The sequence below is a fragment of the Diplocloster agilis genome (assembly GCF_019042275.1).
GTDB lineage: Bacteria > Bacillota > Clostridia > Lachnospirales > Lachnospiraceae > Diplocloster > Diplocloster agilis.
Genome location: NZ_JAHQCW010000015.1, coordinates 1 through 57,671, shown reverse-complemented (window position 1 = coordinate 57,671; position 57,671 = coordinate 1). Strand labels below are relative to the sequence as shown.

The following is a 57,671-nucleotide window of genomic DNA, read 5'->3' as shown; positions in this document are numbered from 1 at the left end:
CGGAAGGCTACGATGCGGCAAACCGGCTGATGAACCTGGGATATAAATTTACGGCGGTTATCTGCGGGAATGACCTGATGGCGTTAGGCGCCATGAAAGCGTTCCGGGAGAAGGGGCTTCGGATCCCCGAAGACGTATCGGTGATGGGGATCGACGGTATTTCCTTCGGAAAGTACTGGGAACCGTCGCTGACCACTATGGCTGTGGACCAGAACCGGTTTGGGCGCAAAGCATTTGAACTGCTGTATGCGGATATGATGGAAGATACCATCAGCTATTATCGGAATACCCTGGATTTGACCATACGGAAATCAACTGCGCAATGCTGCAGATGATATATTAGAAAAAGGAGGAGGCAGGTTATCAGAAAAACAGATGCGACGGTAAAGGAAAAGATAATCGCAAAAGCAAAGGAAAAGGTAAGGGAGGTGACGTTGCGGATGGACAAAAAATAGCTGTTTCCCAATACGGCCTCGGTGGAACGATAATCCGTGGAAAACAGCACAAACATTATAGCATACGAAAATGGATAAAGCAAGAAAGCAGAAGGATTCTGTAAACGATTCCCGGAAGGAATTTTATAAACTCATTAAAACGTTTTTATAGAAAAGAAAACGCAAAACGTGGATTCATAGTAAAGGAGAGCAAGCATGAAAAGGAGAAATCGAGCAATTTCCCTGTTATTGGCAACGGCAATGACTTTATCAATGGTATTGAGCGGATGCGGTAATTCTGCTTCGGACGGCGGACAGAACGCAGGCGGCGCTAAGTCAGCGCAGCCGGACACCGCAGCATCCGCAGCGGCTCCGGCCCCCGCGGACGGAACCGAAGCGGCCTGGGATACAGGCAAAGAAGATACGATTATATTATCAGTCATAAACAACTTCTATACGGCAGGTGAAAAGAAGCTGGCGGAAGAATATATGAAGCTTCACCCGGAAACCAAGGTGGTTGTGGATGTGATTTCAGATAACGACGCTTATCTGACAAAGATGGTAACCTCTCTAAGCGATGACAAAAAGGAGAACGCCCCGGATATCGTACACGGTAATTTTGTCGGCATGGCTTTGACGAATAACAGTATGGATCTAGCCGTGGACAAGGGGTATCTGTATGATATGACCGAAATGCTGGACGAAGAAAATCCCTATAACGGGAATGCCAAGGTGGCAGACGTGTTTGAAACGGATGACCTTACCCGGGTACTGAGCAACAGCGGCGGCAAATACCGGCCTTATCTTCCGTTCGACAAAATCGGATTTGCTTTCTTCTATAACAAAAACATCTTCGAAGAACATAACATCCAGGTACCGGAGACTTACGAAGAAGTGGTGGAAGTATGCCAGAAATTAAAAGACGCCGGATACGATGTGCCGCTGTCCGCCGGTTATGAGAGCTTCCGGCTGGGGAACACGCTGGCCGACGCTATCTACCGCGCAAAAGAGGAGGAATTTTTGATTCAGCCGGAAGACGCGCTCTGGGATGAAACGACGATGGCCTCCAATAAGGATTTCAAATTCGACGAAGCCCAGCCGAACTGCGACCAGTTCTGTGTGTTAAGCCCGGAGCGGATGCTGAAATACGGAATTGAAAACGGGGTGGACACGCCGGAAAATAAGGCAATGTGGACCGAGTTCCAGAAGCTGGGCCAGTATTTCCCGAAAAACTGGATCGCAGCGGAGAGCACCCAGTGTATCGCTGACTTTGAATCCCAGATTTCCCCGATGTTATACCAGGCCAGTTTTAACGCGGGACTGATCTTAAGCGATATCAACCAGCTGTCCGGGGATATGGCGTTTGAGTGGGCGACGTTCCAGATTAATTCCTTTGAGAATCCGCCGGAAGGATTCCAGAAAGATCTGAGAAGCTACTGGGATTTTGGAAATATCATGAGTATCATCCACAAAGAGGACAGTGACCATATGGCCAGAGTGAAGGATTTCTACAAATTCTGGTATTCGCCCCAGGGAGCGCAGCTCTGCTATGAGGAGACGCTGACCAACGGCAATTATGTGCAGGGTCCCTGCGTCATCAAAGGGGTAACCTTAAGTGAAGAGCTGGAAGGAATTCTGGCAGGGTTTGAGCCGGTAGCTCCCTCAAAAGAGTGGAATTCGATTACCGGGCTGGAGCGGTCCAATCAGGCGGACATACCCAAATTCAATGATGCTGTTATCCGCTATACCAATAAGGAGATAGACGTGGACGGCCTGTTAAAGGAGTTGAATCCGATCTATTCGAATTATAACCAGGATGCGAAGACCGCGGGCGGCTATGATCTTGACCCGGCCACAGATGATACGCCAAAAGAATAACTACATAAAGAATCACCACGTAAAGAATCAGGGGTGCCGGCTCAGGGCCGCTGCACCCCTGATCTGAAAAGACGAGGAGGATGGTTGTGAAAAAATCGATTCATGCAAAATTACTGCCTTATCTGTTTCTGACGCCTACCTTGATTCTGATGGCCGTGTTCTCTTATTATGCCATCGGAAATGCGGTATACACGTCATTCACGGACTCTGCCTTCGGAGTGTCTTCCCGGATGGTGGGATTTACGAATTATATCGCGGCATTCAAAGATGAAATGTTTCTGACTTCCTTTAAAAACCAGGCGATTATAACGGTGACGGCCGTATTTAACAGTGTGTTTTTTCCGCTTTTAGCATCGGAGATCCTGTTTTTTATCAAGCATAAGAAAGTGGCTTCCTTTTTCAAGACCGCTTTTGTCATCCCCATGCTGATCCCGCAGATCGTGACGATCCTGATCTGGAAATATCTGTACAATCCGAATTTTGGCTTTAATTCTATTTTACGGGCCCTCGGAATGGGGGGACTGACACATAACTGGCTGAACGAAAAATCTACGGCTTTGATCTGTATCATTCTGATCGGGTTTCCATTTATCTCCAGTATGTATTTCCTGATTATGCATACGGGACTGAACGCGATCGGGGATGAATTATATGAGGCGGCGATCGTGGACGGAGCCACTTCGATGGAAGTCGTGCGTTATATACATTTACCCAATATCAAGTCCTATATCAAAGTAGTGGTGACCCTGTCCCTGATCGGCAGCCTGTCCGGATTCGGACTGATTGCCGCCACTACCGGCGGAGGGCCCGGCTATTCGACCATGATACCGGCGCTGCAGATGTATAAGATCGCCTTTGGAGATGGAAAGTTTGGATACGCATCGGCGCTGGGGGTGGTTTTATTTATCGTAATCATCCTTTTGACCCTGGCGTCCAGAAAACTGTTGGGAGAGGAGGAATAATATGCGCAGTCACAGAAAAATAGGCGTTGGATATCTTTTAAGCAGGCTGCTGCTGCTGATCCTTCTGGCCGCTACTTTTTTTCCGGTTCTCATGATGATCAATATGTCGCTGAAGCCGAATGTTATGATTGTAAATGATTTCCTCGGATTACCGGAAAAGATATACTGGATCAATTTTCAGAAGGCTTTTCATTTTGTGATTCGGCCGATCTTCAATTCCATGTTTGTGTGCCTGATTTCCCTGATCCTGATTCTGATCGTGGTGGCGCTGTCGGGTTATACGTTTGGACGCATGGAATTCAAAGGGAGAAAGTTTCTCTATACCCTGGTGCTGGCTGTGATGATGATCCCCTATACGCTTTTGATTATCCCAAGCTATAACATTGTAAATGGGATGCACCTGCTAAATACTTTTTGGGCGTTAATTATCCCCTATGTGTCCGGGCAGCAGATCTTTGGAATTATCCTGGCGGAAGCGTTTTACCGGAGCCTGCCCAATGATATGTTCGAGGCGGCCAGAATCGACGGCGCCGGCGAGATCTACGCCTTTGCAAAAATCGCCGTCCCGCTTTCGAAGCCGATCCTGATTACCGTGGGGATCACGGCGGTAGTGGCCATGTACAACGATTACATCTGGCCCACGGTTGCCATTACCGGCGGAGATGAGATGAAGACATTCTGCCAGATCGTGTTTAATAACGCGGCGGGTAAAGGAGCGACGGACATGGGCCTGATCGCGGCCGCGTTTCTGATCGGAACGGTACCGCTGCTGGTGGCTACTTCCAGCTGCCTGAAATATTATGTACAGGGAATGATGGTGGGAGCGGTCAAGGGATAAGCAGAATATTAAAACCCGCATGAGGACAGAAAGGAGATAAGAAAGACACATGGAGAATGCGAACAGCAGGCTTATGATGACCTGCGAATACTTGGAAACACCTGTGGGGATCATGAATCCGAGGCCCAGATTTTCCTGGAGGGTACAAGGGGAGCTTCAGAATACCAGTCAGACATCCTACCGGATTCTGGTTTCCCTCCTATCCGGGACAAAGAAGGAGGAAGTCTGGGACAGCAAAGAACAAATTTCCGGGCGCTCTACTGCGATAGAATATAACGGGCAGCCATTGAGGAGCCGCGGCCAATACATATGGGAAGTAACCGTGGGGCTAAAACAGGAGGACGGAACCGGATACCGGATGACCGGTACCGGACGGTTCGAGATGGGGCAGCTCACAAAAGAGGACTGGAAGGGAATCTGGATTGGGGAACCGGCGCCGGTAAACGGCAGGGCGCCTATGTTCCGAAGCCGTTTTAAGGTCGGGGAGCCGTTTGAGCAGGGCAGACTTTATATCAGCGGGCTGGGATACTTTGAGGCGTTTATCAATGGAACAAAAATTACAGACAGCGTGCTGGACCCCGGCTGGACGGATTACCGGAAGACGGTGCTCTACCGAACCGTGGATATCACGGAACTGCTGGTGCCCGGAGAAAATGTACTGGCGGTGGTATTAGGAGAGGGGTGGCTTGGAAACGCCCACGAGGGATTTCAAGATCTGATCGGCCGCATGCCGGAATGGCTGGATACGCCGAAGCTGCTGTGCGATCTGTGGATCGACGGGCGGTGTGTATTAGCGTCCAATGAACAGGATTTCCGGGTCAGCGACGGGCCGGTCCGACAGAACAATATCTATAACGGAGAATTTTATGACGCCAGGCTCAGGAAAAAAGGATGGAAAGAGGCCGGTTATGAGGAAACGCCGGGAGAATGGAGCTTTGCCGTTCTGGTTCCGCCTCCGGGAGGACACCTCCGCTGCCAGCTGATGCCTCCCATCCGGGAAACCGGCAGGCTGGAACCGGTGTATATCCGTCTTCTGGACGATCCGGACGTCTACCATATGACCGTCGACTTCGGCGTCAACCTGTCGGGCTGGGCACAGATAAAGGTAAAAGGAAAGCCTGGGCAGCAAGTAGTCCTGCGGTTTGCGGAAACGCTGAACCCGGACGGCACAGTGAACCAGAAGAACCTGCGGGGAGCGAAGGCTGCAGATACCTATGTCATAGGAAGCAGCGAGCCGGAAACCTTCCATCCGCATTTTACCTATCATGGATTCCGATATGTGCAGATCGAGACGGACCGGGATGTCCTGGTGGATTCGGTCCAGGCGGTAAGGGTCTGCTCGGATGTCCGAAGAAACGGTACGTTTTGCTGTTCGGATGATATGGTCAACCGGATCTATGACGCGGTGATCCGAACGGAAGAAAATAATATGCACAGCGTACCCACCGACTGTCCCCAGCGCAATGAAAGGCTGGGCTGGATGAATGATATGACCGTGCGTTTTGAAGAGGGCCTTTATAATTTTGACACCGTCTTATTTTATGAGAAATGGCTTTGGGATATCGCGGATGCCCAGAAGGAAGATGGCTGCATACCCGATACGATACCCTATTATTACGGGGACAGCCCCGCGTCCCATGTATCCAGCGTGTATCTGCTTCTGCCCTGGTATCTCTATCGGTTTTATGGGGATGAGCAGATCCTGCGCAGACATTATTCCGGCATGAAAAGATATCTGGAATTCAAACTAAGCCAGCGCAGGGACAACGGCCTGCTACACGAAAAATATATGGGCGAGTGGGCGCCGCCTATGACGGAGGCGCAACTGGGCTGGGGAGAGAATGCCGTGCCGAAAAATATCTCACCGCAGCTGGTGACCACGTCTTATCTGTATTATGACTGTGAAATCATGCAAAAGGTCTCACAGACCCTCGGCGATCCGGAGTATGAAGCTTATTGCGCCGGACAGGCGGAAGCGGTAAAGGAAGCGGTGAACCGGGCGTTTCTTCACGAGAAAGAAGGATATTATGACCAAAATTCCCAGGGAGCCAATCTGTTTCCGCTGCTGCTTGGGATAACGCCGGACGGCTGCAGAGAAAAGGTGTTACGCCATCTGCTGGACGATTTGATCGTGAAGCGAGACTATCACGTTTCTACGGGGAACCAAATGACCAAGTATCTCTATGACCTGCTGAACCGGGAGAAGCTGGATGAAGTGGCATATCGGTTAACCATACAGAAAACCTATCCCAGTATCGGATTTATGCTGGAGGAAGGGGCCACGACCATATGGGAGCGCTGGGAAAACATGACGGGCGGACATATGAATTCGCACAGCCATCCGATGCTGGGCGCGTTCAGCACCTGGTTCCTGAAAGGACTGGGCGGTATCCGTCCGGGCGAGGAGTCCCGGAAGCGGGAGTACGAATTAGAGCCCGCTCTCATCAGGGAGCTGTCCTTTGCCGAAGCCTCCCATACTTTTATGAATGGAACGTTGGCCTGCCGGTGGGAACGGATGGAAGACCGGGTAGTCATACTGGTGGAAGTGCCATGGAATTCCAGTGTGATATTAAAGATTCCGGAGCCGGGATTTAAGATAGCGAAGATCATAGCGGATAAAAAGGTAACAAAGCCCGGCGGGTCAGGCGTACAAAAGAGCATTAAGCTTAACAGCGGCCGGCACCGGATTGAACTGATCCCGGAGGATGGCAGATGAAAGAGGAACAAAAAAGAGACTCTTCTCCGGCTGTCTGTGAGAAAATCTGCACGTATGAGAATAAGCGGGAAGAATTCCAAAATCCCGGAGTTTCTTACCGGGGGAAACCTTTTTGGGCCTGGAATGGGAAGCTTAAGCGGGAAGAACTGATCCGGCAGATCGACATTCTGGAGGAAATGGGTTTCGGCGGTTTTTTCATGCATTCCAGAGTGGGATTGGAAACGGAGTATCTGGGCGAAGAATGGTTCGCTCTGACGAATGCATGTGCGGATTACGGGGAAGAAAAAGGGATGCAGGCCTGGCTCTATGATGAGGACCGGTGGCCGTCCGGCACAGCCGGCGGTCTGGCCACGATGGACGAAGCTTACCGCGCCTCTTTTCTGAAAATGGAGGCCATCGGATCGGGACAGTTTACACCGGAACTTTGGATGGAGAATACGGTCGCTGTATTTACCTGTATTCGAAACGGCTGTTGTTATCGGAATGCCAGAAGACTGGCGAAGGGAGAACTTCCGGGGGCCGGGGAAACCGTTCTTACGTTTACCGTCACACCGGCGCAGTGCCGGGAGGTCTATAACGGCTATACGTATCTGGATACGATGAATAAGGAGGCGGTCGAGCATTTTATACAACTGACTCATGAAGCCTATGCAGCCCACTGCGGCGGCAGGACCGGGTCCAAGATACGGGGGATCTTTACCGATGAGCCCCATCGCGGGACCGTATTTTCCGAATTTTCCGGGGGCTGTACATACGCTCTGCCTTATACGCCCGCGTTATTTGCCGAATTTCAGAAGCGCTTTGGCTATTCCCTGACCGATTGTCTGCCGGACTTATTCCTGTTAAAAGAAGGGCAGAAACTGGCAAAGGTTAAATGGGATTATATGGAGCTATGCCAGCAGCTTTTTCTGGAGAATTATGCAATTCCTATACATAAATGGTGCGGGGAACATCAGATGCTGTTTACCGGACATGTGCTTCATGAGGACTCTCTGACAGCACAGACTATGATGCAGGGCTCCCTTATGAGATTCTACGAATATATGGATATACCCGGAGTGGATGTGCTTTTTGAGGATAACCGCTGCTGGTGGATCGTAAAGCAGGCGGTATCCGCCGCCAGACAGATGGGAAAGCGTCAGGTGTTGTCTGAACTGTACGGGTGCAGCGGCTGGAATGTAAGCCTGGAAGGGTATAAGGCCATGGGAAACTGGCAGGCTTTTTTCGGGATTAATTTCCGTTGCCCGCATCTGTGCTGGTATACGATGAAAGGCGAGACCAAACGGGATTATCCGGCCAGTATTTTCTACCAGGCATCCTGGTACCGGGAATACCGGGCGGTGGAAGACTATTTTTCACGGATTCATGTGTTCCTGGATCATATGGAGCCGGAATGCAGCCTTCTGGTTATCTATCCCATTGAGAGCGTGTGGGCCAGAATCTACGCGGGGGCATTCGAGGGGATGGCGGCCGCGGACCCTGATATCAACAGGCTGGAGTTAGAGTTCCAGGAGCTATTTTACGGCCTGACCGGCCGAGGCATTGAGTTCGATTACGGAGACGAGGGGCTGCTGGCGGCTCACGGATGTGTGGAGCAAAAGGAGCTGGTTCTTGGCGCGTGCCGGTATCGGAAGATTCTGGTGGCGGGAATGGATACGATCCGGTCCTCCACGGTTGCTTTGCTGGAGGAAGTTCAGCGAAACGGCGGGCAAGTGATCTTCGCCGGGAATGCGCCGGACTATGTGGATGCCGTTCCTAGCGCACGCTGCGCGCAGCTGGCTGCCCATAGCGAACGGGTTCCCTGGGACATGGAGCGGATCGCGGCCGCCTGCGCCGATGGCGGCGAAGTAAAGGTTAGTGCGAAGGATAGGGACTTAGGTGAGATCCTGGTGCGAAGTTTCAGAAGCCCGAGGAGCGCGTGGAGCTGCCGGGGTCAAAGTACGCAGAGTACGTGGAGTTGCCGGGATACCCAAAGTACACGGAGCATGTGGAGTACCCAGTGTACCCAAAGGACGCAGAGCACGTGTAGTTCCCAAAACATCCGGAGTAATTTGCAGGGGAGCCAGAGCATCCAAAGACCATGTGTGAGAGCGGTAATGGTCTTGAATACAAATAAAGAGAAAAACTTTAAAAATGTTAAAATACAGTGGGATGCAGTAGAATGCATGGAAGCGGACTGGTCTGCAAGGGACGGAAAGGATTATAAATCGGACTGTAGGAAAAATGAGGATTGCAAGCAAGATACGGATTGCAAGCAAGATACGGATTGCAAGCAAGATACGGACTGCAAGCAAGATACGGACTGCAAGCAAGATACGGACTGCAAGCAAGATACGGACTGCAAGCCTATAGTTGAATTCTGGGACGCAGCGGATGGACATACAGAGACGGTTGAGGTTCAAAGAGACGGTCAGACCGAAAGTATAGTGACGGATCTCGCGCCAAATGAGATGAAGTTATATCTGATTTCTCAAGGGTCAGAAAACCAGATCGCATCAAAAACAATACATCGGGGAAATTCCGATTCTATACGGATCCAAATGCCTGAGCAGTACGATTACCGATTGTCGGAACAAAATATCTGCGTTTTAGACCGGGTCACAGCACAAGTGCTTGAAAATGGAAACGCCGTATTTCGGACGGGGCCTGAAGATGTATTGCGGGCCGATCAAAAGCTGCGAACATATTTTGGTATTCCGGCGAGGGGACCGGAAATGCTGCAGCCATGGTTCGAAGCCAGGCAGAGGCAAAAGGAGAAACCGCTTGGCAGGGTACGGGTGCAGTATGAATGGGAGATAAGGAAATTACCGGAGAGCCTGGAGGTGGTTTTAGAAGAGCTTTGTCACGTCAAGCAGCTGCGCTTGAATGGAAAACCGGTGGAACAAAGCAGCCGCGGGGAATGGACAGACCCTTGCTTTTCCAGGATTCTGCTGCCCACAAGGGATCTTACGGCAGGACGTAACAGTCTGATGATCGAATATGATTATTATAAAGGCGGCGGATTAGAAGCCGTTTATCTGCTGGGATATTTTGGAGTATATCTGGAGGAAGGATACAAACCGGCGTTGGATCAGCTGCCGGAAAAGATCGGAATCGGTGACCTGACCGGCCAGGGATTTCCTTTTTATTCGGGCGGAGTGTCTTATCTACTGCCGAATCCGATCCCTGCAGGGAACCGGGTAAGAGTCGAAGCTCATAATTGGAAGGGGAGTTGTCTGAAAGCAGTGGGAGAGACTGCGGTTCTGATACCGTGGGCGCCGTACACCGCAGAAACCGATGGCTTATCCGAAGTGGAAGTGATATTAAACCGGAAAAATACATTCGGGCCGCTTCATCAGCGGCAGCGGCATCCCCTCTATTGTGAACCGGCCAGTTTTATGACCGAAGGAAATGACTGGTCGGACCATTATGTACTGGAACCCCAGGGGCTGCTGGAACAGCCGGATATAGCCGTAGAGATGCATAATCAGCAATTATAGCCTAATAGTGCTATAATTATCTATTCATAAAGAGACCATACAGGATGCCGGCATTGAAGCATAACACGGCATCGGGCTGTATGGTCTCTTTTATCATATATCATCTGGCTTTCAATGCCATTCCATCCTTAAATGCGTCACCTGCTTTTTCACCAATTTTCAGATAGGCATTGTTCACCGGATCAAATACAAGTGGTTCAAACTTGGCCGGGTCTATGAGGCCATTTTCATTCAAGATACTTTCATCCGCGCTGACGTTTATAATCTCGCCCACCATCCGGCCGGAAGCTTCGTCATAGCTTACCAGTCTGCATTCCACAGCCATCGGCAGTTCTTCTATCAGCGGAGCATCCACGAACTCAGACTTTACCGCATGGAAACCGGCTTTGTCAAACTTATCCGGTACATGATTACCTGATTCGAGTCCCACGTAATCACAGGCGGTCACGTGAGCTGCGTCCGCCATACTGACCGTAAAAGCCCCCCGGGCGATGATATTCTTCACGGTTTTGTGGCCGGCGCTCAGGCACATGGAGAGCTGCGTGTCACCGCTGATTCCGCCCCAGGCGGCATTCATGGCATCCGGGGTCCCGTCTTCTCCATAAGTGGAAATGATAAATACGACCTGGGGATAGGTGTAAGGTTTCGCTCCAAAATTTTTCCTCATAATCATCTGCCTCCTTAAATGATTCATATTTTGTTTTGTGTATAAAGAATGGCATTACCACTAAGGATAATGCCAAAAAACAACCATATTTGCGCTGCCGTTTAGAAAATGGTATTTTCTTATTTTCTGAATTTCTGTTTCGATTCATTCTCCGCCACCAGCCGTTCCGTTTCTGCGGAAGGATTGGAAATGACGGCCGTATTCAAAACTTCGCAGGGAGGGTTTGTCCGCACGCTGTCTACCGCTGCGGTTACCGCAGCCACTTCACCGCTCATGAATATCAGGGTATGTCCCCCGCAGCGGGTATTCCAGGTCCGGAATTCCACATCGGATGTTTTTAACATCTGATCTACCACCCGGACGGCGCTGGCGTTACCCAGAACTTCTACTAATCCAAATGCTCCGTATTTCATCGCAATACCCTTTCTTATCCTTTATTTGTTAATCGTCATGGCCATGGAAATTTCCGTATCCGCGGCGGGCGCGGCGATAATGGAATGGTGTACGATCTTGGAAATGGGCTCCGCCACCCTTAAAGCGGCTTCCATAGCGGCATTGACATCCGATATACTGCCCCTCATTTTCACGCAGGCGCCCCATTTTAAACGATTTCTCTCTACGCTTTGAATTCTGACATTGGCGGCCTTGGAAGCGGCGTCCAGTGCGACATAACAGGCGCACTGATTGTCCAGCTCAAAGATTCCGATGGCCTGGCCCTCATAATTTGTATGTTCAGCCATGATTTCCTCCTGAAAAATATGTTATATTTTCTTCCGTGTCGTTCAATCTTTATTTACTTATTATAAAGGGATTTCCAATAAAATACAACAGCTTTTTCATAAATAAGTGTTGCTTTTTACATGAATTATGTTGTTTCATGTTTGAACTTTGCGGGAGAGGAACTTTTTAAAGCGCTTGACAAGCAAATCAGAGAATGATAAGATAGATACATTCGAATGTATCTAAACGTGAGGTGGATTATGGCAAGAAATAAATACCCGGAAGTAACAGAAGCCAGAATACTAGATACTGCTACAAAATTATTTCTGGAAAAAGGGTGGGAGCAAACCACGATACAGGACATTGTGGATGAATTGGGCGATATTACCCGGGGGGCCTTTTATCATCACTTTAAGTCGAAGGACGATATCATAGACGCGGTTACGACCCGTATGTTTTTAGGGAACAATCCCTTTGAGGCCGTAGAAGAGAATAATCAATTGAATGGACTCCAAAAGATTCAATATGTTTTAAAATTTTCCTTACAACGCACGGACACACTGCAATTCAGCCAGGTGGCAGCAAGCGTTCTGCAAAGCCCTATCTACATTGGCAAACAGGTTTTGGACAGTATGAACACGATGGCGCCCTATTTTACGCAGTATATGATGGAAGGGATAAACGACGGCTCCATTCATGTGAAGAATCCAAAGCAAACGGCGGAAACTATGATTTTGTTATTAAATATCTGGTTAAGCCCTTTGATTTTCCCGGGCACAAAAGAGGATTATATGGCAAAATTCGAACAATTGAAAATCATGTATGAGAGTATAGGGCTTCCTCTGTTTGACGATGAATTGCAAATTTTAGTTGAAAAACTATATGAAGAAATTGCCGCACTTCAATAGCTGAGAACAAATGTCGGAAAACTGTCGCAATGTAGGCAGTTTTTTAATAAATAGATACATACATATATATGTATGAAAGGAGAAAACAAATGGACACAGACTTGGCAGTAAACGTAATACATCTTTTTAAAACCTTTGAAGGGAAAGAGGTTATCCAGGATTGTTCGATGTCAGTGGAAAGAGGGACTATTTATGGATTTTTGGGAAAGAACGGAGCCGGGAAGACCACCGTATTTAAAATTCTCTTAGGATTATTAAAACCCACAATGGGGCAAGCCGTCGTTTTAGGAATGGATAGCGTGAAAAACAATCTCGATATTTTGAGACGGACAGGCAGCTTAATTGAAACCCTTATTTTCTATGAACATCTGTCCGCCGCCGAAAATCTGCAAATTCACCTGGACTACATGGGAATCAAAAATGCCGATATTAACGGTACGCTTGAACAGGTCGGCTTGCCGAATATGGGAACGCAGGCGGTCTCAACATTTTCTCTCGGTATGCGTCAGCGGTTAGGAATAGCCCGCGCGTTAGTACATAAGCCGGAGCTTTTGATTTTAGATGAACCGATTAACGGACTTGACCCTGTTGGGATTAAAGAAATGCGGGAACTGTTCTGCAATCTTGTGCAAGAACGGAGCATTACCATCTTGCTGTCTAGCCACATCCTTACGGAAATGGAGCATATGGCTAACCGGATCGGTGTGATTGCCGACGGTACCGTGGTACAGGAAATTGATCCGAAGGAAATAAAAAGGAAATATCCAAACGGCATGGAAGATTATTTTATGGCAATCGCCAATGGAGGTAAAGAAAATGAATAAACGAATAGCCCTTGAATTAAAACGAAACAGCCTGCGCTCCTACCATGCTGCTGCTCTGATAAGCGCAGCCGGCTTACTCGCGCTTTTATATCTTTTTGCTGTAATGCCGAGGTTAGACCAGGCGGAAACCGGCATGGATATGTTCCTGTCATATCGCGGTCTTGTGGGACTCACCAATATCATAGGCATGGCCATATTCGCAGTTCTTTCCTCTGTCATGTCCGCAAGGTTTATTGTGGAAGAATATGCCGGGAAACGGGCTGTTTTGTTGTTTTCTTATCCGGTCTCCCGCCGCAGTATTTTTTTCACTAAATTAGGAATGGTATTTTCTTATACGGCTGCCGCCATGTTTTTGTGCGGCACAATCGTATATGGTATTTTTTATACCACGGAAGCCATACGCCCGATTTGCGCAGATGAAATAAGCGCCGCAATCATTATCTATAGTTTTTTATCGCTTATTTGTTATTCCCTGCTGGCCGGAATCCTGGGTGTCATCGCTTTGTGGTTTGGGTTTGGAAAGCGTTCTGTTACGGTGACGATTGTAGCGGCGGTGATTATCGCGGTCATCTCGTGTCAGATTATGGCTGTGACAATGACCTCATTAGTCGGCGTTATCGTTTTACTTGTGGCCGGAGGAATAGCTGCGGTTATCGCGATTAAAAATCTCATAGATCAGGTCGAAAAAATGGAGGTATAATAGCCGGAAGACAGTTCATGAAAAGAATTTCGCTTGCGAAACCATCCGCCTGCGGCGGGTAAGCGGCAGCTTCCTTCCGCCGCAGTGCGATTCCCCGGAGCTTTTTTATTCCATAGGCGCACTTGCCTATGAAATGAAAATAGGCGTGGATGGTCAAACGATCATCCACGCCATTCTAGCACTTTTCTTGTATGGATAAATAACGGAGCCGGCGCGCCGGGGGGGGAGACCGGCGCGGCAGCGGCCGGCTCGCAGTTATTTACAGAAGTTATCGCACCAGATCTCCTGGAGCGGAGGGATCTGCTCCAACATGTGGGGTGCCAGCATACTCCAGATAACACCGCGTGTGGGTTTCGGAAACTCATTTCTGGTTTTTATTACGCGGGTGGGAGTGATGATGTAATCGATGGCGGTGTCGTAAGGCTGAACTTCCACATCTACGTCCACCACCTGGCAGTCATGGCCCACTACGGTAACCGGGGTATTGATATCTACGACACCGATGGTGTAGAACATGGCCCACTCGAGATCGAAGTAACCGTGGCCTTTACCGAAACGGATTCCGCTGGGGGTAATCGCGGATGCGCCGGTGACCATCAGATCTATTTTGCCGATCTCTTCTTTGATTTTTTTCAGGGTCATGTGCTTCCAATATCTTTGTACTCCGTCCAAGGTGGAGGCGAAGTCTTCTTTTCCTTCCGGAATCCATTCGGGACGGATCAGGAAGACGCCTCTGGTAATTCCATAGTTGGTCATGAGAATGATTTTTTTGTCGCGGATGGCCCGCTCGCGGAAACATTCCAGATTGTTATCGGGGGTAATGAAAATTACTTTCGCATTTTTGTAAAAATCCTGCTGGCAGAGCAGATCGGCGCATTTGTCGCTGCCCTCGTAGTCGGTGATGAATTCAGCGAAGTTCCAGCTGAAACGGGAATCCGGGCGTGCGACCTTTCTTAACTCTTCCCAGATCATAATGCGCGCTTGTTTTGCATCCATTTTAGACATACTGTTATCCTCCTTTATGCTTCAAAATTTCACTAAAATATTTAAATGATCATTTCCGGTATTTGCTTTCTGCTGGCGTTTGCTTTAAATGTCCTTGTTTTTCAGGTCCTTGATAAATGCCCAGATCTGAAATACAAACACGCCAAAAAGGGAAACAAGTGACAGATAAATGATAATATCAAAAAATACACTGGAATAATGCATCCGGTTTTCCTCCTTATTCCTTCATATTGGTGATCTTGGTTTTCAGAAGCTCATAATCAAAATTCTTTTTGCCCACGAAATGTCCGATCAGGACAGTAACGGTGGAGACCGCCAGAGCGGAGAAGAAGCTTACCAGGCTGTTTCCCATGATAAACATAGGCAGGCCCGCGATGATTCCCAGTATCGTGGCGATGGCCGCGATGGTGCCGGATATGCGCGGAGAGTACAGGCCGACGATTACGGGCACGACCGCTGCGGATGCTAACAGGTCGGCCATCAGAAGCAGGAAGAGAATCGAAGGCGCAAAGTAGGCAATCGCCATCCCCAGGATTCCCAGGATAATCGCGCCGATTCTGGCGGTGAGTACGGATTTTTTCGGGTCCATGTTCGGACGGATAGATTTTACTATATCCAGGGAGAAAATGGAAGAAAAACCGCTCAGGGCATCCCCGCCTGTCGAGGAAGCGCCCAGCATAATAACAAGCACGAACAGGGTGCAGACCCATTGCGGTACGCTGGCGTTGATGACTAAGGCTCCTACGACGGAGGTATGGGGAACATCGATCTGCATAGCCACCGCAGCCAGTCCAAAGAACGCCGCAATGATCGTCATCGGAAATACCATTATGGCGGCTGCCAGCAGGGAATTGCGGATAACTTTATGACTCTTGGCGGAATAGATCCGCTGCCATAAGGTCTGATTTAACAGCTCCGCGGCACAGACCGCGATAATGATCATGATAGCGAACTGAACGCCTGCGGGGGAGAAGATCTCGAGAAATTCCGGCTGCTTCTGCATAATGGTGTCAAAGACCGGTGCGGCTCCGCCAAAGTGAATCAGGGCGAAGATGGCCGGCAGGATCAGGAACGGGGTAATCAGGATGGACTGCAGGCCGTTGGAGAATATGGCCGCGCTGACCCCGCCCCGGGTGGCAAAGTATATGGTCGGTACGCCTACTACCAGCACGCTGATCAGCATGGGTACGCCGCCGACATATTTAAAAGCCAGGGCCGCGCCGGTCAGGTTGGATACAAACAGGATAAACATATATACCGTAGTGGTGACCAGGGTTACGACATACATGAAATTGCCATAACGTACTTTGGTATATTCGCCGATGGTATGGCCCTCCGGAATCCGTTCCCGGATACGTTTGGAGACCGGGATAAAGATTATGTATGCCAGTGAGATCGCTAAGGCGTAGCCGATCATTGCGGTAAAACCGGTGGTGTAGGCCGCTTCCGCGGGGGAGAAAAGAAGACCGGTGCCGACCGCGTATGCGACAAAGGTAGCCACCATAAGCGCGGTGGATACATTGCGGCCTGCGGTAAAAAAGTGCTCGTCTTTTTTCATTTTCATTTTGCTGTACTTTGTGGATAGCAGTGCGATCGCAACCCCTACAATGATGCTTAGCACTACCAATAGAACTCCATAGCCAGACATGTCATCGCCTCCTCATAATCCTCATAAAAGTAAAGGTATCAAAATAGGTACTAAAATCATACCTTGAGTATAGCATGAGTGTAAATGTGTGTCAATTATTACTGAGGCCGGTTTTTTATATTTTGCTTTTTTAGGGGGGCGGGATGAGAGCGAAGCGGAAATAGGATTGGCTGGGACGGACCGTGGCGGTATCCGGGGATGCTTCGGGCGGTGGTGGGCTTTTGTATCTCCCCGGGGCGCGGAGGGCTTGCGCTGGCCTCCGCTAAGTGGAATCGGAAAGCCTGGTTCAGGAACCGAGCCTATTCACCAGGAACACGTGATGTGTTCCCGGTTCAGAGGCTCTTGCCCGTCGGACGTGAAGTCCGCCGTGCATCCTGAACCCGGCTTTCCGATTCCGCTAAGCGGAGGCTCAGCCGCCCTATGCGCCCCGGGGAGATACAAAAGCCCACCACCGCCCGAAGCATCCCCGGATACCGCCACAGTCCGTCCCAGCCAATCCTATTTCCGCTTCGCTCTCATCCCTTGTTTGCATAAGGCCGGGAGGTAGAGGTAAGGATGGGGAGGTTACATAGGAAGGCTGCGCAGGAGTATTCGGAGGTTATTTTATTGGTATATGGATTTTTACTTCATTGGCCGGATCGTTATAGGATATGATTTCATGTTCGTATATTTCGAAGTCTTCCCGGTTGTCCAGTTCTTCTTTGGAGGTTGGCAGCCATGTTCCATAGATATATTGGTAGGTTTTGTTTAGGTTTGTCAAGGAGCCTTGGTGTGTGAATATGGCGTATTTTCCTGGGGGTATGGTTTTTTCAACCAGAGGCGGAAGCGGAGGAAGCGTGTTTGCTAAAGCTGGAATGCCTACTATGACGGAATAGATTACGTCGCCGTCTTGGGTGTAAGTGGCCTGCAGCGTTTCGCATATGCTGTAGCCGGGGGTGGTTGCGGGAGATAGGTTTTTTTTGAGAGATTGGAATTGTTCCCATAATTGAGGGAGACGGTTGTCGGAAAGTGAGGTTATTCCCCGGAGGCCGGTAATTTTCGTTTCCGGCAGGATACGAATATCGGGGGAGTGGGTGATGTTATTCGCTATGTGGTTTACATCATCGGGGGTTAGGCCTGCTTTTGCGTTTGTGACCAGGTCAAGCCCTGCCTTTCGGTAATCGCTCGGGCTGCTGCCGAATACGGCTTTAAAGGCTCTGCTGAACGCTTCAGGGGATTCAAAGCCGCTTTCCAGCGCAATGTCAATGATACGCTGGTCGGAATGGAGGAGCTTTTTCGATGCGTTGTACAGCCTGCGCCGGTTGATGTAATGGCCGGCTGATTCTCCTAATATGGAAGTAAAAAGCCGCGTCATGTGATAGTAGGAGTAGCCGGTTTCTTTTGCTACATCGCTTAAGTTAATGTTTTGGTTGAGATGATTTTCTATGTAGTCTACTGCTTTTTTTAAGGGAGATATTTGCTGCACATTAGCACCTCGCTTTCCTATAGTGTTTTGGATGGTTATTCGGTTTTTGCTTTTTTGTTTATGCTGTTTGATTATACCATAGGTATTTGAGGGACGATAGGAAAAATCCGCAAAAAGTATCATGCCGGGGTAATTAGCTTTTGGTATGATGTCAGGTGGAACGGTTGTGTTGTGTTTGAATGACGGGGATAAAAGAAACGGTTATGTTTGGAAGGTATAATAGGTAAAATGTAAGATGGGAATGATAGGACAAGAAAATTATTGATAGAATAATTATAGGGAGAATGGTTGGAAGATGAGAAATATTTATGTGCAGGGGCTTACCCAGAATAATTTGAAAAATGTATCATTTAACATACCAAAAGAAAAGATTACGGTGTTTACCGGGGTGTCTGGATCGGGGAAGTCCAGTATTGTGTTTGATACCATAGCCGCTGAGGCCCAGCGGCAGATGAACGCCACTTATCCGCCGTTTGTGCGGTCCAGACTGCCGAAGTATCCCAAACCGGCGGTGGAGCGGATTGAGAATCTGACGGCCGCCGTCGTGGTGGATCAATCCCCTCTGGGCGGGAATGCCCGTTCTACCGTGGGAACTATCAGCGGGCTGTATTCCAGCCTGCGGCTGCTTTTTTCCAGAATCGGACGGCCTTATGCGGGAACGGCGTCCTTCTTCTCCTTCAATGATCCGAATGGGATGTGCAAGACCTGTTCCGGACTTGGAAGAATCACAAAAGTAGATGTGGAGGCCATCATAGACCTTAATAAGTCCTGGAATGAGGGTTGCGTGAGGGATTCCTTATATCGTCCCGGGTCCTGGTATTGGAAGCAATATGCAAAGTCCGGTCTGTTCGACCTGGATAAGCCGGTAAAGGAGTATTCCGATGAGGAATATAATCTTCTATTATATGGCTCCCGCGACGGCAAGGGAGAACCGGAGAATCCAAAAGTGACCGGTTTGTTTCATAAATATACGAAAACGCTGCTAAATCGGGATATCAGTGGTAAAAGCAAGCATACACAAGAGAAAGCGGTCAATTTAACGGCCGAGATGGAATGTGGTGATTGCCATGGGCAGAGGTTGAACGAAGCGGCTCTGAATTGTAAAATAGACGGTTACTCCATCGCTGATATGTGCGGTATGGAGCTGACACGGCTGCGCGCTGTGCTGGCGCGGATCTCGGACCCGACGGTGGGGGTGTTGGTGCAGACGATTATTGAGGGGCTGGACAGGATGATCGAAATCGGTTTGCCGTATCTTCATCTGAACCGGGAAACACCGTCCCTGTCCGGCGGGGAGGCCCAGCGTCTGAAGCTGGTCCGATACATGGGCAGCAGCCTGAGCGGTTTGACTTATATTTTTGACGAGCCAAGTGCCGGGATGCACCCGCGGGACGTCTATCGTATGAACAATCTGCTCAGGCAGCTTCGGGACAAGGGGAATACCGTCCTGGTGGTGGAGCATGACAGGGACGTTATATCGATTGCGGATTATGTGATCGATGTGGGCCCCCGGGCCGGACAGGATGGCGGGGAGATTGTGTTTGCAGGCAGCTATCAGGATTTACGAAAGTCCGGCACCTTGACGGGAAAAGCCATGCTTCAGTCTCTGCCGGTAAAGCAGACTCCCCGCAGGCCGGTAGGCAGCCTGCCGGTTAGGAATGCCTGTCTTCACAACTTAAAGCATATTGATGTGGATATTCCGTTGGGCGTTATGACCGTTGTAACCGGCGTGGCCGGTTCCGGAAAGAGCACCCTGATTTCCCGGGTATTTGCCAGCCAGTACGAAAAAGATATTGTGATGGTGGATCAAGGTCCCATCACGGCGACCAGCCGCTCCACACCGGCATCTTACCTGGGCTTTTTTGATGAGATCCGGAAGTTGCTGGCACAGGAAAACAATCAGTCGGAAAGCTTGTTCAGCTTCAATTCCACAGGGGCTTGCCCGGTGTGCGGCGGCAAAGGAGTCATCGTAACCGAGCTTGCTTATATGGACCCGATTGTCACGGAATGCGAGGCGTGCAACGGACTGAGGTATAACCAGGAAGCGCTGGCCTGCACCTACAAAGGGAAAAATATCGTCGAACTGCTGGGCATGACGGCTTCACAGGCCATGGAGGTATTTAAAGATTCCAGAATCAGGAAACACCTGAAGAAGATGGAACAGGTGGGGCTTTCCTATTTGACGCTGGGACAGCCTCTTAGCACCCTGTCCGGCGGTGAACGCCAGAGAATCAAGCTGGCGAAAAAACTGGGGAAAAAGGGTGGCATCATTGTGATGGATGAGCCCACCACCGGCCTGCATATGTCTGATATTCAGTATCTGCTGAAGCTGTTTGACCTGATTGTATCCCAGGGAAATACTTTGGTGGTGATCGAACATAACCTTGATGTAATAAAACAAGCGGACTGGGTGATCGACATCGGCCCGGACGGCGGAAACAACGGCGGTGAAGTGGTATTTGTCGGAACGCCGGCACAGATGGTACGCAGCGCAGACACGTTGACGGCAGACAGCCTGCGGGCTTCGTGTGAATATATTGACGGAAGATGGTAAGACCTGCGCGTACAGTAAGATATGTACAGTAAGATACGTACGGTTAGGCGCGTACAGTAAGGGGGGATAGCGCGCATAAGGCTGACGGCGCACTTGTGGCGGCATCGAAAAAGTGGTAGAATACCAGAAAGGAAGTAAGCCGGAGGTATCAGATACTTATGCAACAGTCACCCTTAGCCCCATTGACAAAGAAAACTTTAAGCGATATCGCAAGGGAATCCTTAAGCGCATATATCGGGCAGATGTTAAACGCAGGCCAGACCAAGCTGCCATCCGAAGTGGAGCTGGCCAGAATCCTTTCTGTAAGCAGGACAACCATCCGCAGGGCGCTGACGGATCTGGAAGGCAAGGGAACGATCATGAGGATTCATGGCAAAGGAACCTTCATTAATCCGAACCTGAACCAGATGAAGCTGGACCTCTATACCGGACATGACTATTACAAACTGATCCGGAAAAGCGGATTTGAACCGGGCGTGAAGGTGCTGTCCAGGAACGTGCAGGAGGCGTCCCCGCTTCAGTGTTCGGATCTGGGACTGGAGGAAGACGATCAGATCCTGGCCCTTAACAAGGTCTATTACGCGGATGGGAAGCCTTGTCTTCTGTGCATCAACTATTTTCCCCAGACCTTATATGACTGGGACACTCTCAGTGATGATGTGCTGGGGGCTTTCCCCTTTGATTTAATCCAGGAATATGCCGGTATCCGCTGTGTGAGGGATTCTACAGAAATCACCACCGCAGGCGGCAATGAAGTGATGGCCTATACCATGGGAGAAGACCTGCTGCAGTGCGACTCGCTGCTGATTTTAGATTCGGTCTACTATGATAATAACAATACTCCCGTATTCTTGAGCAAAACTTATTTTAATACGGATTATATCAAATTTACCATGATCCGCGCCATCGAACAGAAATAAAAAGAGCAAAGGGGACATGTCCATTTCGGTTTGGGACATGTCCATTTCAGTTTGGGACATGTCTATTTCAGTCAATAAGTCCATTTCAGTATATCCATTTCAGTATTGTTTCCGGTAAAATTTAGGAGTATACTATATCCGGTGTCCCTTGCGCCCCTTGTGCGGCAAAGGACGCTGCCAAACGGAAATACGCAGGAGGATATAAGAAATGAATATACAGTTCGCATCCCGGCTGACTGATTTTGGTGAAGGGATATTCAGTATTTTAAATGTGGAAAAAGAAAAGCTGATCCAGGCAGGTAAAAAAGTATATAATCTGTCCGTAGGGACACCGGATTTTCAGCCGGCGCCCCATGTAATGCAGGCCGTGGCGGAAGCCGCGCTGCGTCCCGACAGTTATAAATATTCTCTGACCGATCTGCCGGAACTTCTGGAGGCGGTAAAGGCCCATTATAAAAGAAGGTTTGACGTGGAGATTGAAACCGGTGAGATCATGTCCGTCTATGGATCCCAGGAGGGAATCACCCATATTGGCCTGGCTCTGTGCAATCCGGGAGACGTGGTGCTGGTGCCGAATCCCGGCTATCCCATTTTCAAGATCGGACCGTCCCTGGCGGGATGTAAAACGGTGGAGTATCCTTTGAGCGCGGAGCATGATTTCCTGCCGGATCTGGATGCGATTCCGGAAGAGACGGCCCGGGCCGCCCGGTTCATGATCGTTTCCTACCCGGCGAACCCGATCTGCGCGGTGGCCCCGGAGGAATTTTACGAAAAACTGATCGCCTTTGCCAGAAAATATCAGGTGGTGATCCTGCATGACAACGCATATTCCGATATCATCTATGATGAAAAGGAAGGCAGGTCTTTTCTGGGATTTCCGGGGGCAAAAGAGGTGGGAGTGGAATTCTATTCCCTGTCAAAATCGTATAACCTGACGGGAGCCCGCATTTCATTTGTGGTAGGAAATGCCCGGATCGTGCAGGCTTTTAAGACGATTCGCTCCCAATTCGACTACGGCATCTTTTACCCGGTCCAATACGCGGCCATCGCCGCTTTGAACGGTCCCCAGGATGCGGTGAAAGAGCAGTGCAGGGAATATGAGGCCAGGAGGGATGCTCTGTGCAGCGGCCTGCGGAACATTGGCTGGGAAGTTCCCGACAGCCGGGGGTCTATGTTCGTCTGGGCTCCGCTGCCTGCCGGCTATACGAACGCCAATGATTTTGTCATGGAATTAATGGAAAAAACAGGCGTTCTGTGCACTCCGGGCAGCAGCTTCGGCTCGCTGGGAGAGGGGTATGTGCGGCTGGCCCTGGTGCTGCCGCCGGATGAATTAAGAGAAGCGGTCAAATCCATTGAAGAGAGCGGTATGATACATAAATGAAAAAGTAGAGGAGGTAAATAGTTATGAAATTTTATATGCCCACGAAGCTGTATCTGGAAGAGGATTGCGTCTACCGGCACCGGAAGGAATTGGCGGCGTTAGGCAGTCACGCGCTTCTGGTCACCGGGCGGCATTCCGCCAGGGTCAACGGCGCTTATGACGATGTGGTAAAGAGTCTGGAAGACCAGGGAGTAAGCTACAGCCTGTTCGACGAGATCGAAGAGAATCCGTCGGTGGAGACCGTTGCCCGTGCGGCTGCCTTCGGCCGGGAACAGAAAGCGGACTTTGTGATCGGTATCGGCGGCGGTTCCCCGATGGATGCGGCGAAAGCGATCGCATTGCTGATGAACCATCCGGAAGAAGAGCCTTCTGTACTCTACGAGAAGAAAGAATTGGAGGCATTGCCTGTGGCAGCGGTCCCCACCACGGCAGGCACCGGTTCCGAAGTGACTCCTTATGCGATCTTGACCCTTCATGAACTGCAGACGAAGAAGAGTATGAGCCACCATGTATTCCCGGTTCTTTCGCTGGCTGACGCCAAATACCTGTCATTTGCAGGCAGGGAGCTGCTTATAAATACTGCAGTGGACACGCTGGCTCACTTGATCGAAAGCCATCTGAACAAAAATACTACGGAATACAGCCGGCTCTTCAGCTCACAGGGATTAAAACTCTGGGGAGAAATAAAGGAGGCGCTGTCGGCCGGTGAATTGAGCGGCGGACAGTATGAAAAACTCATGCGTACGTCCACCCTTGGCGGAATGGCCATCAGCCATACCGGTACTTCATTCCCCCACGGGATGAGTTATTATCTGACGTATAACATGGGTGTACCCCACGGAAAAGCGGTTGGAATCTTCCTCCCTGCGTTTCTGGAACTGTATGGGACAAAAGAACCGGATGAGGTGCGTCAGGTTTTGGAATATCTGGATTTTGATGAAATCGGTACATTCCGGAAATACATCCGGCAGGTCTTAGGAACCATCAAAGTGACCGAAGAGCAGATCACGTCTTATACGGACGGGATGATGGCCAATACGGCGAAACTGGCCAACTTCCCCTATCCGGTTACCAAAGAGCAGATGCGGAATTTGTTTGAAACATCCCTGGCTGTCCAATAAAGGTATAATCGTGCCGGAAAAGAAACCGGGGAAAGTATCAGGAAAGATCAGGAAAGAAATCAGGAACAAAGTCTTGACATTTGCATATATTTGTATTAATCTATGAAACAAGATAAATAGTTGAAACCGTTGAGAAAGAGTAGTAGGTCTAATGACAAGATCACAGAGAGCCGCAGGTGGTGGGATTGCGGTATGGCGTATCAGACTGAATGGACTTTCGAGGGCAGACCGAAATTAGCAGGTGCGAAGAGTAGGCTCTGACGGGAACCGGGCCCGTTATCCATTCCGGCATGTATCAGAAGTACATGAACAAAGTGGACTGTACAGTCAATTTGAGTGGTACCGCGATAATTAATCCGTTAATTACCGTCTCAAGCATTTGCTTGGGGCGGTTTTTTTATTACATTGAAAAGAGTTCCTATGGAATAAAAAACTTCGGTTATTTAAAAAAAGAAGAACGCTCCGGGCATGGAACATGAAAAAGTACACAACAGGTATAAGAGGAGGAAGTTATTATGAAAAAGAAAATGTTAGCGGTTATTTTAAGTATGACAATGGCAGCGGCCTTATTAGGCGGCTGTGGCAATGAACAAAAAGAATCATCGGCGGCGAAAGAACCGGCGGCAACCGAACAGCCGGCGCCCCAGGCAGACGATCCCCAGGCGGCAAAGGAGCCGGAAGAAGCCGGAGATAACGCGTCTTCCGAAGAAAATAAACCGGCCAGCGGACTGGTGGAAGGAGATTTTACGATCGGCATTTCCCAATTCGCGCAGCATGGTTCCCTGGACAACTGCCGGGAAGGTTTCCTCACCGGCCTGGCCGAGGAAGGCTTCATTGAGGGGGAAAACCTGACTGTGGAATATCAAAACGCGGAAGCCGATATGGGAATTGTGAATCAGATTCCCCAGGGCTTTGTCTCCAATAAAGTGGACCTGATCTGCGCCATAGCTACACCGGCGGCCCAGAGCGCTTACAACGCGGCGATGAATTCCGGGATTCCGGTAATCTATACCGCAGTGAATGACCCGGTTGGAGCGGAGCTTGCTAAGGAAGACGGAATGCCCGTGGGAGAAGTGACCGGAACCAGCGATAAACTTCCTGTGGATGCACAGCTTAAGATGATCCGGGAACTGCTTCCCGATGCGAAAAAGATCGGTATCATGTACACGACCAGTGAAGTGAACAGTGAATCCACCATCGCGGAATATGAAGCGGCGGTAGGACAGTACGGATTCGAGCTTGTAACCACCGGCATCAACACTACGGCGGATGCCCCGCTGGCTGCCGATAATCTGCTGTCCAAGGTGGACTGTCTGAATAACCTTACGGATAATACGGTGGTAAGCGCCCTGCCTACGATTCTGGATAAAGCCAATACTCAGAAAATACCGGTATTCGGCAGCGAAGTGGAACAGGTAAAAATAGGCTGTCTGGCTTCCGAAGGCATCGACTATTACCAGCTTGGAATCAAAACCGGTAAGATGGCGGCCCAGGTATTAAAGGGAGAAAAGAAAGCAAGCGAGATCAAGATGGAGACCATCACCGGAAGCGAACTGTATCTGAACACCAAAGTGGCGGATGATCTTGGAATCTCTCTTCCGGACGACGTAAAGAGCCGGGCTTCGGAAACCTTTACAGAAATCCAGATGGCAGAATAATTAACGCAATGGAGCGGATGCGCTCTTATCAGTGTTTTTCATGGAGGAAAAGGGTATGGGCATCATCTTAGGTGTTTTGGAACAGGGGCTGATCTTTGGAATTATGGCCCTCGGCGTATATATCACATATAAAATTCTGGATTTTCCGGATCTGACGGTTGACGGAAGTTTTCCGCTGGGAGCGGCGATGAGTGCCCTGTTGATTACACATGGCGTGAATCCCTATCTGACCCTGCTGATCTCTTTTGCGGCAGGAGTCCTGGCCGGTATCTGTACGGGACTGATTCATGTAAAATTAAAGGTCCGTGACCTGCTGTCCGGAATTATCATGATGACCGCGCTATATACCATCAATATGGTAGTCGCCGGCAAAGCCAATGTTCCCTTGTTCAGCAAGGAAACGATCTTTGATAATTCGTTTATAAACAACATTTTTACCGGAGAAATGGCAAACTTCAAAACATTGATCATCGTCCTGATTCTGGCCTTGGCCTGCAAGTTTTTGCTGGACGCCTACTTAAAGACAAAGTCCGGTTTCCTCCTAAGGGCGGCCGGTGACAATGATGTACTGGTCACCTCCCTGGCAAAGGATAAGGGCCTGGTTAAAATCGTCGGTCTGGCGATTGCCAACGGGCTCGTAGCATTGGGCGGAAGTGTCATGGCACAGCAGCAGCGCTATTTTGACATATCCATGGGAACCGGAACCATCGTCATTGGTCTGGCCAGCGTGATCATCGGCATCAGCCTGCTGCGCGGACTGACCTTCCTTCGGTCCACCACCACAGTCCTGATCGGCTCCATCCTTTATAAGGCATGCGTGGCCATCGCACTGGCGAAATTCCCGCCGACCTATATGAAACTGATTACCGCCGTCCTTTTCCTGATCATTCTGGTGATCAGCATGCAGCTTAAAAAGAAGGTGAAGACCAATGATTGAATTAAAACAGATTCATAAATACTACAATCCCGGCACCATCAATGAAATGTGTCTGTTTGACAATTTCGATCTCACGGTCCGGGACGGTGAATTCGTCTCTGTGGTGGGCAGCAACGGTTCCGGAAAAACCTCCCTTCTCAACATCATCTGCGGGAGCATCCGCATAGAGCGCGGCCAGATCCTCATGAACGGCCGTGATATCACCAGAGAAAAAGAATACAAGCGCATGAGCCACATCGGCCGTGTCTATCAGAACCCCGCTATGGGCACCTGTCCGACCATGACGATCCTGGAAAATATGTCCCTGGCCGACAACAAAGGGAAACTGTATCTCCTGGGAAAAGGCACGGACAAAAAACGAAAAGAATACTACCGGGATCAGCTTAGCCTGCTGAATCTGGGCCTGGAAGACAAACTGGACGTAAAAGTGGGCTCCCTTTCCGGGGGACAGCGCCAGGCCATGGCACTTCTGATGTCCACCATGACACCCATTGAATTCCTGATCCTCGACGAACACACCGCCGCCTTAGATCCCAAGACCGCCGATACGATCATGGAACTGACCGACAAGATCGTCAAGGAAAAGAACCTGACCACTATCATGGTCACCCATAACTTAAGGTTTGCCGTGGACTACGGGAACCGGCTGTTAATGATGCACCAGGGAGCGAGCGTGCTGGATAAAAGCGGTTCGGAGAAAGACCGTACCCAGGTCGACGAAATCCTGAAGCTGTTCAACGAAATCAGTATTGAATGCGGAAACTAATAAAAATCCGTTTATCCAAATTAATAAAATTCCTACCCAATATAACTGCAAACCACCTCAAAAAGCACCAGGCAGGTTTTGACAGGGCGGGACGGAGCGGGCGTGCTGAGAGCTGGAAAGCCGGGGCGTCAGGCCGGAGAAACGGTATCGGGGGACGGCTGCTTTGAGGAAGATGCTTAGATATACTTGCGGACGGGCGAAAAGAAATCCCGGTTTTCGGAGCCTGTTTGAGCCCGCCAGGGCGAGTTGGCGGAGAAAACTGTAATAAGGCTTCTTTTCGCCCGTCCGCTCGTATATCTTAGCATCTTCCGAAGGCAGCCGTCCCCCGATACCGTTTCTCCGGCCTGACGCCCCGGCTTTCCAGCTCTCAGCACGCCCGCTCCGTCCCACCCTGTCAAAACCGTCCCTCGAGATTGTATCACAAAAAAAACAATGCGAATCCCCCCGTTAACCCTTTACATTGCGGTACTTCTGATTTAAAATAGGAACGGAGACAATTTATATATACAATAGAAAGAAAAACCATAAGGAGGATTTATTACAATGGGAAGAAAAATGAAAACCATGGATGGCAACACTGCCGCAGCACATGTCTCTTATGCGTTCACCGACGTTGCAGCCATCTACCCCATCACCCCGTCCTCGCCCATGGCAGAACATACTGATGAATGGGCAGTACAGGGAAGAAAGAACATCTTCGGACAAGAAGTAAAAGTTGCAGAGATGCAGTCTGAAGGAGGCGCAGCAGGTGCCGTACACGGATCTCTTCAGGCAGGCGCATTGACGACTACATATACAGCTTCTCAAGGTTTGCTTTTAATGATCCCGAACATGTACAAGATCGCCGGTGAATTACTGCCCTGCGTCTTCCATGTATCCGCTAGAGCATTGGCAAGCCATGCTTTATCGATCTTCGGCGACCATTCTGACGTTTATGCATGCCGTCAGACCGGTTTCGCGATGCTTTGCTCCAGCTCCGTTCAGGAAGTTATGGACCTGGGCGCTGTTGCTCATCTGGCTTCTATTGAAGGCCGGGTTCCCTTTATCCATTTCTTCGACGGTTTCAGAACTTCTCATGAGATCCAGAAGATTGAGATGTGGGATTATGAAGATCTGAAGGAAATGGTGGACATGGATGCGGTTGATGCATACCGTGCCCGTGCGCTGAATCCGGAACATCCGGTGCTGCGCGGCTCCGCTCAGAACCCTGACATCTTCTTCCAGGCAAGAGAAGCATGTAACGAATACTATGACAGAATGCCTGCCATCGTAGAGAAATACATGGACAAGGTAAACGAGAAGATCGGAACGGACTACAAACTGTTCAACTACCACGGCGCTGCCGATGCAGAGCATGTGATTATTTCCATGGGATCTGTCAATGATACCATTGAAGAGACCATTGATTACCTGGTAAGCAAGGGTGAAAAAGTTGGCGTGTTAAAGGTTCGTCTGTACAGACCTTTCAGCGTAAGCCATTTCATCGACGCTCTTCCTGAGACCGTTAAATTCATCAGCGTATTAGACAGAACCAAAGAGCCCGGAGCACTTGGCGAGCCTCTGCACCTGGACGTTGTAGCTGCTTTAAAAGGCACGAAATTCGACGGCGTTAAGGTTGTTGGCGGACGTTACGGACTTGGTTCCAAAGATACGACCCCTGGCGATATCATCGCTGTATTTAATAACAAAGACAAAGACAGATTTACCGTTGGTATCAACGATGATGTAACGCATCTGTCCTTAGAGCGTACCGAGAACCCGGTTACCACTCCGGAAGGAACTGTAAACTGTAAGTTCTGGGGTCTGGGAGCAGACGGTACGGTTGGAGCGAACAAGAACTCCATCAAGATCATTGGTGACCATACGGATATGTATGCACAGGCATACTTTGACTATGACTCCAAGAAATCCGGCGGCGTAACCATGTCCCACCTGCGTTTCGGTAAGAAACCGATTAAGTCCACCTACTTAATCCATCAGGCAGACTTCGTTGCATGCCACAATCCTTCTTATGTAAGAAAATATAACATGGTTCAGGAGTTAAAGGACGGCGGAAGCTTCCTGTTAAACTGCAGCTGGACTCCGGAAGAGATCGAGCAGCATCTGCCCGGACAGGCAAAACGCTATATGGCGGAGCACAATATCAAAATGTATACCATCGACGGTATCAAGATTGGTAAAGAGATCGGCCTCGGCGGAAGAATCAACACCGTACTTCAGGCAGCATTCTTCAAACTGGCGAACATTATCCCGGTTGACGACGCTGTAAAATATATGAAAGATGCGGCTACGGCTACCTATGGAAGAAAAGGCGAGGCCATCGTTAAGATGAACCACGACGCTATCGACAGAGGTATTATGGACGTAGTGGAAGTTCCGGTAAAACCGGAGTGGAAAGACTGCGAAGACGAATATCTGGGCATGAAAGCTACCAAGGGCTTAAAAGATGTTGTTGATTTCGTTAACAATATCCAGATCCCGGTTAATGCTCAGGAAGGAAACAATCTCCCTGTATCCGCGTTCGTAGATATGGCTGACGGTACATTCCCTCAGGGAACCGCTGCTTACGAAAAACGTGGTATCGCGGTAGATGTTCCGGAATGGAATCCGGAAAATTGTATCCAGTGTAACTTCTGTTCTTATGTTTGCCCGCATGCAGTTATCCGTCCGGTTGCTATGACCGCAGAAGAAGCTGCAAATGCACCGGAAGGAACCAAGACGCTTCCGATGACCGGTGTGGCGGATATGAAGTTTGCTATGACCGTTACCGTACTGGATTGTACCGGATGCGGAGCCTGCGCAAATGTATGTCCCGGCAAGAAGGGCGAGAAAGCCTTAGTAATGAAGCCGTTAGACAGCCAGCTCAAAGAGCAGGAAGTTTACGATTATGCACGGGAACTGGATACCAAGCCCGCGGTTGCAGAGAAATTCAAAGAGCACACCGTAAAAGGAAGCCAGTTCAAACAGCCGCTGCTTGAGTTCTCCGGAGCCTGCGCAGGCTGTGGTGAGACACCGTACGCAAAACTGGCTACCCAGCTGTTCGGTGACAGAATGTATATCTCCAATGCGACCGGCTGCTCCTCTATCTGGGGTGGTTCCGAACCTTCCACACCTTATACGGTTAACAAAGAAGGACACGGACCCGCATGGGCGAACTCCCTGTTCGAGGATAACGCTGAGTTTGGTTATGGTATGTTCTTAGGCCAGAAGACCTTACGCGACCGCTTAAAAGGCAAACTGGAAGCTCTGGCTGAGACTACGGACAAGGCAGAAGTAAAAGAAGCAGTTGCAAACTATGTCGAGACCTACAACAGCGGCGCTACCAACGGCAAAGCTACCACCGATCTGGTTGGCGCGTTGGAAGCATGCGGATGCGACGCTGCCAAAGAGATCCTGAAAGGAAAACAGTATCTCTCCAAGAAATCCCAGTGGATTCTCGGTGGAGACGGCTGGGCATATGATATCGGCTTCGGCGGACTGGATCACGTACTGGCTTGCGGACAGGATGTAAACGTACTGGTATTCGATACCGAAGTTTACTCCAACACCGGCGGACAGTCCTCCAAATCCACACCTACCGGCGCAACCGCTCAGTTCGCGGCAGGCGGTAAAGATGTGAAGAAGAAAGACCTGGCAGCTATCGCTATGAGCTACGGCTATGTATATGTAGCGCAGATCGCCATGGGTTCCGATATGAATCAGTGTATCAAGGCATTCGTAGAAGCTGAAAGCTACAACGGACCTTCCCTGATCATTGCTTACGCGCCTTGTATCAATCACGGCGTCAAGGGCGGCTTAAAGAACGCTCAGGCAGAAGAGAAGAGAGCGGTGGAAGCTGGTTACTGGCATAACTTCCGCTTCGATCCGAGACGTACGGAAGAAGGCAAGAATCCGTTCCAGTTAGATAGCAAAGAGCCGAAGGCTGACTATCAGGAATTCATTCAGAGCGAGGTACGTTACAGCGCACTGATGCGCCAGAATCCGGAAAGAGCAAAAGATCTTTTCGCAAAAGCGGAAAAATCTGCAAAAGAGAAGTATGCTCATCTGGTAAAATTGGCAGAATAGTAAATAGGGGCGGGGAATAAGTTTAACTTCCCCGCCTGTTTCCTTTTCGTTAGTATTTCATTAGAATTAAATGAGAGATAAGGCCGAACAAAAATGGTTCGCCCATCCCTGAAACTAAGGCGCGGTAAACGCGCTACTGGAGGTAAACAATGAAAATTACAGAACATGTTTCTTACGTTGGTGTACAGAATCCGTCTATGCGTGTATTTGACATTATTATGACTACCAATTACGGCACCAGCTACAACAGTTATCTCGTGCAGGGAGAGAAATGTGCCCTGATTGAAACCGTACATGATGCATTTTCAGAAGAGTTTTTCCATAACATCGAAAATTATATTGATGTGGCCGCCATCGACTATGTCATTTTAAATCATACAGAACCTGATCACTCCGGCAGCCTGTGCAAGATCGTGGCGGCGAATCCCCAGGTAGAAGTTATCGGAACCACCGCGGCGATCCGTAACCTGGCGAATATCACCAATATGGAGTTCAAGAGCCGGGTGATTAAGCAGGTGACGGGAGAGCAGCTGGATCTGGGCGGCGGTGTCGTGCTGGATTTCATCGTGGCTCCCATGCTGCATTGGCCGGATTCGATGTTTACGTATCTGAAGGCGGACAAGGTTCTGTTCAGCTGTGATGTCTTCGGATCTCACTTCTGCGAGCCCTCCGTATTAGACCGTTATATCAAATATCCGGAGGCTTATGCCAGCGAACGTCTGAATTATTATACTTGCATTTTCTCCCCGTTTAAGAAATTTGTAATCGCGGGAATGGATAAACTGAAAGGCCTGGAGATCGAGACCGCCTGCACCAGCCACGGCCCGGTCCTTCAGGAAAAATTAAAAGAGACCATGGAACTGTACCGCGCCTGGTCTTTAGAACAGCCGGTTGAGAAGAAGATCGCCATTTTTTACGTAACTGCTTATGGTTACACCGAAATCATGGCCAGAAAATTTGCGGAAATCTTCGAGGCGGCAGGAGTCAAAGCCGAACTATATAATGCGATAGAGCATCCCCAGGCAGAGCTGGCGGCAGTGATGAATGAAGCGAGCGCGGTTCTTTTCGGTTCCCCCACCATCAACAAGCAGGCGCTCAAACCGATTATGGATCTGATCTCCGGCAGTGATGTGGTGAACAATATCAATAAACCTGCGCTGGTGTTCGGTTCTTACGGCTGGAGCGGCGAAGCGCCGAAACAGCTGACGGAGCTTCTGAAAGTTCTGAAATATAAAGTCTTTGAGGAAGCCGTCACCTGTGTGTTCAAGCCTTCCGACAGCGATTTGTCCAAAGTGGAAGAGAAGGCGCTGGAATTTTTGAAAATGATCGAAGGTTGAGAAATTTTCTTCATTACAATTATCAAACAATTCTCAACAAAATTCGGGTATCAGAAGGGAATTTTCCTTTTGATACCCGAATTAATAGATAAGCTCTCCTGTTAAACAAAAACTTATGGGAATGCTAGTCCCGAAATGATGGACTATCCCTTAATCCCGCTGTTTGCGATCCCTTGAATATAATACTTTTGAAATGGAAGAAACAGTCCTAAAGGAATCAGAGCTGTAATTATGGATGCTGCGTACATCGCAGACCATTTTGTTGAGTGCTGCTGTTGGAATACACCCATCGCCGTCTGAATCTGCATTACATCCGCCGATCTGGCCGCCACCAGAGGCCACAGATAAGCATTCCACTGATTGATAAATATCATAAGGCCCGCTGTAATAAATACCGGCTTTGACAGCGGAAGCAATATTTTCACAAAGATAACAGGCCAGGAGGCTCCGTCTACTCTGGCTGCTTCTAACAGCCCTTCCGGCAGTTCTTTAAAAAACTGTGTAAATAAAAATAGTACTAGGCCATCTGCCATACACGGAACGATTAATGCCGCAAACGAATTTACCATCCCCAGTTTATTTACAACTGCATATAATGGCAGCGCAATGGATTCAAAAGGAATCATAAAAGAAACCAGTATAACAGCGAAGATGACTTTCTTAAACCGGAAGTCAAATGTGGCAAATGCAAAAGCCGCCAGACTATCCACGATACACCCTAAAACTACGGTGCAGATACTCACAAACAGGGTGTTCAAAATCGGTTTTAGAAAATGGTATTCCGTAAACACCTCCACATAGGAGGATAACGTAGCTTTTACCGGCAGTAAGGTATGTATTGTAAAAGGAAGAGCATACTCAAACAATTCCTGATCGCTTCGGAAGGATGCCGATAATCCCCACAGCAGAGGAAAGAGCATAATCAATACCAGAAGGATCAGGGCCAGATAGGTAGATAGAACCTTTAGCCGGGTTTCCTTTTTCATCGTATTCGCCCCCTTTTCTTTGCTGCAAGTCTAGGTTCCTTATTTTCTTTCTTAATTCTCTTCTCATCTTTCTCTTCAAATAACTTAAATTGTATGATGCAAACCAAGCTGATTAACAGAAGCAATACCGTGACGATTGCAGCGCTTCGGGGACGGTCTACATATAGAAACGCTGATTTGTAACCTTCATACATCAGGACATTGGTGCTGCCCTGAGGGCCGCCCTCAGTCAGCAACTGCATAGGAACAAACAATAACAGATTCGTGGTCGTGTCCGCTACCAAAACAAACAACAACACATTTTTTATCATAGGCAGCGTGATTCGAAACAATCTGGTAAACCAGCCGGCTCCATCGATTCTGGCGGATTCGTAGATGGCTTCATCAATGTTCTTAAGTCCTGCCAGCAGAAAAATCATCCAGTAGCCCACGCCGATCCAGGTAGCAATCACGATAATGCACCAGATCGCCTGATTGACATCGGTCAGGAATCCCTGTTTTGCCATACCAAATATGCTGAGTATACTGTTAATAATCCCGTTGTTTGCATTGAACATCATTCCCCACAGCATCGTAGCCACCGTGATGGATATGGTCACCGGAAGATACAGAATAGTGCGAAATACCCCGATTCCCTTTACCGTCGTATTCACTAACAGCGCCATCCCTACTGCTAGAACAATCTGCAAAGGTGTTATAACCAAGTTCATCTTGATGGTCACCCACAGGGATTTGTAAAAAGACGGGTCTTGAAACAGAAGGGCATAAGTTCCCAATCCAAAGCTTCCTTTATAAGTGAAACCTTCTACAAGTGTATATAGGATCGGACAGATTTTAAATATTAAAATAAGGATACAGGCCGGTCCGATCAGGAGATACGGCAACCCTTTGTTTCCCTTTATACTGCTCTTCATTAGGCACCCCACATTTTTCTAATTCTCTTTATATTTCGCAAATGCAGTGTTCAACTGTGTTATCGTATTTTGAATGGATGATTCTACTGGGGCGCCGTTCCTGATATCCTCAAACATGGTATTCATGGCTGTCTCGTATTCTGTATAGGCAGGAGTTACCGGACGGGCTACCGCTGTATTCTCTGCTTCATAAGCCGCTAGTTTCATGACATCGTCGGTTCCCTCGGTCAATATCTTATTTACTCCGGCCTTGGTGGCGGGAACATCCCCGACCTCATCCACCCAGGAAGTTCCTTCCCCCAGTGTGAAATATTTGATAAAGTCTGCAGCCTCCTTGGGATGACTGGAGTAGGAGGATACCCCGCAGTGCCAGCTGCCGGTAGGTGTCCCGACCTGATCCTCATGTCCTTCAAAATACGGACACAGTGCATAGCCGTAATCAGAAAATCCGGCTTCTTTGGCATTGGCGTCTGTCCAGGTACCGGCTATCATAAACACGATCTTTCCCGCCAAAAAATTATCTCCGGTCTCATCATTGGTAGTTCCCCGCGTCGAAACTCCGGTCTCAAACAGGTTTCTGTAGACATTCATGGCTTGTATCCACTCCGCAGAATCGATAACTCCTTCTACATTCAAACCATCCTCACCAATAGAGGGCGCTCCCATGGAATTCGGAAGCTCCAGCACCTGGTAGGCACGGCTGACCTGCTCCAGCATAAATCCGGCCACTCCCTTTGTACCGTCCGGGTCCACTACCTTCTGAGTTTTTTCAGCCATATCCAGAACTTCTTCAAAGGACAGCCGTTTATCTAAGCGGCCACTTGGAATCTCAAATCCAGCTTCCTTCAAATATGCGGTATTATACCACAACAACTGAGCAGAATTATTCATCGCCGGAGCATAGAACTTTCCATCCCAGGTCCCGGCATTCCGGGCCGAATCCACATATTCATTTTTTTCATCTTCTGTAAAATAGTCATCAAGCGGCAGTAGATATCCTCTATTGGCATAGCCGGCTACCATTGGCACGTCCACCATAATAATGTCAAACTCATCGCTCTTACTTCCCAGCACTACTTCGATAGCCTCAAACAGCTGTTCCTGCTGATAGAATTCTACTTCCACATGGATACCAGGGTTCTGTTTTTCATATTCCTCCATCATTTTAGGGAAAGCTGTATCCCAAGTCCCTGCTCCACAAGACATTACCCGAATAGTCACGTCACCGGAAGACGATTCCGTTACCTCTTTTCCGCTCTGTTCCTTTGAATCCTGTTTTCCACATGCAGCTAACATAGATAAGCATAAAACACCTGTTAGTATTGCTGTCCATATCTTTCTTTTCATATCTTTTCCTCCATAGACATTATTTGAAAACTCTTTTCATAAATTCCCGGACAACCCTGATTTTATCCACGGATATCCCTACTAAAGTTTTACCCTTTTCCACTTTATGAGGGTCAAATAAATTTACCTTCTCATAGATGATTCCTCTGGTATCCGTTCCGCTCAATTCGACTGCCAGCGGCATTTCCCTTATAGTTACTACAGACGGATCAAACAAATACTGTATCACCAGAGGATCATGCAATGTGATTGGATACCCGGTCTTAAGCCAAATGTCTATCAGTGACCGCAGAAAAGCTAACTGTGGTCTTGCGCTGGTTCTTATTTCCGCCAGTTCTTTCATACTTAGCCGGCATTGGTTCGTTACATTTAATCCAAACATTGTGTAGTGTTCTGCCAGATCAGCCACGATCCTGGCGGCCTCGGGATCACACAGGATGTTCCATTCGGCGTAAACCTCCGTTATATTGCCTCCCATAGCAACGATATTTGCGCGCTTCATAATATCGGTTGCTCTTAAGAAGCATACTGCCAGGTTTGTCTGCGGACCGATTGCTGCAATCGTCAGGTCCGGATTTTCCTGCACAGCTTTTATGATAAAGTCAGATGCGTCCATCTGCTCTTCATCCTGTTCATAACCAGTCAATCCAATGCACTGATCCGGTATGGTAAGGGTGTCCACCCTCTCAATGATCGGCATCCCGATCCCGGTATAGACGGGTATATCAGTCCTGTCATACTGGTTAAGCAGCTCCCTGACCAGGCGGGTCCTGGCACTGGTATTTCTATATACGGTCGTTATACCGAGGATCTCAAGCTCCGGTGAGTTCAGCGCCAAAGCGATGGCCAGCGCATCGTCAATGTCGTCTCCGATATCCGTATCAATGATAATTTTTCTAGGCTTCATTTTTACTCTCCATTGCAATAGTTTCCAGAGCTACCAGGATTTCATTTGTCTCACCCTGCCGCATAAGTTCATCTCCATCCGCATACCTGCCGATTCCGGCCTCCACATCATTTCCGTATAATACCACATTGTTCAGGATCGATGCGGTACGGATTCCCCGCAGGCCGCCAATGGTAAACAGGGCCGCGGTTTCCATATCACTGCCTAGTACACCTTTTTTGGCCCAATACTCGCAGATCTCTTCTTCCCGGTCCGTATAAAAGCTATCATGACTGCGTGCCATACCGGTAAAGTAGCGGATAGACAGTTTCTCTGCTGCCAGAATTGTTCCCGTCAAAAGTCTGGTATCCGGAATCGCAGGATAGATGCTGTCGATATAAGTTTTGGATGCTCCGTCATCACGTACCGCTCCGTTTACCAGAAGCAGAGCTCCCAGACCAATTCGTTTATCCAAAGCGCCACAGCTCCCGATCCGGATCATAGTCTCTACCCCAATGTTATGTAGTTCTTCTACGGCGATTCCTGTGGATGCCCCTCCCATCCCTGTGGACACGGCCAGAATCTTTAATCCCTTATAATAACCGGAAATACTGCGAAGCTCTCTGTTGTAGGCCAGTTCTTTTACATCCGTAAGAAACTCACGGATATGATCGATCCGCCTGGGATCTCCCGGCAGGATCGCATATTTTGCGCCATCCACCTCCGATAGACGGATATGTGCTTGTAGATTTGACATGGATATCCTCCTGTATTTATGATTTCTCCATTTCCCTTCGGATCTCTTCGAGATCCAAGATACCGATGCAGGATCCACTGATTTCGATCAGTCCTTTTTCCCTGAGTTGCTGCAGAACACGGTTGACGCTTCGCTGTGTCACAGCCATACGTTCTCCCAGGTTTTCTGTTCGGATATTGATTCTGACAGGGCCAGCCTTTTTTTGCTCCACCGCACTGTCAATCAGATACCTGCATATTCGTTGCTTCAACGTATACAGTGTGTTGTCGCCCATATTGTTGCACAAAACGTAGCTGCTTTCACACAGGGTCCGGACAAAATAATCGTTCAGGTTCTGATCCATCTGCAGCCATCGGAGAAACTCTTTCCTGGCAATCTCAAACAGCCTTACATCAGTCTTGGCTTCCACACTGCTGATATACGGATAGGGTCCGAACATCTCCAGTTCTCCTATGTAATTTCCTTTTCGATAGGTATTCAGATAATATTTTTTGCCATGCTCAGACTCTACGTAGATATCAAGCTCCCCATCAACAATGAGATATATCGTATCATATACTTCCCCTTGACTGAGTACGAAGGCATCTGCCTTATATTCCCTTACCTTTATTCCCCGCAGGATTTCATAAGGGCATTGCCTCATAATGTGATATATCACCTGATCACGTTCCAGTATTTCGCTGATTTCCAACACATCGTTACTTTTCATCGGATCACCCACTTCTAATTTAGTATATTCTGAGTGTATAGCGTTTACTTTGGAGCGTCAATTTTCAGATGATTTTTTATGGGGGAAATATTTTCCATATCTCTATTTATATTATAGCAGCCAGTCTAAATGGCATACAGGAATTGTGTCTATGGATGGATGGCTTTTTCATGGTTATTTTACAGCCACAGATCAATTTCCGGGACAAATGTCCTGGGGGGTTTTTATTGTGGAAAAGTCGCTTGAGTTTTCCCTTTATGCAAGCACAGTTCTCTTACTTATGCACGATGCATGAAGAAAATAGATTAGAAAAAGCGAATGGTGGATTCAGACATGGAATTATAGTATAATTACTTCTGAGAAACAGTATTCGTTTATAGTATTCATTTATAGAATTAATTTATATAAGATAGAATTATTAGGATAGGACTGAATCGGGCAGGACTGAATCGGTCGGGACATATGTAAATAACAAAGATTAGGCAGTCAGATATACATAGTTGAGCAAATATAAATATAGAAGCAGATAAAATGTAAGGAGCAGATCTATGGCAGAACAAATAATAGCGGAACCGGCCGCAGACTATGCAGATAAGAAAAAGAAAATAGGCGGAATGGAGTTGTGTGCGCAGGGGACAGCACCCTATCTGATGTTTCCGGCCCTTGCGGGCACAGGAATTGTACGGCATGGATTCTCCACGAAGCTTGGAGGGGTCAGCCAGGGGAGCTGCGCGACGATGAATTTAAGTTTTGAACGCGGGGATGATCCAAAGGCTGTGCGCGAGAATTACCGCCGGATCGCCTCTTCCATTGGTTTTTCCGTGGAGGATCTTGTATTTTCCAAGCAGACCCATACGACCAACATCCGGCTCGTTACGGAAAAAGACCGGGGCGCCGGTTATTCCCGGCCTGTCGGATATACGGATGTGGACGGACTGATCACAAATATTCCAAATCTGGTGCTGACCACTTTCTACGCAGACTGCGTTCCCCTTTATTTCGTGGACCCCGCAAGAAGGGTGATCGCCCTGGTTCATTCCGGATGGCGGGGAACCGTCGGAAAAATCGGAGATAAGGCAGTCCGTATGATGCGGGAACATTTCGGAAGCGACCCGGCAGACATCCTGGCCGCGGTCGGTCCTTCGATCGGGCAGGAATGCTATGAGGTGAGCCGGGATGTAGTCGACGCCTTTCGGGACGAATTCACAGAGGCACAGATGTCTGAGCTTGCAGAGCAAAAAGAGAATGGAAAATATCAACTGGATCTGTGGAAGGCGAACCAGATCATCTTAAGAGAAGCCGGAATCCGTAATGAGCATCTGTACACAGCGGGTATCTGCACCTGCTGTCAGAAGGATTGGCTGTTCTCCCATCGGGCTACGAATGGTAAACGCGGGAATCTGGCGGCTTTTCTGGAATTACTGCCGGAGCAGGCCTGAAGGGGGCAAGAATTACCGTAGCAGGCCTTAAGGCTGAAACTGCAAAATCAGGTTTGATGGGTCAAAAACCAGATAGCAGAGTGAAAGTATAGGGAAAGAAAAGAGAGAAGAGAGTAAGAAAAGAGTAAGAAAAGAGTAAGAAAAGAGTAAGGGAAAGGAACGTGGCTGCCATGAACCTTCGGCAAAAAGGCAATACTTATGAAGATCAGGCGGAAGCATATCTGAAAAGTACCGGCTACCGGATACTCTGCCGGAATTTCCGAAGCCGGACGGGAGAGATCGATATAATCGGCCGGGACGGTAATTATTTGGTCTTTGTGGAGGTAAAATACCGGTCGGACGATAGCCGGGGACTGCCGGAGGAAGCTGTGGACCAGAGAAAGATTTACCGTATCTGCAGAACCGCAGATTATTACCGGATGGTCAGAAATGTGCCGGAGGATCTTCCGTGCCGGTTTGATGTGGTTTGTATTTGCGGGGAGCAGGTGAAGCTGATCAAGGATGCGTTTTCCTACTGTGGCTGATGTATTTTTAACAGAAAACAGGCAGAAATAGACAGGAAAAAATAAAGAAAATAACAAAAAAACACTATAAATATCAACATAAATATGTTATAATACCATAAAATACAACAAGAACAAAAAAGGGGAGGGCCGCTAATGCTTGCCATCGAACGGAAAAACGAAATTTTGGCAACCCTGCAAAAAGAGCAAAGAGTTCTGGTGACAGAACTAAGCCAGCGCTATAACGTTACGGAAGAGACCATCCGCCGGGATCTGGAGAAACTGGAGAAGGAAGGGTTTGTAAAAAAGACGTATGGTGGTGCGGTGTTGAACTCCAACACGAATCTGGATTTGCCGCTTCGCATCCGGGAAAAGAATAATCAGGAAGAAAAAGAAAAGATCGCGTCGAAAGTGGCCGATATGATCGAGGAAGGGGACAGCCTGATGCTGGACGCCTCATCCACCTCCCTGATGATTGCCAAGAAGTTGAAAAAGTTAAAAAAGCTGACGGTAATCACCAACGCAGTGGAAGTCCTGATCGAATTATCCGGTCAGGAGGGAATCAAAGTAATTTCTACGGGAGGAGTCTTAAGGGACGCGTCCCTGTCTTTGGTGGGAAAAAGCGCGGAGCGCACACTGGAAAATTACAATGCGGATATTGCCATTATTTCTTGTAAAGGATTGGATCTGAAACGGGGTGTGACAGAATCCAACGAAGAAGAGGCGGAGATCAAGCGGGCTATGCGCCGCTGCGCCACACAGACATTTTTAGCAATGGACAGCAGTAAGTTCAATCGGGCATCCTTTGTCCGAACGACAGATTTAAAAGCCGGTGACACACTGGTCACCGACAGGCTGGATGAAGAATGGAGACGGATTTTGACGGACAAAGGCATCCGCCTGGTCACCTGTGGAGAGGAATAAAACCTTACAGGCCATTAGCTGTGCGGAATCACCACCTACTTGCTGCGGAAACAAAAGCACGGCTGAAATAAAGAAAAGGAGAGATATGTACAATGAGCGAACCTATTTACAATCTGGCATTTGATTTTGGAGCCTCCAGCGGGAGAATGATTTTAAGCAAATTCCAGGATGGAAAAATTGAACTGGAGGAATTACACCGTTTCTACAATGAGCCGGTATGGGTAGGAAATGTTTTTTATTGGGATACCTTCCGGATGTATCATGAACTGAAAACAGGACTGAAAAAAGCCGCCGCCAGAAAGATTCCGATCCAGAGTATGGGTATCGACACCTGGGGCGTAGACTACTGTCTGTTAGACAAAGAGGGAAATGTGATCGGTAATCCGATCCACTACAGGGACGACCGCACGGAACATTCCATAGAAGAAGTGGGTAAGATCGTTCCCCTGGAAGAATTGTACGGGACCACCGGAATTCAGTTCATGAATTTCAACACGCTATTCCAGCTGCATGCCGACATGCAGATGAGACCTGACATATACGAAAAAGCGGATAAAATCCTGCTGATGCCCGATATGTTCGGCTATTTCCTGACCGGAAAGAAATATAACGAATATACGGAGCTCAGTACCGGACAGGTACTGGATGCCAAGAACAGAGTACTGGATGTGGAGCTGCTGAAAAAAGTGGGAATCCGTCCGGAATTATTCTGCGAGATGGTAGCTCCCGGCACCATCATCGGGGATCTGTGCGAACAGGTAGTAGACGAAACCGGAATCTCCGGTGTGAAAATGATCGCGGTCGGCAGTCATGACACGGCATCCGCGGTAGCGGGAACGCCTTTTGAGGACAGAAACGCAGCCTTCTTAAGCTGCGGTACCTGGTCCCTGTTGGGAATGGAGCTGGATGAGCCCATTCTGACAAAGGAATCCTATGAATATAACTACACCAACGAAGGCGGTGTGGAAGGCAAGATCCGTTATCTGAAGAATATCAACGGTCTTTGGGTAATGCAGAACCTGCGCAGAAACTGGTGTGAGTTCGAAGGAGAGGTATCTTTCCCCGATATCATTGCGGCAGCCAAAGCAGCCAAACGCCAGGATTTCCATATCAACCCCAATGATCCCAGATTCAACGCTCCTTACAATATGATGAAGGAAGTTATCGGATACTGTGAAGACCACGGACAGGGTACGCCGGAAGGCTTAGGCGAGATCGCTATGGCCATCTACAACGGACTGACCTATGAATACAAGAAAACCATCGAAGATCTTGAACTTTTAACCGGAAAAACCATCTCCTGTATTAATATGGTAGGCGGCGGAATCCAGGATCAGCTTCTGTGTGAGCTGACTGCAAAGCAGACCGGGAAGAAAGTCGTGGCCGGGCCTACGGAAGGTTCTGTTCTGGGTAACGTGGTGATGCAGTTAAAAGCCCTGGGTTATATCTCTTCTCTGGAAGAAGGCAGGGCGATTGTAAAGAATTCTTTCGAACAGAAAGTACATATGCCTCAGTAACCGGAACGCAAGGGCCGGGAACTTAAGGAACACGCAACGGATGGCCGGAATACCGGCCATCCGTTTTTTTTGTCCGCAGGATAGTGCGGCTGTTTCCGTTTGGTTGTAAAAGGCCACGAATGTCGCCCATTTCCCGGAAATAAAAAGATATTATTCGCATATTATTGACAGTTTTCTTTATTTTTCTTATTATAGTAAGAGATAGGTGTAAAAATGTTGAAATTTGAGATATCCGAATGAAAAGACGGGATCGGAAGGATGGACGGCTTTTATGAAAATTACAGCGCAGGAGATTTTGAAAAAAGAGTTTGACCGTAAGATGAAAGGTTATTCTCCTATTGAAGTGGACCAGTTCCTGGATGAGATTATAGCTTCTATGGAAGAGGGAGAAAAAGAATATAAGGCGGGTTTGAGCGCTCTTCAGACGCAGGTTGACGGCCTGATCAGTGAAAAAGCCGCTCTGGAGGCTCAGATTGATGAGCTGAAGGCTCAGCAGGAGGAAGATAAGAAAAACCAGCTGCTTTTGAAGAAAGCACTGGCCATGTCGAAGAAAAAAGAGCAGGACTACATGGAGAAGGCTCAGGAAAAGGTAAAATCACTGATGGACGCGGCCCACAGCGCGGCAGATCAGGTGAACCGTGAGGCGCAGACCAAGGCCAGACAGATTGTGATGGAGGCCAATGAGTCGGCGAAGAAAACGGAGGCGGAAGTGGAAGACCGGGTCCGTATGATGCGGGCGATGATTGAGAACCAGCAGACCTCCGTGCGGGAAAGCCATAAGAAATACGCGGAGATCGTCCAGTCACAGAAAAAACTGCTGGAGCAGTACGAGGATCTGGAGAAGGCCATGGAAGCGATCTCATTTCGAAAATAAATCACCGGTCAGGAGATAAGGACGGCGGATTCAAACAGCGATCCTCTCAACCCAGTACAGCGGATGCGTTCTGAGTTCAGAGGATTTTGTGTGTCGGCGCAAAAGGCCGGCATGCGCCCGGAATCCGCCGCCTTGTCTTGTTGTACAGGAACGCAGATGAGAAATGCGGGATCTATAAGCGGGCTGTTTCGAGCCTGTTTATTGTCCGGCGGAATGGATATGCTATAAGGAACAGATATGGAAGGCGCAGTATCAAAGCGCAGCAGATACACTACTGGAGGTAAACATGAAAGATAAAAAACGGGGCCACCGGATATACCAGCTTGTTCCGGGAAGTATCGCCGAGGAACTGGAGCTGGAACCGGGAGACGTACTGATCAGTGTGAACGGACAGGAGATCGGGGATGTATTTGATTATCAGTACCTGATCGAGGAGGAAGAACTGACGGTTTTGGTGGAGAAGGCCGACGGGGAAGAGTGGGAGCTGGAGATCGAGAAGGATGAGGACGAGGATCTGGGGATCATTTTTGAAAATGGACTGATGGATGAGTACCGGTCCTGCCGGAATAAATGTGTGTTCTGTTTTGTGGACCAGATGCCTCCGAATATGCGTGAAACATTGTATTTTAAGGATGATGACAGCCGTCTGTCGTTTTTGCAGGGAAATTATGTGACGCTGACCAACATGAGCGATCATGATCTGGATAGAATCATCCGCTACCGCATGGAGCCCATTAATGTGTCTATCCATACCATGAATCCGAAGCTCCGGTGTAAATTGCTGAACAACCGTTTCGCGGGAGAGGCGCTTGAGAAGCTGGACAGGCTTTATGAGGCGGGAATTCAGATGAACGGGCAGATCGTGCTTTGCAAAGGGTTAAATGACGGCGAAGAGTTAGAATATACGATTGAGAAGATGACCGGATATTTGCCGTGTCTGCAGAGCGTGTCGATCGTCCCGGTAGGGCTTACGCGCTTTCGGGACGGGCTTGCGCCTCTGGAATCATTTTCAAAAGAAGATGCCAAAGAGGTGCTGGGCGTGATCCACAGATGGCAGGAGAAGATATACCGGAAACATGGGGTGCATTTTATCCACGCGGGGGATGAGTGGTATATTATGGCCGGGGAACCGATACCGGAGGAAGAGGTCTATGACGGATATCTGCAGCTGGAAAACGGAGTCGGCATGGTAAGGCTGCTGCTCAATGAAGTCAAAGAGGAACTGGAAACCATGGAGGGAGACGGCCGGAGGGTTCATGTGTCCATCGCCAGCGGGGAACTGATTCAGGATTATCTAAAGGATATTTTGGAACAGATTCAGCGTAAATTCCCGGGGGTTCAGGCGGAGCTGTATCCGATCAAAAATGAATTTTTCGGAGGGAAGATCACCGTATCAGGACTGCTTACCGGGCGGGATTTAAAAAATCAGCTGACCGGCAGGGAACTGGGTGAGCGGCTTCTTCTCCCGTGTAATATGTTCCGCAGCGGGGAAGAGGTTTTTCTGGATGATATTACCAGACAGGAGCTTTCGGAGACTTTACAAGTTCCGATAGATATTGTACAATCAAGCGGAGCGGATCTCGTCCGAAGTATCTTAAGGACAGACCCTATGAATGGAGGAAGTTATGAGTAAACCGGTTGTGGCCATAGTAGGCCGGCCCAATGTGGGCAAATCGACCCTGTTTAATGTTCTGGCAGGGGATAATATAGCGATCGTAAAGGATACGCCCGGTGTAACCAGGGACAGGATTTACGCGGATGTGAACTGGCTGGACTATCATTTTACCCTGATCGATACCGGCGGGATAGAACCGGAGAGCAAGGATATCATTCTCTCCCAGATGCGGGAGCAGGCGCAGATCGCCATCGACACGGCGGATGTGATCATTTTTCTGACAGATGTGCGCCAGGGACTGGTGGATGCGGATGCGAAGGTGGCGGATATGCTCCGGCGTTCCCACAAGCCGGTGGTACTGGCTGTCAACAAAGTGGATAATTTTGATAAGTTTCTGCCGGATGTCTATGAGTTTTATAATCTGGGGATCGGGGAGCCGATGCCGGTGTCCGGCGCTTCCAGGCTTGGAATCGGGGATATGCTGGATGCGGTGGTGGAACATTTTACCCCGGAGCAGTTAGAGCAGGAGGAGGATGAGCGGCCCAGAATCGCGATCGTTGGAAAGCCCAATGTGGGAAAATCCTCGCTGATCAATAAGCTGCTGGGGGAAAAGCGTCTTCTGGTATCGGATATCGCGGGAACGACCAGGGACGCCGTTGACACGGAGGTGACCTGGGAAGGGAAACCCTATGTGTTTATCGATACGGCAGGGCTTAGAAGAAAGAACAAGATTAAAGAAGAACTGGAGCGCTACAGTATCATCCGGGCGGTAACGGCTGTGGAGCGGGCGGATGTGGTGATCCTGGTGATCGACGCCACCGAAGGGGTCACGGAGCAGGACGCCAAGATCGCCGGTATCGCTCATGAGCGGGGCAAAGGTATCATTATCGCCGTGAACAAATGGGATGCTGTTGAGAAGACCGATAAGACCATCTACGAATATACCAACCGGATCCGTGAAGTGCTGGCTTTTATGTCCTATGCGGAAATCCTGTTTATCTCCGCCCAGACGGGACAGCGCCTGCCCAAACTGTTTGAGATGATCGATGTGGTGATTGAAAACCATTCGCTGCGGGTGTCCACCGGTGTGTTAAACGAGATTATGACCGAGGCAGTCGCTTTGCAGCAGCCGCCTTCGGATAAAGGAAAGAGACTGAAACTTTATTATATGACGCAGGTGTCGGTGAAACCTCCGACTTTTGTCATCTTTGTCAACGACAAGGAACTGATGCATTTTTCCTATCAGCGGTATCTGGAAAATAAGATCCGGGAAGCTTTCGGCTTCCGGGGAACGTCCCTGAAGTTCTTTATCAGAGAGAGGAAGGAGAAGGATCAGTAATGGGTGCGAGAATTATCTGTGTGGTGATCGGCTATCTGTTTGGTCTGTTCCAGACCGGTTATTTTTATGGAAAGGCACATGGGATTGATATCAGGCAGCATGGCAGCGGCAACGCGGGCACGACCAACGCGCTTCGGACTCTTGGGAAGAAGGCCGGAGCCATTACCCTGCTGGGAGACGCCTTCAAGTGTGTGGTTGCGGTTCTCGTCACCTGGTTTTTGTTCCATAATTCCCAGGCGGATATTATGCCGCTTCTGAATCTGTATACCGGCGCCGGCGTTGTGCTGGGGCATAACTACCCGTTTTATCTGAAATTTAAGGGCGGGAAGGGTATCGCGGCCACAGGAGGGCTGATTGTAGCCTTCAATCTGCCGATGGCCGGAATCGGACTGGTCACCTTCGCGCTTGGCTATGGGATTACCAAATATGTATCGGTCGGCTCGCTGCTGGTTGTGACCGGTTTTTTGATCGAGCTGGTCGTTTTTGGCCAGATGGGCTGGTTCGGCATGAGTGGGGCGCATCGGATCGAATTATACATAGTGGGTGCATTTCTGACATTATTGGCGGTCTGGCGGCATAGAGAAAATATTAAGAGACTGATTCACGGTACGGAAAATAAAACTTATCTCAGCAAAAAGAATTAAAGCGAACCGGTGGAAGGGCTGCCGGAAGCGGCAGGGATCGGTCAGGGAGTTATAAAAGAAGGGAAGGGTGTCATATGGCAAAAATCAGTATCATCGGAGCGGGTAGCTGGGGAACAGCGTTAGCCTGGATGTTAAATCGCAACGGACATGAGGTGACGATCTGGTCGATCATTCCGGCGGAAGTGGAGATGCTTAAAAACGACAGGGAGCACAAGGATAAGCTGCCGGGGGTACATCTGCCGGAGCAGATCACCATCACCGGCGATCTGAAGCAGGCGGTAATGGACAGAGAGGTACTGGTGCTGGCGGTACCATCCGTCTATACCCGGAGTACGGCCCATTCCATGAGCATCTATGTTTCCGAAGGACAGCGGATCGTCAATGTGGCCAAAGGGATCGAAGAGAAGACCTTCTTCACCTTAAGCGATATCGTTGAGGAAGAGATTCCCCAGGCCGATGTGGCGGTACTCTCCGGGCCCAGCCATGCGGAGGAAGTGGGACGGGGACTGCCCACTACTTGTGTCATAGGCGCCCACACCAAAAAAACGGCGGAATACCTTCAGAATATCTTTATGAACGAAGTCTTCCGTGTCTATACCAGCCCGGATATGCTGGGAATCGAGCTGGGAGGCGCGCTGAAAAATGTAATCGCCCTGGCCGCCGGTATCGCGGACGGCCTCGGATACGGCGATAACACCAAAGCCGCGCTGATTACCCGTGGAATGACGGAGATCGCAAGGCTTGGCATGAAGATGGGCGGAAAATTGGAGACCTTCTCAGGCCTGAGCGGAATCGGTGATCTGATCGTCACCTGCGCCAGTAAGCACAGCCGGAACCGCAGAGCGGGATACTTAATCGGCCAGGGGTATACGATGCAGGCCGCCATGGATGAGGTAAAGATGGTGGTGGAAGGCGTCTATTCCGCCAAAGCTGCCGTAGGGCTGGCACAGAAATATCAGGTGGAAATGCCCATAATCGAGCAGGTCAATCAGGTGCTGTTTGCCGGTAAACCTGCCGCGGAAGCGGTAAGGGATCTGATGATTCGGGATAAGAAGATCGAGCACAGTGATCTGCCGTGGGAATAGAGGAAGCGTAAAACAGAGGAAACGTAAAAAGAAGAAGCGTAAAACAGAAGAAGTTTTACCTATAAACTATAAAATGAAATAGAGCCGCCGGGACAGAATCAATCTGAAATTCTGTCCCGGCGGCTCAAATTATGATAACACAGGGCTTATCTGAAAATAAAAATTATTCCTGAATCCCTGGAATCTTCGGAAGACCGGCAAAGCCAGGCTCTAACTCCTCGTCGGTAGGGATGTAGTCATTCATGGATTTATTTAAGTAAGCCGAATACGCCATCATATCGAAGTAACCCGTGCCGGTAAGGCCGAACAGGATGGTCTTGGCTTCGCCGGTTTCCTTGCATTTCTTCGCTTCCTCCATGGCTCCGTAGATCGCGTGCGCGGATTCGGGCGCGGGCAGGATCGTTTCCTGTTTGGCAAAGAAGGTGGCGGCTTCGAACACCTTCGTCTGTTCCACGGATATGGCGTCCATATAGCCGTCGTGATACAGCTTGGAGAGGATCGGAGACATGCCATGGTAACGGAGGCCTCCGGCGTGATTGGCGGAAGGAATGAAATCGCAGCCCAGCGTATACATACGGGCCATAGGAGTTACCCGGCCGGTATCGCAGAAATCATAAGCGTAACGCCCCCTGGTCAGGGAAGGGCAGGAGGCAGGCTCCACTGCGATGAAACGGGTATTGGCCCTGCCCAGCAGTTTATCCTGCATAAAAGGCGCGATCAGGCCGCCTAAGTTAGAACCGCCGCCGGCGCAGCCGATAACCACATCGGGATACTCATCCAGCATTTCCATGGCTATCTTGCTCTCCAGCCCGATGATGGACTGATGGAGCAGCACTTGATTCAGGACGGAACCCAGCACATATTTATAACCGGGCGTGGAGACTGCTTTTTCCACCGCTTCGGAGATTGCGCATCCAAGGCTGCCGGTGGTATCGGGATGCTCTTTTAAAATTGCCCGGCCCACATTTGTGGTATCGCTGGGACTTGGGATAATGCTTGCGTCAAAAGTCTCGATCACCGATTTGCGGAACGGTTTCTGCTCGTAGGAGCATTTTACCATATATACGGTCAGAGGAATGTGATAATAAGAGCAGGCTTCCGCCAAAGCCGTTCCCCATTGGCCGGCTCCGGTCTCGGTCGTCAGCCCTTTCAATCCCTGTTCCTTGGCATAATAAGCCTGTGCGATGGCTGAATTCAGTTTATGGCTCCCGGATGTATTGTTGCCCTCGAACTTATAATAGATTTTTGCCGGGGTATCCAGCGCTTTTTCCAGATTATAGGCGCGGATCAGGGGAGAGGGCCGGTACATTTTATAGAAATCCTGGATCTCTTCCGGGATATCGATATAGCGGGTCTCTCCGTCTAACTCCTGGTGAGCCAGCTTCTCGCAGAAGACAGGATACAGATCCTCCTCCGTCACCGGCTGGAAGGTGGCGGGATTCAGGATCGGGTCCGGCTGTTCCTTCATATCAGCCCTCAGATTATACCATTGTTTGGGCATCTGCTCCTCGGTTAAATAAAGTCTGTGCGGTACTTTTGCCATAATTAAAACTCCTTTCTTGATTCATTTACATTTTCATCCAGTGAAATCTTAATCTTCCTTTTTGCCGCTGTGCGATCCCCCGGAGTAGTTTTTATTCCATAGGAACCCTTTCCGATGAAATAAAAAAAGCCCCTATCCTCTGTATTTACAGGGACAAAAGCTTGTAGTATGCTTCTGCGGTACCACCCGGTTTGATGATGAATCATCCGCTTGCTTCAGACACCAATATGTCTGTTCCATGGATAACGGGTGGAATTCCCGTCGGGCATTACTGGATACGATCGTATCGTTCTTCCCGACCTCATAAGTCCATTCAATATCCCTTTGGTTATCTTCTCGCACCGGCCGAAGACTCTCTGAAACCAAACAGCAGATATCTACTCCTCTTACTCAACGGTTTCACTGTTCTATTTTTAAATAGTATATTTGCAAATCCATAATTTGTCAATAAAATTTTTCGATTTATTTAAAACTAAAAAAATATATCAAAGAAGCAGCAACAGCGTACCTGATGTGATCATCACCAGACCGGCTGCTGATTTTTTGCTCAGGCGTTCTTTGAACACGATGCGGGAGAAAGCGATGGTCACCAGGATACTTAATTTGTCAATGGGGACCACCACACTGGCAAAACCGGTCTGCAGCGCGCGATAATAGCATAGCCAGGAGCCGCCGGTCGCGAACCCGGACAGGATCAGGAAGAGCCAGCTTTTCTGGTCAATCCGGCGGATCGTGTGCTGCTTTTTTGTTACGAAGACGACAATCCATGCCATGATCAGAACGACAATGGTCCGTATGGCGGTACCAAGTGTGGAATCCACGCCTTCGATGCCGATTTTGCCCAGGATCGAAGTAAGACTAGCGAAAATGGCAGAGCCAAAGGCGAAAAAGATCCAGCTGCGGTTTTTGCCCGGTTTTCCGGCCGGTTCTCGAAGCATATGTTTTTTCTGAATCATCAGATAGGTGCCTGCTGCGATCAGGAGCATGGAGACGCCCTTTAAAGGGGATATGGGCTCGCCCAGCAGGAGAAAGGCCAGCAGCATGGTAAGAATGGTACTGCATTTATCGATGGGCGTGACTTTATTAATATCACCCAGCTGCAGCGCTTTAAAATAGCATAACCAGGAGGCGCCGGTGGCGACTCCCGACAGGATGAGGAAAATAAGTGTTTTGCTGCTGAGGCCGGTCAGGTCCGTCTGCACCCCGGCGATGAAAACCATGACCCAGGAAAAAATCAGGACCACGCAGGTCCGCAGCGCGGTAGCTACGTTGGAATCTGTATTTTTAATACCGCATTTGGCTAAAACTGCCGTGATTCCGGCGAACAGGGCGGATGCAAAAGCAAATACAATCCACACGGAAAATCCCTCCTCATTGGTTCCGTTTATATCATTAGTATACTCCTTAGGGATGAAGAGGGACAAGTAGCAGCGATAAAAAATAGTAGCGCTCGAAAAAGCCTCGCTGACTATTTTTCATGCATCGCACGTAAGTGCCTAAAATACAGGCACTAAGTGCTCATAGCTATAAAAAATAGTAGCGCTCGAAAAAGCCTCGCTGACTATTTTTCATGCATCGCACGTAAGCGGCTAAAAAGCAGCCGCAAGTGCTCATAGCGAAAAAAATATAATAATAGATGCAACAAAAAGAAAGATCGGGTACACTTTAAGTATATACGGAAGAAGCGGGGGTGAACATATGGTGATTAATCCCGAGATAGTAAAGCAGGCCAAGGCATCGGATGCGGCCGCATTCGCCGAATTATATGAAACGGTATATAAGGATTTGTACCGCTTCGCTTATTATACGCTGAAACATCCCCAGGACGCTGAGGATGTGGTCAGTGAGACGGTGATCGATGCCTACCGGGGAATCCACCGGCTGCGCAGTGAGGAAGCTTTTCAGGGATGGATTTTCAAGATATTGTCAAATAAATGCAAGAGGAAATTAAAAGAATATGTAGGGAAGACACTCCCTCTGGACGAGACTCTGCCGCTGCCGGAGGCGGATTACGCCACCGGTTATGACATGCATACGGCTTTTTCACAATTGGCGGATGACGAGAGGCTGATCGTATCCATGGCCGTGTTCGGCGGGTACACCAGCAAGGAGATCGGAAAAATACTACATATGAATGATAATACCGTACGGTCCAGACAAAGCCGCGCTTTAGCGAAGCTGAAGAAAAAACTGGAATCGTAGAAAGGAGGAATCTGGCTATGGACGAGAATAAAATGCTGGAACAGATCAAATGCGCGGCCGAAGATGTGGAAATACCCGAGCATTTGAGGCCGGAAGCGATCGATGATATCATAAATACAGCAAATAAGGCGAAAAAGGTACACAGACCTATCTACCAATACGGCCTGGCTGCCGCGGCCTGCCTGGTTGTGGTGGCATCCGTGTGGCTTGGCGCAAATACACAGAAAAGCGGAACAAAAACAGAGAGCGTGCAGATGGCCCGGGACACCTCTTCCGCCGATGCGGCAGCTCCGGCGGAAGCTTCGGAAAGCGGGGCCGGATCGGCAGCAGACGCTAAGGCGGCGGACTCCCCGATTCCCACTCCCGGAAGCTATGAAGATCTGTATGAGAAAGTGGCAAACGCGAAAAAACAGCAGCTGCGGCAGGTAGAAGAGTCGGCTTCTGATATGGGAATCAATTATGACGGCGCAGCCGGCGCTGCGGAAGGCGCGGCCGGAGGAGCGGAAAATTCCGCTGTCCAAAGTGCGGCCAAGTACGAAGCCGCTTCCGATATGCAGAAAGAGCAGGGATTTTCAACGACCAATCTTCAGGTGCGTGCGGTTGATGAAGGCGATATTATAAAGAATGACGGCCAGTATCTCTATATCGCGGATACGCTGGACAATACCTTTCAGATCATCCGTGCGGATGGTTCCTTGATGACGCAGACTGCCGAGTTATCCATGACACAAAAAATGGATTCGATCTATGAATTTTACGTCACCGGGGACACGCTTACGATTATCGGCGCATCCTCCCAGGCTTCCCTGAAACAAAACACGTCAGACGATGTCTATCGGACGGTATTATCCAACCAGACGGTAACCGTTACCTACGATATCCGTGACAGGAGCATGCCAAGTGAAATCGGATCCGTCACGCAGGATGGTTACTACGAGACGTCCAGACGAAACGGCAACTATCTCTACCTCTTTACCAACTATTATAAAGATGAACTTCCGGCCTATCCGGCCCAGTATGACGGCTATATCCCGGCCGTGAACGGGAGACTGCTGACTGCGGACTGCATCTACCTGCCGGAATATATTCAGGACAGTTCCTATCTGGTGGTATCGGGGATCGACCTTCGTAAACCCGATCAGATCAGCGACGCCAAGACGGTAGTGACGAACGGACAGCACTATTATGCCAGCACGGAAAACATCTATGTGGCGGAGGAGCAGGGATACGGATATGACACGAATAAAACCGAGATACTCAAATTACATTATGCGAACGGTCAGATAACGCCGTCCGCAGTAGGGGTTATCAGAGGAAATCTCAATAATTCCTTCTCCATGGATGAATACAAAGGGAATCTGAGGGTGGTAACGACGGCTTACGACAGCAAGGCGCAGGATTCGACCAATGAACTCTATGTGCTGGATGAAAGCTTGAACATCATCGGAGAGATCAAAGGCCTGGCCAAGGGAGAAAAGATCTATTCCGCCAGATTTTTCGGGGACACCGGATACTTTGTAACCTATCGTGAGACAGATCCGCTGTTTTCCGTAGATCTGTCCGATCCTGCCAATCCCAAAGTGATGGGCGAGCTGAAAGTGACAGGTTTCTCCAACTATCTGCACTTCTACAACGACCATCTGCTGCTGGGACTGGGGGAAGAGACAGACCCGAAAACAGGCGCCCATCTGGGGTTAAAACTGTCCATGTTCGATATCTCCGATCCGGAGAATGTTGTGGAGGTGCATAAATATGTATTGAAAGACTATAATTATGCAGATGCGTTGTACAATTATAAAGAAATGCTTATCGATCCGGAAAAAAATATTTTTGGCTTTGCTGGATATGGCAATCGAAAAGGAAATTCTGTAGTCGACTATCTGGTCTTCTCCTATGATCCGGAAAAAGGGTTTATCAACAGACTTGTCTACGGCGAGGAAGATAATGAAAGCGGAAAACTGCGGGGGGCTTACATCGGCAATACCTTTTATGTGATTCAGCCTTTTGGGGAAACCAGTATCACGTCCTTTGACATGAACGATAAATTTACCAAGTCAGGGACTTACAGATAGCCGGAGCGCATTTTTAAAAGAGGACCGGGCCCGGCAGGGCGCAGACAGATAGCGGCGGTGGGAGTTGGTAAGGCGGACGTAATAGCTGCCGGACACTCCCGCCGCCCCTATCTGTTTCTGCCCTGTCGGCGGGAGGAGGACACAAATCAAGGGGCTGCAAATCGCGGGATGACATTTGAGAGGTTCTGTTGTATAATGATACACTAGTGAAGGATAAAAAATTCAGAAGCTGATAAGGCCGGCAGGCGTTGAAGACTGCGGACAGGGCATTGCGGGGGAGAAAGTGACTGGAAAAGAATTAAAAGGGAAATATTATGCCTGTATAATCGCCGCAGGTTCCATGTGGGGATGTATCGGCATTTTTATCCGGCATCTTGGGGGATATGGCTTCAGCTCTTTGGCGCTGACCGCGCTGCGTGCCATGGGAGCTGCTCTGATTCTGACCATATATATGCTGGCAAAACACAGGGAGAAGTTAAGAATTAAGTTAAGGGACAGCTGGTGTTTTGCGGGTACCGGTATTTTAAGCCTTACCTTTTTTAATATTTGCTATTTTACGACGATCCGGCGCACGTCGCTAGCGGTGGCTTCCGTCTTATTGTATACGGCGCCTATGTTTGTGATGCTGTTGTCCCTGTTTTTGTTCCACGAAACAATGACATGGCGAAAAGGGGCGGCTCTTTTGATGGCTTTTGCGGGCTGCGTGCTGGTAACCGGGATCGGAAGAGGGGACATGAGCCTGTCCCTGTCCGCAGTGCTGACCGGACTTGGGGCCGGTCTTGGTTATGGCCTGTACAGTATATTTGGAATTTATGGGCTTCGCCGGTACGATTCTATGACGGTGACGGTGTACACTTTTTTGTTCGCAACGATAGGGACGGCCTGGTTTGTGGATTATGGCCTGCTGGTTGAGGTGGTGGCTGCACATCCGCTGGTCGCCGTTGAACTTCTGGCGTTTGGCTTTTTTACGAATGTCCTGCCCTATCTGCTGTATACGAAAGGCTTGTCCGGGATGGAGGCGGGGAAGGCTTCCATAACCGCTTCCGTAGAGCCGGTGGTGGCGTCCCTGGTGGGGATCTTTTGCTTTGGGGAATCCGTGAGGATATCGGTGATAGCCGGAGTATTGATGGTCTTGGGCGCATTGGTTGTGTTGAATGTTAAGAGTGAAAAGGTGGAAATTTAAGGAAAGTTTAAGAATAATGCAAGTATTTGGTAACAAAAAAAGTCCGGAAATCTGTTACTATAGGAACAGTGGGTAAAAGAGGATGGTGAGTGCAATGGAGAAAACAAATATATTGGTTGTGGACGATGAGAGAGAAATTGCAGATTTTATAGAAGTTTATCTGCAAAACGAGGATTATCGGGTATTTAAGTTTTACAATGGGCAGGAGGCGTTAGCGTGCATTGAAAAAGAAACGCTGGATCTGGCGATTCTGGATGTTATGCTGCCCGATATCGATGGATTTACTATCTGCCGCAAGATCCGGGAAAAATATAATTTTCCGGTTATTATGCTGACGGCTAAGGATGACGAGCTGGACAAGATTACCGGCCTGACCTTGGGGGCGGATGACTATATCACAAAGCCTTTCCGGCCATTGGAGCTCATCGCACGGGTGAAGGCGCAGCTTCGCAGATTTACAAAATATAACACAATGCAGCCGGAAATAGATGAAAATATCCTGGCGTTTTCCGGCCTGGTTTTAAATAAAGAAAAGCATGAGTGCCAGTTAAATGAGCGTTCCCTTGCCCTGACGCCCACGGAATTTTCTATTCTGTGGGTCCTGTGTGAGAACCGGGGGAAAGTGGTCAGCTCCGAGGATCTCTTCCAGCAGGTTTGGGGAGAAAAGTATTTTGGCAACAGCAATAATACCGTAATGGTACATATCCGTCATCTCAGAGAGAAGATGAAGGATTCTTCCGATCACCCGAAATATATCAAAACCGTGTGGGGAGTAGGGTATAAGATTGAATAAAGAATTCGGCAGGCTGAAACGAAAAGTATTATTTCAAATCTTTTTAATTGGTGTGGGCGCCATCGTAATCGGGGCCCTTCTTCAGTATATCCTGATTGACGGAATTCTGCAGGAACCCTTTGCGGAAGGGTTTGTGAAGCTGTGCCAGCGGCTGTTCCATCTGGATTATTATGGAGCCGTCGGCATCTACCAGGCGATCTTCAGGGACAATAAGACCTTCTATATGATGGCGGGCTTAAGCCTTTTGCTCCTTCTCATGTTTTATTACGCCATGACAAAATTCATGCATTATTTTAAAGAGATCAGCGTGGGTGTGGAGCGGCTGGCGGAAGAATCCGAAGAAGAGATCCAACTCTCTCCGGAACTGGATTTTATGGAAAAGCACTTAAACGACGTAAAACAAAAATTAGAAAAGCGGGAGCAGGACGCCCTGGAAAGCGAGCAGAGAAAGAACGACCTGGTCGTCTATCTGGCTCATGACATCAAGACTCCGCTGACTTCCGTGATCGGATACCTCAGCCTTCTGGACGAGGCCAAGGACATGCCGGAAGAACAGAGGGAAAAATATGTCTCCGTGACCCTGGAAAAGGCGTACCGCCTGGAACAGCTGATCAACGAGTTTTTCGAGATTACCCGTTTTAACCTGCAGGCTATGGTATTGAACAAAGAGCCGATTAACTTAAGCTTTATGCTGGCGCAGATGGCCGATGAATTTTACCCGATGCTGGAGGAGGGAGGAAGGACCGCGGTCCTTGATGTGGAGGACAATCTTACCGTATCCGGAGACCCGGACAAGCTGGCCCGGGTATTCAATAACATTTTAAAAAATGCCGTCGCCTACAGCGATCCGGGCAGTGTGATCGATATCCATGCCCGCAGGGAGGAAGCACGTATCATTATCCTGTTTTCCAACCGCGGAAAAACGATCCCGACCGCAAAATTAGAGGCTATTTTCGAGAAGTTCTACCGGCTGGATTCCGCCCGCTCCAGTGACACGGGAGGCGCGGGATTAGGCCTGGCTATCGCAAAAGAGATCATCGTTGCCCACGGAGGAAATATTACCGCCGAAAGCAAACAGGGAACCACGACTTTTACGGTCGAGCTTCCGATATAATGGCTATGATGGCGGCCGGGGCCTGTACATTCAGATTGGGTTCTTCTTTGGGTTTGGGTATGCCCGCTGCTTAAGGGCCGGGATGCTCCGGACAGCCGGATTCCTTAGTGTCTCCCCGGGAGCGCGGAGGGCTTGCGCTGGCTCCCGCTAAGTGAAATCGAAAAGCCGGGTTCAGGAACCGAGCCTATTCACCAGGAACACGTGATGTGTTCCCGGTTCAGAGGCTCTTGCCCGTCGGACGT

General features: G+C 49.1%; 46 protein-coding genes and 2 other annotated features (1 of these 48 running past the window's edge). Of the genes, 32 read left to right on the top strand and 14 right to left on the bottom strand.

Translation table 11 applies throughout. The features are described 5' to 3' along the window. From KTH89_RS10530 to KTH89_RS24910, 6 genes are all read left to right on the top strand, one after another. On the top strand, positions 1–335 hold the 3' portion of the coding sequence (locus KTH89_RS10530) for a LacI family DNA-binding transcriptional regulator (protein ID WP_238721607.1). The gene continues 679 nt to the left of window position 1, outside the view; the window shows 335 of its 1,014 coding nt (coding positions 680–1,014); its start codon lies beyond the left edge, outside the window; it ends in the stop codon at positions 333–335. A gap of 315 nt (positions 336–650) precedes the next feature. Next, the gene (locus tag KTH89_RS10525) at positions 651–2,312 is read left to right on the top strand and encodes an ABC transporter substrate-binding protein (RefSeq protein WP_238721605.1); all 1,662 of its coding nucleotides are present in this window, start codon (positions 651–653) and stop codon (positions 2,310–2,312) included. Positions 2,313–2,398: 86 nt separating this feature from the next. Then, entirely contained in the window at positions 2,399–3,274 is an 876-nt protein-coding gene (locus KTH89_RS10520; RefSeq protein WP_238721603.1) for a carbohydrate ABC transporter permease, read from the top strand. Position 3,275: 1 nt separating this feature from the next. Then, on the top strand, positions 3,276–4,112 hold the full coding sequence (locus tag KTH89_RS10515; RefSeq protein ID WP_238721602.1) for a carbohydrate ABC transporter permease: 837 nt from the start codon (positions 3,276–3,278) through the stop codon (positions 4,110–4,112). 49 nt (positions 4,113–4,161) lie between these two features. Continuing rightward, positions 4,162–6,828 (top strand): alpha-L-rhamnosidase, encoded by a 2,667-nt coding sequence (locus KTH89_RS10510; protein ID WP_238721600.1) that lies wholly within the window; start codon positions 4,162–4,164, stop codon positions 6,826–6,828. Continuing rightward, a complete protein-coding gene (locus KTH89_RS24910; RefSeq protein ID WP_275061778.1) occupies positions 6,825–10,307 on the top strand; it encodes a hypothetical protein in 3,483 nt (1,160 codons plus the stop codon). The genes KTH89_RS10510 and KTH89_RS24910 overlap by 4 nt, the downstream gene beginning before the upstream one ends. Before the next feature lie 100 nt (positions 10,308–10,407). On the opposite strand, the gene KTH89_RS10500 is transcribed toward KTH89_RS24910, so the two are convergent. From KTH89_RS10500 to KTH89_RS10490, 3 genes are all read right to left on the bottom strand, one after another. After that, entirely contained in the window at positions 10,408–10,974 is a 567-nt protein-coding gene (locus tag KTH89_RS10500) for a flavin reductase family protein (RefSeq protein ID WP_238721599.1), read from the bottom strand. 119 nt (positions 10,975–11,093) lie between these two features. After that, positions 11,094–11,387, bottom strand: coding sequence for a BMC domain-containing protein (locus KTH89_RS10495; RefSeq protein WP_158342660.1), 294 nt, complete (start codon positions 11,385–11,387; stop codon positions 11,094–11,096). A gap of 21 nt (positions 11,388–11,408) precedes the next feature. Next, entirely contained in the window at positions 11,409–11,714 is a 306-nt protein-coding gene (locus tag KTH89_RS10490) for a BMC domain-containing protein (RefSeq protein ID WP_158342659.1), read from the bottom strand. Between the two features lie 240 nt (positions 11,715–11,954). Here KTH89_RS10490 and KTH89_RS10485 point away from each other — a divergent pair, with 240 nt between their 5' ends. The 3 genes from KTH89_RS10485 to KTH89_RS10475 all read left to right on the top strand — a co-directional run bounded on the left by KTH89_RS10485 (position 11,955) and on the right by KTH89_RS10475 (position 14,126). Further along, positions 11,955–12,602: a TetR/AcrR family transcriptional regulator gene (locus KTH89_RS10485; RefSeq protein ID WP_238721597.1), complete on the top strand. Its 648-nt coding sequence runs from the start codon at positions 11,955–11,957 to the stop codon at positions 12,600–12,602. A gap of 89 nt (positions 12,603–12,691) precedes the next feature. Continuing rightward, positions 12,692–13,426, top strand: coding sequence for an ABC transporter ATP-binding protein (locus tag KTH89_RS10480; protein ID WP_238721595.1), 735 nt, complete (start codon positions 12,692–12,694; stop codon positions 13,424–13,426). After that, entirely contained in the window at positions 13,419–14,126 is a 708-nt protein-coding gene (locus KTH89_RS10475; RefSeq protein ID WP_238721593.1) for an ABC transporter permease, read from the top strand. The genes KTH89_RS10480 and KTH89_RS10475 overlap by 8 nt, the downstream gene beginning before the upstream one ends. Before the next feature lie 255 nt (positions 14,127–14,381). Here KTH89_RS10475 and KTH89_RS10470 read toward each other — a convergent pair whose 3' ends face one another. From KTH89_RS10470 to KTH89_RS10460, 3 genes are all read right to left on the bottom strand, one after another. Beyond that, complete coding sequence (locus KTH89_RS10470; RefSeq protein ID WP_158342655.1) at positions 14,382–15,131, bottom strand: 5-formyltetrahydrofolate cyclo-ligase; 750 nt, start codon at positions 15,129–15,131, stop codon at positions 14,382–14,384. Between the two features lie 217 nt (positions 15,132–15,348). Further along, positions 15,349–16,779, bottom strand: a complete 1,431-nt coding sequence (locus KTH89_RS10465) for a sodium:solute symporter family transporter (protein WP_158342654.1) — start codon at positions 16,777–16,779, stop codon at positions 15,349–15,351. 598 nt (positions 16,780–17,377) lie between these two features. Next, positions 17,378–18,244, bottom strand: a complete 867-nt coding sequence (locus KTH89_RS10460) for an AraC family transcriptional regulator (protein ID WP_238721592.1) — start codon at positions 18,242–18,244, stop codon at positions 17,378–17,380. 295 nt (positions 18,245–18,539) lie between these two features. Here KTH89_RS10460 and KTH89_RS10455 point away from each other — a divergent pair, with 295 nt between their 5' ends. The 9 genes from KTH89_RS10455 to KTH89_RS10415 all read left to right on the top strand — a co-directional run bounded on the left by KTH89_RS10455 (position 18,540) and on the right by KTH89_RS10415 (position 32,983). Further along, positions 18,540–20,798: an ATP-binding cassette domain-containing protein gene (locus KTH89_RS10455; protein WP_238721591.1), complete on the top strand. Its 2,259-nt coding sequence runs from the start codon at positions 18,540–18,542 to the stop codon at positions 20,796–20,798. A gap of 158 nt (positions 20,799–20,956) precedes the next feature. Then, a complete protein-coding gene (locus KTH89_RS10450) occupies positions 20,957–21,718 on the top strand; it encodes a GntR family transcriptional regulator (RefSeq protein ID WP_158343260.1) in 762 nt (253 codons plus the stop codon). Between the two features lie 208 nt (positions 21,719–21,926). Beyond that, entirely contained in the window at positions 21,927–23,099 is a 1,173-nt protein-coding gene (locus KTH89_RS10445; protein WP_238721589.1) for an aminotransferase class I/II-fold pyridoxal phosphate-dependent enzyme, read from the top strand. 23 nt (positions 23,100–23,122) lie between these two features. Continuing rightward, positions 23,123–24,220, top strand: coding sequence for an iron-containing alcohol dehydrogenase family protein (locus KTH89_RS10440; RefSeq protein ID WP_238721588.1), 1,098 nt, complete (start codon positions 23,123–23,125; stop codon positions 24,218–24,220). A 120-nt stretch (positions 24,221–24,340) separates the two neighbouring features. Next, positions 24,341–24,597 (top strand) — a binding site (T-box leader). Positions 24,598–24,735: 138 nt separating this feature from the next. Next, on the top strand, positions 24,736–25,878 hold the full coding sequence (locus tag KTH89_RS10435; protein WP_238721586.1) for an ABC transporter substrate-binding protein: 1,143 nt from the start codon (positions 24,736–24,738) through the stop codon (positions 25,876–25,878). A 55-nt stretch (positions 25,879–25,933) separates the two neighbouring features. Beyond that, a complete protein-coding gene (locus KTH89_RS10430) occupies positions 25,934–26,815 on the top strand; it encodes an ABC transporter permease (RefSeq protein ID WP_158343252.1) in 882 nt (293 codons plus the stop codon). Then, entirely contained in the window at positions 26,808–27,581 is a 774-nt protein-coding gene (locus tag KTH89_RS10425) for an ABC transporter ATP-binding protein (protein WP_238721584.1), read from the top strand. The genes KTH89_RS10430 and KTH89_RS10425 overlap by 8 nt, the downstream gene beginning before the upstream one ends. A 543-nt stretch (positions 27,582–28,124) precedes the next feature. Next, entirely contained in the window at positions 28,125–31,646 is a 3,522-nt protein-coding gene (nifJ, locus tag KTH89_RS10420) for a pyruvate:ferredoxin (flavodoxin) oxidoreductase (RefSeq protein WP_238721583.1), read from the top strand. A gap of 149 nt (positions 31,647–31,795) precedes the next feature. Continuing rightward, entirely contained in the window at positions 31,796–32,983 is a 1,188-nt protein-coding gene (locus KTH89_RS10415; RefSeq protein ID WP_238721581.1) for an FprA family A-type flavoprotein, read from the top strand. 143 nt (positions 32,984–33,126) lie between these two features. Here the strand turns inward: KTH89_RS10415 and KTH89_RS10410 are convergent, their stop codons facing one another. From KTH89_RS10410 to KTH89_RS10385, 6 genes are read right to left on the bottom strand one after another with little or no spacing between them, the layout of a single operon-like run. After that, on the bottom strand, positions 33,127–33,969 hold the full coding sequence (locus KTH89_RS10410; protein ID WP_238721579.1) for a carbohydrate ABC transporter permease: 843 nt from the start codon (positions 33,967–33,969) through the stop codon (positions 33,127–33,129). After that, the gene (locus KTH89_RS10405) at positions 33,966–34,883 is read right to left on the bottom strand and encodes a carbohydrate ABC transporter permease (RefSeq protein WP_238721578.1); all 918 of its coding nucleotides are present in this window, start codon (positions 34,881–34,883) and stop codon (positions 33,966–33,968) included. The genes KTH89_RS10410 and KTH89_RS10405 overlap by 4 nt, the downstream gene beginning before the upstream one ends. 18 nt (positions 34,884–34,901) lie before the next feature. Continuing rightward, positions 34,902–36,230: an ABC transporter substrate-binding protein gene (locus tag KTH89_RS10400; protein WP_238721576.1), complete on the bottom strand. Its 1,329-nt coding sequence runs from the start codon at positions 36,228–36,230 to the stop codon at positions 34,902–34,904. 19 nt (positions 36,231–36,249) lie between these two features. Then, on the bottom strand, positions 36,250–37,137 hold the full coding sequence (locus tag KTH89_RS10395) for a nucleoside hydrolase (protein WP_238721574.1): 888 nt from the start codon (positions 37,135–37,137) through the stop codon (positions 36,250–36,252). After that, positions 37,127–37,873, bottom strand: coding sequence for a nucleoside phosphorylase (locus KTH89_RS10390; protein ID WP_238721573.1), 747 nt, complete (start codon positions 37,871–37,873; stop codon positions 37,127–37,129). The genes KTH89_RS10395 and KTH89_RS10390 overlap by 11 nt, the downstream gene beginning before the upstream one ends. Before the next feature lie 16 nt (positions 37,874–37,889). Continuing rightward, positions 37,890–38,582 carry a Crp/Fnr family transcriptional regulator gene (locus KTH89_RS10385; RefSeq protein WP_238721571.1) on the bottom strand — a complete coding sequence of 231 codons (693 nt, stop codon included), beginning with the start codon at positions 38,580–38,582 and terminating at the stop codon, positions 37,890–37,892. A 548-nt stretch (positions 38,583–39,130) separates the two neighbouring features. Between KTH89_RS10385 and pgeF the strand changes: the two genes are divergently transcribed. The 9 genes from pgeF (at position 39,131) to KTH89_RS10340 (ending at position 48,522) form a co-directional block, all read left to right on the top strand. Next, positions 39,131–40,021, top strand: a complete 891-nt coding sequence (gene pgeF, locus KTH89_RS10380) for a peptidoglycan editing factor PgeF (protein ID WP_330656671.1) — start codon at positions 39,131–39,133, stop codon at positions 40,019–40,021. A gap of 170 nt (positions 40,022–40,191) precedes the next feature. Continuing rightward, a complete protein-coding gene (locus KTH89_RS10375) occupies positions 40,192–40,545 on the top strand; it encodes a YraN family protein (protein WP_238721570.1) in 354 nt (117 codons plus the stop codon). Positions 40,546–40,680: 135 nt separating this feature from the next. Next, positions 40,681–41,448, top strand: coding sequence for a DeoR/GlpR family DNA-binding transcription regulator (locus KTH89_RS10370; protein WP_158343225.1), 768 nt, complete (start codon positions 40,681–40,683; stop codon positions 41,446–41,448). A 92-nt stretch (positions 41,449–41,540) separates the two neighbouring features. Continuing rightward, on the top strand, positions 41,541–42,965 hold the full coding sequence (locus KTH89_RS10365) for a rhamnulokinase (RefSeq protein WP_158343223.1): 1,425 nt from the start codon (positions 41,541–41,543) through the stop codon (positions 42,963–42,965). Positions 42,966–43,236: 271 nt separating this feature from the next. Beyond that, entirely contained in the window at positions 43,237–43,839 is a 603-nt protein-coding gene (locus tag KTH89_RS10360; RefSeq protein ID WP_158343221.1) for a DivIVA domain-containing protein, read from the top strand. Positions 43,840–44,125: 286 nt separating this feature from the next. Beyond that, positions 44,126–45,472 carry a DUF512 domain-containing protein gene (locus tag KTH89_RS10355; RefSeq protein WP_238721568.1) on the top strand — a complete coding sequence of 449 codons (1,347 nt, stop codon included), beginning with the start codon at positions 44,126–44,128 and terminating at the stop codon, positions 45,470–45,472. Then, on the top strand, positions 45,465–46,793 hold the full coding sequence (gene der, locus KTH89_RS10350; RefSeq protein WP_238721567.1) for a ribosome biogenesis GTPase Der: 1,329 nt from the start codon (positions 45,465–45,467) through the stop codon (positions 46,791–46,793). The genes KTH89_RS10355 and der overlap by 8 nt, the downstream gene beginning before the upstream one ends. Continuing rightward, positions 46,793–47,437, top strand: a complete 645-nt coding sequence (gene plsY / locus KTH89_RS10345; protein WP_238721565.1) for a glycerol-3-phosphate 1-O-acyltransferase PlsY — start codon at positions 46,793–46,795, stop codon at positions 47,435–47,437. The genes der and plsY overlap by 1 nt, the downstream gene beginning before the upstream one ends. Positions 47,438–47,511: 74 nt before the next feature. After that, positions 47,512–48,522 (top strand): NAD(P)H-dependent glycerol-3-phosphate dehydrogenase, encoded by a 1,011-nt coding sequence (locus KTH89_RS10340; protein WP_238721563.1) that lies wholly within the window; start codon positions 47,512–47,514, stop codon positions 48,520–48,522. A 163-nt stretch (positions 48,523–48,685) separates the two neighbouring features. Here the strand turns inward: KTH89_RS10340 and KTH89_RS10335 are convergent, their stop codons facing one another. Beyond that, positions 48,686–50,065, bottom strand: a complete 1,380-nt coding sequence (locus KTH89_RS10335; protein ID WP_158343211.1) for a TrpB-like pyridoxal phosphate-dependent enzyme — start codon at positions 50,063–50,065, stop codon at positions 48,686–48,688. Between the two features lie 146 nt (positions 50,066–50,211). Continuing rightward, positions 50,212–50,468: a binding site (T-box leader), on the bottom strand. An 82-nt stretch (positions 50,469–50,550) separates the two neighbouring features. Beyond that, entirely contained in the window at positions 50,551–51,423 is an 873-nt protein-coding gene (locus KTH89_RS10330) for an EamA family transporter (RefSeq protein ID WP_158343209.1), read from the bottom strand. A 340-nt stretch (positions 51,424–51,763) separates the two neighbouring features. Here KTH89_RS10330 and KTH89_RS10325 point away from each other — a divergent pair, with 340 nt between their 5' ends. The 5 genes from KTH89_RS10325 to vanS all read left to right on the top strand — a co-directional run bounded on the left by KTH89_RS10325 (position 51,764) and on the right by vanS (position 57,429). Further along, positions 51,764–52,267 (top strand): RNA polymerase sigma factor, encoded by a 504-nt coding sequence (locus KTH89_RS10325; protein ID WP_238721561.1) that lies wholly within the window; start codon positions 51,764–51,766, stop codon positions 52,265–52,267. Positions 52,268–52,284: 17 nt separating this feature from the next. Next, on the top strand, positions 52,285–54,339 hold the full coding sequence (locus tag KTH89_RS10320; protein ID WP_238721559.1) for a beta-propeller domain-containing protein: 2,055 nt from the start codon (positions 52,285–52,287) through the stop codon (positions 54,337–54,339). A 283-nt stretch (positions 54,340–54,622) separates the two neighbouring features. Next, positions 54,623–55,522, top strand: coding sequence for a DMT family transporter (locus KTH89_RS10315; RefSeq protein WP_238721558.1), 900 nt, complete (start codon positions 54,623–54,625; stop codon positions 55,520–55,522). A gap of 94 nt (positions 55,523–55,616) precedes the next feature. After that, entirely contained in the window at positions 55,617–56,315 is a 699-nt protein-coding gene (vanR, locus tag KTH89_RS10310; RefSeq protein WP_158343202.1) for a VanR-ABDEGLN family response regulator transcription factor, read from the top strand. Next, positions 56,308–57,429, top strand: coding sequence for a vancomycin resistance histidine kinase VanS (vanS, locus tag KTH89_RS10305; RefSeq protein WP_238721556.1), 1,122 nt, complete (start codon positions 56,308–56,310; stop codon positions 57,427–57,429). The genes vanR and vanS overlap by 8 nt, the downstream gene beginning before the upstream one ends. The last annotated feature ends 242 nt before the right edge of the window (positions 57,430–57,671 follow it).

Coding starts and splice junctions, on each gene's coding strand:
- vanR (WP_158343202.1), top strand. CDS start 55,617: ATGGAGAAAACAAATATATTGGTTGTGGACGATGAGAGAGAAATTGCA.
- KTH89_RS10370 (WP_158343225.1), top strand. CDS start 40,681: ATGCTTGCCATCGAACGGAAAAACGAAATTTTGGCAACCCTGCAAAAA.
- KTH89_RS10320 (WP_238721559.1), top strand. CDS start 52,285: ATGGACGAGAATAAAATGCTGGAACAGATCAAATGCGCGGCCGAAGAT.
- der (WP_238721567.1), top strand. CDS start 45,465: ATGAGTAAACCGGTTGTGGCCATAGTAGGCCGGCCCAATGTGGGCAAA.
- KTH89_RS10525 (WP_238721605.1), top strand. CDS start 651: ATGAAAAGGAGAAATCGAGCAATTTCCCTGTTATTGGCAACGGCAATG.
- KTH89_RS10445 (WP_238721589.1), top strand. CDS start 21,927: ATGAATATACAGTTCGCATCCCGGCTGACTGATTTTGGTGAAGGGATA.
- KTH89_RS10495 (WP_158342660.1), bottom strand. CDS start 11,387: ATGAAATACGGAGCATTTGGATTAGTAGAAGTTCTGGGTAACGCCAGC.
- KTH89_RS10375 (WP_238721570.1), top strand. CDS start 40,192: ATGAACCTTCGGCAAAAAGGCAATACTTATGAAGATCAGGCGGAAGCA.
- KTH89_RS10335 (WP_158343211.1), bottom strand. CDS start 50,065: ATGGCAAAAGTACCGCACAGACTTTATTTAACCGAGGAGCAGATGCCC.
- KTH89_RS10425 (WP_238721584.1), top strand. CDS start 26,808: ATGATTGAATTAAAACAGATTCATAAATACTACAATCCCGGCACCATC.
- KTH89_RS10450 (WP_158343260.1), top strand. CDS start 20,957: ATGCAACAGTCACCCTTAGCCCCATTGACAAAGAAAACTTTAAGCGAT.
- KTH89_RS10365 (WP_158343223.1), top strand. CDS start 41,541: ATGAGCGAACCTATTTACAATCTGGCATTTGATTTTGGAGCCTCCAGC.
- KTH89_RS10435 (WP_238721586.1), top strand. CDS start 24,736: ATGAAAAAGAAAATGTTAGCGGTTATTTTAAGTATGACAATGGCAGCG.
- pgeF (WP_330656671.1), top strand. CDS start 39,131: ATGGCAGAACAAATAATAGCGGAACCGGCCGCAGACTATGCAGATAAG.
- KTH89_RS10490 (WP_158342659.1), bottom strand. CDS start 11,714: ATGGCTGAACATACAAATTATGAGGGCCAGGCCATCGGAATCTTTGAG.
- KTH89_RS10410 (WP_238721579.1), bottom strand. CDS start 33,969: ATGAAAAAGGAAACCCGGCTAAAGGTTCTATCTACCTATCTGGCCCTG.
- KTH89_RS10515 (WP_238721602.1), top strand. CDS start 3,276: ATGCGCAGTCACAGAAAAATAGGCGTTGGATATCTTTTAAGCAGGCTG.
- KTH89_RS10480 (WP_238721595.1), top strand. CDS start 12,692: ATGGACACAGACTTGGCAGTAAACGTAATACATCTTTTTAAAACCTTT.
- KTH89_RS10475 (WP_238721593.1), top strand. CDS start 13,419: ATGAATAAACGAATAGCCCTTGAATTAAAACGAAACAGCCTGCGCTCC.
- KTH89_RS10355 (WP_238721568.1), top strand. CDS start 44,126: ATGAAAGATAAAAAACGGGGCCACCGGATATACCAGCTTGTTCCGGGA.
- KTH89_RS10400 (WP_238721576.1), bottom strand. CDS start 36,230: ATGAAAAGAAAGATATGGACAGCAATACTAACAGGTGTTTTATGCTTA.
- KTH89_RS10385 (WP_238721571.1), bottom strand. CDS start 38,582: ATGAAAAGTAACGATGTGTTGGAAATCAGCGAAATACTGGAACGTGAT.
- KTH89_RS10340 (WP_238721563.1), top strand. CDS start 47,512: ATGGCAAAAATCAGTATCATCGGAGCGGGTAGCTGGGGAACAGCGTTA.
- KTH89_RS10485 (WP_238721597.1), top strand. CDS start 11,955: ATGGCAAGAAATAAATACCCGGAAGTAACAGAAGCCAGAATACTAGAT.
- KTH89_RS10360 (WP_158343221.1), top strand. CDS start 43,237: ATGAAAATTACAGCGCAGGAGATTTTGAAAAAAGAGTTTGACCGTAAG.
- KTH89_RS10500 (WP_238721599.1), bottom strand. CDS start 10,974: ATGAGGAAAAATTTTGGAGCGAAACCTTACACCTATCCCCAGGTCGTA.
- KTH89_RS10510 (WP_238721600.1), top strand. CDS start 4,162: ATGGAGAATGCGAACAGCAGGCTTATGATGACCTGCGAATACTTGGAA.
- KTH89_RS10455 (WP_238721591.1), top strand. CDS start 18,540: ATGAGAAATATTTATGTGCAGGGGCTTACCCAGAATAATTTGAAAAAT.
- KTH89_RS10415 (WP_238721581.1), top strand. CDS start 31,796: ATGAAAATTACAGAACATGTTTCTTACGTTGGTGTACAGAATCCGTCT.
- KTH89_RS10325 (WP_238721561.1), top strand. CDS start 51,764: ATGGTGATTAATCCCGAGATAGTAAAGCAGGCCAAGGCATCGGATGCG.
- KTH89_RS10395 (WP_238721574.1), bottom strand. CDS start 37,137: ATGAAGCCTAGAAAAATTATCATTGATACGGATATCGGAGACGACATT.
- KTH89_RS10390 (WP_238721573.1), bottom strand. CDS start 37,873: ATGTCAAATCTACAAGCACATATCCGTCTATCGGAGGTGGATGGCGCA.
- KTH89_RS10465 (WP_158342654.1), bottom strand. CDS start 16,779: ATGTCTGGCTATGGAGTTCTATTGGTAGTGCTAAGCATCATTGTAGGG.
- KTH89_RS10440 (WP_238721588.1), top strand. CDS start 23,123: ATGAAATTTTATATGCCCACGAAGCTGTATCTGGAAGAGGATTGCGTC.
- nifJ (WP_238721583.1), top strand. CDS start 28,125: ATGGGAAGAAAAATGAAAACCATGGATGGCAACACTGCCGCAGCACAT.
- KTH89_RS10405 (WP_238721578.1), bottom strand. CDS start 34,883: ATGAAGAGCAGTATAAAGGGAAACAAAGGGTTGCCGTATCTCCTGATC.
- KTH89_RS10430 (WP_158343252.1), top strand. CDS start 25,934: ATGGGCATCATCTTAGGTGTTTTGGAACAGGGGCTGATCTTTGGAATT.
- plsY (WP_238721565.1), top strand. CDS start 46,793: ATGGGTGCGAGAATTATCTGTGTGGTGATCGGCTATCTGTTTGGTCTG.
- KTH89_RS10470 (WP_158342655.1), bottom strand. CDS start 15,131: ATGTCTAAAATGGATGCAAAACAAGCGCGCATTATGATCTGGGAAGAG.
- KTH89_RS24910 (WP_275061778.1), top strand. CDS start 6,825: ATGAAAGAGGAACAAAAAAGAGACTCTTCTCCGGCTGTCTGTGAGAAA.